The organism is Mycetohabitans endofungorum (assembly GCF_037477895.1).
Lineage (GTDB): Bacteria > Pseudomonadota > Gammaproteobacteria > Burkholderiales > Burkholderiaceae > Mycetohabitans.
The window spans coordinates 2,533,570-2,590,770 of the sequence record NZ_CP132744.1 but is presented as its reverse complement, the minus strand read 5'-3'; the positions used below and the strand labels follow the sequence as shown (position 1 = coordinate 2,590,770).

The window sequence follows — 57,201 nt, the reverse complement described above, 5'->3', positions numbered from 1 at the left end:
TCTCGAGTAGGTAAGAGCCCGATTCCTCTGCCCAACGGTGCTGAGGTGACGCTGGGCGAGTCGCAGATTACGCTAAAAGGGCCGTTGGGCACGATTTCTCAGGCACTGAACCCGCTTGTGAAGGTGATCAACGACAACGGCGAACTGAAGTTCCAACCGGTCGACGAGTCGCGCGAGGCAACCGCGCTGTCCGGCACGATGCGCGCACTCGTCGCGAACATGGTGAACGGCGTGACGAAGGGCTTCGAGCGCAAACTCACGCTGGTCGGCGTTGGTTACCGTGCGCAGGCGCAAGGCGACAAGTTGAATCTGTCGTTGGGCTTCTCGCATCCGGTCGTGCATCAAATGCCGGAAGGTGTGAAGGCGGAAACGCCGTCGCAAACGGAAATCGTCATCAAGGGGATCGACAAACAAAAAGTCGGCCAGGTAGCCGCGGAAGTGCGTGGCTACCGTCCGCCTGAGCCCTACAAGGGCAAGGGTGTGCGCTACGCCGACGAAGTCGTGATCCTCAAGGAAACGAAGAAGAAGTAAAGGTGCGCAATCATGGATAAGACTCAATCTCGCCTGCGCCGTGCTCGTCAAACGCGTATCAAGATCGCTGAGCTGCAGGTTGCGCGTCTGGCCGTGCACCGCACCAACCAGCACATCTACGCGCAGGTGTTCTCGCCGTGCGGTACGAAGGTGGTGGCGAGCGCATCGACCGTCGAGGTCGAAGTGCGCCAGCAACTGGCCGACAAGTCGGGCAAGGGCGGTAATGTTGCCGCGGCCCAGCTGATCGGCAAGCGTATCGCCGAGAAGGCCAAGGCTGCCGGTATTGAATCCGTCGCCTTCGACCGCTCGGGCTTCCGCTATCACGGTCGCGTCAAGGCGCTTGCCGATGCGGCGCGTGAAGCCGGGCTCAAGTTCTAAGGATAGGGATTCGTCATGGCAAAGATGCAAGCGAAGGTTCAGGCCGACGAACGCGACGACGGCCTGCGCGAAAAAATGATCTCGGTCAATCGTGTGACCAAGGTCGTGAAGGGTGGCCGGATTCTCGGTTTCGCCGCGCTGACGGTGGTCGGCGACGGTGATGGTCGGGTCGGCATGGGCAAAGGCAAGGCCAAGGAAGTGCCGGTTGCCGTCCAGAAGGCGATGGAACAGGCCCGCCGTAATATGTTCAAGGTACCGCTGAAGAACGGCACGCTGCAGCATGAGGCGCACGGCAAGCACGGCGCGTCGCAAGTGTTGCTCGCACCGGCTAAGCAGGGTACCGGCGTGATTGCCGGCGGCCCGATGCGCGCGGTGTTCGAGGTGATGGGCGTGACGAACGTCGTGGCGAAAAGCCACGGCTCGACGAACCCGTACAACCTCGTTCGTGCGACGCTCGACGGTCTGCGTCGCCAGTCCACGCCGGCCGATATCGCGGCCAAGCGCGGCAAGAGCGTCGAAGAAATTTTGGGTTAAGGCGGGGTGGTCACCATGTCTGGAAAAACTGTCAAGGTCCAGCTCGTCAAGAGCCTGATCGGTACCCGCGATACGCATCGCGCGACGGTGCGCGGCCTCGGCCTGCGTCGCCTGAACTCGGTTAGCGAATTGCAGGACACGCCGGCGGTGCGCGGCATGATCAACAAGGTCTCGTACCTCGTTAAGGTCATCGGCTAAGCGCGACACGAGCTTAAGGAGTGAATATGGAACTGAACAACCTGAAGCCGGCTGCAGGCTCTAAGCACGCAAAGCGTCGCGTCGGCCGTGGCATCGGCTCCGGCCTGGGCAAGACGGCGGGCCGTGGTCACAAAGGCCAGAAGTCGCGTTCGGGCGGCTTCCATAAGGTGGGCTTCGAAGGCGGCCAAATGCCGTTGCAACGCCGCTTGCCCAAGCGCGGGTTCACGTCACTGACGAAGGAGTTTGTTGGTGAAGTGCGCCTGGGCGACCTGGAAAAGCTGCCGGTCGACGAAATCGATCTGCTGGCGTTGAAGCAAGCGGGCCTCGTAGGCGAACTGATCAAGAGTGCGAAGATCATCGCGACCGGCGAGATCAAGCGCAAGGTCACGATCAAGGGGCTGGGCGCCACGAAGGGCGCGCGTGCTGCAATCGAAGCTGCGGGCGGTTCGTTGGGTGAGTAAGTTGTTGCAGACGCGGTCACTCGGATTTGCTACGGAGAAGGTTCTTGGCTAACAGCCCGACTTTCGCAAAGACTGGACGTGGTGGGCCGAAGTACGGTGATCTGCGTCGGCGGCTGGTTTTCCTGCTGCTGGCGTTGATCGTCTATCGAATCGGCGCGCATATCCCGGTGCCGGGAATCGATCCTGATCAACTGGCCAAGCTGTTCCAAAGCCAGTCTGGCGGCATCCTGGCCATGTTCAACATGTTCTCGGGTGGCGCGCTGTCGCGGTTCACGATATTTGCGTTGGGGATCATGCCGTATATCTCGGCATCGATCATCATGCAGCTGCTCGTGATCGTGTCCCCGCAGTTGGAAGCGCTGAAAAAGGAAGGACAGGCGGGCCAGCGCAAGATCACCCAGTACACGCGCTACTTCACGGTGGCGCTGGCGACGTTTCAGGCGTTCAGTATTGCGGTTGCGCTTGAGAATCAGCCGTACTTGGTGATCGATCCGGGCATGATGTTCCGGCTCACGACGGTGGTGACGCTGGTGACCGGCACGATGTTCCTGATGTGGCTCGGCGAGCAGATCACCGAGCGCGGCTTGGGCAACGGGATTTCGATCATTATCTTTGGCGGTATCGCGGCGGGTTTCCCGAACGCAATCGGTGGATTGTTCGAACTGGTGCGCACTGGATCGATGAGCATCATCTCGGCGATCATCATCGTCGTGCTGATTGCCGCGGTCACGTATCTGGTCGTGTTTATTGAACGGGGACAGCGCAAGATCCTTGTGAACTATGCGAAGCGCCAAGTCGGTAACAAGATCTATGGTGGTCAGTCGTCGCACCTGCCATTGAAGCTGAACATGTCGGGTGTGATTCCGCCGATTTTCGCGTCGTCGATTATCCTGCTGCCGGCGACGATCGCGAACTGGGTCAGCTCCGGCGCGAACATGCGTTGGCTGCATGATCTGGCGTCGACGTTGGCACCGGGGCAACCGGTGTACGTGATGTTGTACGCGTTGGCTATTGTTTTCTTCTGCTTCTTCTACACCGCGTTGGTGTTCAATAGCAAGGAAACGGCCGACAACTTGAAGAAAAGTGGTGCCTTTGTTCCGGGGATTCGCCCGGGCGAGCAGACCGCGCGTTACATCGACAAGATTCTCACCCGTCTGACGCTGGCCGGGGCGATCTATATCGTATTCGTGTGCCTCTTGCCCGAATTCCTGGTGCTGCGCTGGAACGTGCCGTTCTACTTCGGCGGCACTTCGCTGCTGATCATCGTTGTCGTGACGATGGACTTTATGGCGCAGGTGCAGTCGTACGTTATGTCGCAACAGTATGAATCGCTGCTCAAGAAAGCCAATTTCAAGGGCGGCAATCTCCCGATGCGTTGAGCACAAGGAATATGGCCAAAGACGATGTCATTCAGATGCAGGGCGAGGTCATTGAAAACCTCCCTAATGCAACATTCCGGGTCAAACTGGAAAACGGCCATGTCGTGTTGGGACATATCTCCGGAAAGATGCGGATGCACTATATCCGGATCCTCCCGGGCGACAAGGTGACGGTGGAATTGACGCCTTACGATCTGTCTCGTGCGCGGATCGTATTCCGGGCGAAGTGATTGAGAAAAAGGGTAATATCATGAAAGTGATGGCATCGGTTAAGTGCATTTGCCGCAATTGCAAAATTATCAAGCGCAAGGGCGTCGTGCGCGTCATTTGCAGCTCGGATCCGCGTCACAAGCAGCGCCAGGGCTAAGGCCACGCTTGCGCTTTTTGTTTGAGGAAAAACAATGGCTCGTATCGCAGGGGTTAACATCCCAGTTCACAAGCACACCGTGATCGGCCTTCAGGCGATTCTCGGTATTGGTGCCTCGCGCGCACGGTTGATCTGTGCGTCAGCTGGCGTGGACACTTCGAAGAAGGTCAAGGAACTGACCGACGCGGATCTCGAAAAGCTGCGCGATGAAGTCGCGAAGTTCGTCGTCGAGGGCGATTTGCGCCGTGAAGTGACGATGAACATCAAGCGCAAGATGGACATCGGTTGCTACGAAGGTGTCCGCCATCGCAAGGGTCTGCCCATGCGCGGTCAGCGCACGCGCACGAACGCCCGTACCCGTAAGGGTCCGCGTCGTGCAGCCCAAGCGCTGAAGAAGTAAGCGGAACTGACAGTTACAGGAAAACGTAATGGCTAAGGCTTCGAACAGCAGCGCGGCGCAACGCGTTCGCAAGAAGGTCAAGAAGAACGTCGCCGAGGGCGTAGTACACGTCCATGCGTCGTTCAATAACACGATCATCACGATCACGGACCGTCAGGGCAACGCACTGGCGTGGGCGACGTCGGGTGGTCAAGGGTTTAAGGGTTCGCGCAAGTCGACTCCGTTCGCTGCACAGGTTGCCGCCGAGTCGGCCGGCCGCGTCGCGTTGGAGTATGGCGTGAAGAATCTCGAGGTTCGGATCAAGGGTCCGGGCCCGGGGCGCGAATCGGCGGTTCGCGCGCTGCACGGCCTTGGCATCAAAATCACGGCGATTTCCGATGTGACGCCGGTGCCGCACAACGGATGCCGTCCGCCGAAGCGCCGCCGCATCTGATGCAAGCAAGCGTATTGGAGCCTGTTGCCGTGCACGGCAGCAGGCTTGCTGCATTGAATTTATCAACTAAGTCCACCGTTCGGCCCAAAGGGCGCGAACTAGCGCAGATCGGCCAGATCCGCGTAAATCAACGTTAAGGAATTGCAAAGTGGCACGCTATACCGGTCCGAAAGCAAAACTGTCCCGCCGCGAAGGCACCGATCTGTTCTTGAAGAGCGCGCGTCGCTCGCTCGCCGATAAGTGCAAGCTCGATAGCAAGCCGGGTCAGCATGGTCGTACGTCGGGTGCACGCACGTCCGACTATGGTCTGCAACTGCGCGAAAAGCAAAAGGTGAAGCGGATCTACGGCGTGCTCGAGCGCCAGTTCCGTCGTTACTTCGCCGAAGCCGATCGCCGCAAGGGCAACACCGGCGAAACGCTGCTGCAACTGCTCGAGTCGCGTCTGGACACGGTCGTGTATCGCATGGGCTTCGGCTCGACGCGTGCTGAAGCGCGTCAGCTGGTCAGCCACAAGGCGATCACCGTGAACGGCCAAGTGGCGAACATCCCGTCATTGCAGGTGAAAGCTGGCGACGTGGTGGCCGTGCGTGAGCAAGCGAAGAAGCAGACGCGGATTCAAGAGGCGTTGTCGCTGGCCGAGCAAAACAACTTCCCGGGCTGGGTGTCGGTCGATGCGAAGAAGTTTGAAGGCACCTTCAAGCACGTGCCGGAGCGTAGCGATATTGCCGGCGACATTAATGAAAGCCTGATTGTCGAGTTGTACTCGCGCTAATCGTATCGACGGCCGAGCTGCTTGTCCGCGCGGGTGCGCCCGTGTGCGCCGGTGGCCCGGCTGTTCGTTTTTCAGGTTGTCACCGGTCAGCCTTATCGGTGTAACGAGCCGAGGGTATTGAAAAGGAAAACCTATGCAAACCAGTTTGTTGAAGCCCAAGATCATCGCAGTGGATTCGCTTGGCGACAACCACGCGAAAGTGGTCATGGAGCCGTTTGAACGCGGTTATGGCCACACCTTGGGTAATGCGCTCCGGCGTGTTTTGCTATCGTCAATGATCGGCTATGCACCGACCGAAGTGACGATCGCCGGCGTCGTTCACGAGTATTCGACGCTCGACGGTGTGCAAGAGGACATGGTCAACCTGCTGTTGAACCTCAAGGGCGTGGTGTTCAAGCTGCACAACCGCGATGAAGTGACCGTCACGCTGCGCAAGGAAGGCGAGGGTGTCGTGACCGCCGGTGACATCGAAGTGCCGCATGATTGCGAGGTCATCAATCCGGAGCACGTTATCGCCCATCTATCCAAGGGCGGCAAGCTCGACGTGCAGATCAAGGTCGAGAAGGGTCGTGGCTATGTGCCGGGCAACGTGCGCCGCTATGGCGACGAAAGCACCAAGGTCATCGGTCGCATCGTGCTCGATGCGTCGTTCTCGCCGGTTCGCCGAGTCAGCTACGCGGTCGAGAGTGCCCGGGTCGAGCAGCGTACCGACCTGGACAAGCTCGTGATGAACATTGAGACCAATGGTGTGATTTCGCCAGAGGAAGCGATTCGTCAATCGGCTCGCATCCTAGTCGACCAGTTGTCAGTGTTCGCGGCGCTGGAAGGCACCGAAACGACGGCTGAAACGCCGTCGCGCGCACCGCAGATCGATCCGATTCTGTTGCGTCCGGTTGACGATCTCGAGCTGACAGTGCGCTCCGCGAACTGTCTGAAAGCCGAGAACATCTACTACATTGGTGATCTGATCCAGCGTACCGAAAACGAGTTGCTGAAGACGCCGAACTTGGGCCGCAAGTCGTTGAACGAGATCAAGGAAGTGCTCGCTTCGCGTGGTTTGACGCTCGGCATGAAGCTGGAGAATTGGCCGCCGGCTGGCCTCGATAAGTAATCGGCGGGCGTTGCTGCCCGTTGTAATGAACTGGCAACGACGCGGATATTCTTTTAGAATCCGCGTCTTGTCTTATCCCGTACCGGCCCGTGCGCGCTCCTCGTATCTCATATCGAGTCGCGCAATAGAAGAGCTGGATCAAAACTTTGAATCAAGGAAACTGAAATGCGTCACCGTCACGGTTTGCGGAAACTGAACCGCACGAGCAGCCACCGCTTGGCGATGCTCCGTAATATGTCGAATTCGTTGATCGAGCATGAAGTCATTAAGACGACGCTGCCCAAAGCAAAAGAGCTTCGCAAGGTCGTCGAGCCGCTGATCACGCTGGGCAAGAAACCATCCGTCGCGAACCGCCGTCTTGCCTTTGCGCGATTGCGTGATGACAAGTCGGTATCGAAGTTGTTCGAAGTGCTCGGTCCGCGCTACGCTACGCGCCCGGGTGGCTATCTGCGGATCCTGAAGTTCGGCTTCCGCGTCGGCGACAACGCACCGATGGCGCTGGTTGAGTTGGTTGACCGTCCAGTCGTCGAGGAAGCAGCGGAAGCGGCAGAAGCCGAATAAACGCTGCGTCCGCAAATCAAAAAGGCCAAGCTTAGCTTGGCCTTTTTGTTACATGGCGCACTTGGAGGCGAGTTTGGCGCACGAGCATGGCACGCACGGGTGTTACGATATCGCGGTAGAGGCGGCGTGTTCAACAGGTCGTCGCTCATCATTCAATGATGCCGGAGGAACATGTGACATCGACCGTCATCCTGATGCTTACGACATTACCCGATGCCCAGGCGGCGTCGACGCTTGCTCGCACCGTATTGGATGCCCGGTTGGCGGCCTGTGCGACGCAACTTGCGCCGTCGCGCTCGGTCTATCACTGGCAAGGCGAGCTCGAGCACGCGGACGAGGTGCCGCTGTTGTTTAAGACGGCGGTGACACGTGCGTTCGAGTTGGAAAAGTTTATTGCCGCAAATCATCCGTATCAGACGCCGGAGATTCTGTCCTGGTCCGCTGCGTCGTCGCCTGCCTACGCGTTGTGGGTCGACACGGAGACATCACGTCCGACATATGTTTAGTCCGTCTTTCAGACGTTCAGCCGCGGCGTCGTGGTTGACCGGGATCGCGCTGATTATCGCAGCGCTGTGGGCAACCCTGGCGTCCCGCGCCGCGTGGGCGAGCGATGGGTTTCTCGATCCACAAGACGCGTTTCAGTTCAGCTCGCTCGAAAAGCCGGGGACGGTCGAGTTGCATTTCCGCATTGCCGACGGCTACTACCTGTACCGTGAACGCTTTGCGTTTGCCGTCAGATCGGGCGATGCCGCGCTGGGGGTGCCACAGCTGCCGCCCGGCAAGGTTAAGTTCGACCAGACCTTCAATAAGGACGTCGAGACGTACCGCGGCAACCTTGTCGTCACGGTGCCCATTACCCGCACGGGCGGCGCATTCGATCTTATCGTGACGTCGCAGGGCTGCGCGGACCAGGGGATTTGTTACCCACCGGCCGAGCACGTCGTGCATCTGAGCGGCCCGGCGGTAAAGGCTGGCGTGGCAGGTGCGACGACGACCGGTGGCGGCAACGCACGATCGGGTCCGTTGATCGAGCGCTTTTTCAGCGCCGACGATGCGCAGGCAGTGTTGCAACAGGACGGATTATCGGCCGTGCTGGCGTTTTTCTTTGCCGGTGGCATTGTGTTGAGTTTGTTTCCCTGCTCGCTGCCAATGATTCCGATTTTGTCATCGATCATTGTTGGCCAAGGGGCTCACGTGACGCGTGCGCGCGGCTGCACGCTGTCAGTAGCCTATGTGCTTGGCATGGCGCTGGTGTACGCGCTGCTCGGCGTAGCGGCCGCGGCGATCGGCCAAAGTCTCGGGGCGTGGTTGCAGAATCGCTGGGTGCTCGGTGTCTTCGCGATACTGATTGCGGGGATGGGGGGCTTGTTGTTGGCTGGCCGGGATATTCAGTTGCCACAGGGGCTGCAGGATCGCGCCAATGCGCTATCGCAGCGCCAGGCGGGGGGGCGGTTTGCAGCCGTCTTTGTCATGGGGGCGTTGTCAGCCGTCGTTGTCGGCGCATGTATGACCGCGCCGCTAGCTGCGATCCTGCTATTCATCGCGCATACCGGCAATATCGGCGTGGGCGCCGCGTCGCTGTTCGCGATGGGCCTCGGCAATGGCGTGCCGCTGTTGGTCGTTGGGATCGGGGCTGGTGCGCTGCTGCCGCGTGCAGGTCGCTGGATGGACGCCGTCAAGCGCATTTTCGGCATGATGCTGCTGGCCGTTGCGCTGTGGCTCGTTACACCGGTGTTGCCTGGCACGATCTCGATGTCGCTGGCGGCGCTGTGGCTGATGGTCACGGCAGCGCTCCTGCGGCTTTTTGATTGTTCGGCCGGCACGGCATCGATTGCGGCGCGATTGAGCAAGGGCCTGGCCGCGGCGCTTGCCGTGTGGGCTGTCGCGCTGCTGGTTGGGGCGGCTGCCGGTTCGTCGGATCCGCTCAGACCACTCGCTGTCTTTGCCGGCGCGCGGACCGGGCCCGGGACCGCCGCAACGATCGCTGCCACTGTACCTGCGTTTGCCCCGGTCACGTCGACGGCACAGCTAGACCAGGTGCTGGGCGCGGCGCGGCGGCCTGTGATGTTGGATTTCTATGCGGACTGGTGCACGAGTTGCAAGGAAATGGAGCAGTTCACGTTCAGTGACGAGCGTGTGCGGACCAGATTGGCCTCGATGGACCTGCTGCGTGCCGACGTCACCGCGAACCACGCCGACGATCAGGCGTTGCTGCGGCGCTTCCGGCTGTTCGGACCGCCAGGAATCGTTTTCTTCGACGCTCAAGGCCGGGAACTGGCTCGCGTCGTCGGCTATCAGTCGCCGGAGCTTTTCCTGAAAAGCCTGGACCGCCTGATTGGCACCTCGTCTCCTGTCGCCGGCTAAGCGTCATAGAGCGAGCGCTACCGGCGATGTAACGCCGGATCATGCCAGAAGCGGGTCCTGCCGCTGGATTGCCCTAGCTGGGCCACCTTCGCAGGCTTGCGTTCGCTGGATCGCCTTGCTAACTTGCTCTGGCTGGCTTGTGCCCGCTGGATCGCTCTCGCTGGCTTGCGTCCATTGCGATCGCGCCCATGCGAGGCGGGCGGCATCATCGATGCTGTTCCCGCAGGATACGGGCGGCATCCAGTGCAAAATAGGTCAGCACGCCATCCGCGCCAGCTCGCTTGAACGCCAGCAACGATTCCATGACGACCTTGTCGTGATCCAGCCAGCCATTTTGCGCGGCGGCTTTCAACATCGCGTATTCGCCGCTGACCTGATACGCATAGGTTGGAAAGTGAAATGTCTCTTTCACGCGGTACACGACGTCCAAATACGGCATGCCAGGCTTAACCATCACCATGTCCGCGCCTTCCTCGATGTCCAACTGGACCTCGCGCAGCGCTTCATCGCCATTGGCCGGGTCCATCTGGTACGTCATCTTGTTGCCCTTGCCCAAATTGGCCGCCGAGCCGACCGCGTCGCGGAACGGACCGTAAAAGGCCGACGCATACTTGGCTGCATAAGCCATAATCCGAGTATGGATATGGCCTTCGTTCTCGAGCATTTTGCGGATCGAGCCGATCCGGCCGTCCATCATGTCCGATGGCGCCACGATATCGACGCCGGCCTGCGCTTGCGTGCGCGCCTGCTCAACGAGGATGGCCGACGTCACGTCGTTGATCACGTAGCCATGCTCGTCCAGCACGCCGTCTTGTCCGTGGCTCGTGTATGGATCCAGCGCGACGTCGGTTAGCACGCCAAGTTCGGGAAAGCGGCGCTTGAGTTCGCGTACCGCCCGCGGGATCAGCCCGTCAGGGTTGGTCGCTTCCTGCCCGTCCGGTGTCTTCAGCGCGGGTTCGATCGCCGGGAACAAAGACAGCACCGGGATGCCGGCCTGGACACATTGTTCAGCCACGCCCATTAACAGATCGACTGACGTACGTTCGACGCCCGGCAATGAGGCCACTGGTTGGCGAACCCGCGTGCCTTCGACGACGAATACCGGGTAAATCAGATCATCCGTCGTCAGGTGGTTCTCACGCATCAGGCGACGGGAGAAATCATCGCGACGCATGCGGCGCGGACGGTACTGGGGAAAGAAGCTCATGGGAGTGCGTATTCGAGTCGGTTGTCGGTGTCGGATAGATGGCGGTGCCCAAAACTTTTCAGGCCGTTGGTATATCATACCGAGCGAGGGCCGCACGATGTGCGGAACTCCCCGCTTCTCCTCCCTGAGCGGGTGCCTGTCGTTCTACGATTAGGCTGTTGACCCGCCGCGTGACGGCGGGTTTTTTTATCGGCATCCCCTTTATCGGCACTTCATGCCTATTCGCTCGCGTCGGGGCCGGATTGCGCATCCGCTTGCGAAGCGGCGTCAGGTGCCAGCCAGTGCTCCAGCAGTGCGTGAGCCTGGTCCAGGCCGATACGCTTGAGGGCTGAGAACAGCTGTATCGTGATCTCGCTGCGCAGACCGGCAGCTTGGTAAGCGGTGGCGGCTTTTTGCGCAGCGCGTAGAGCATTCATGCTTTCCTGTCGCGTCAATTTGTCGCATTTGGTGAGCAGCACGTGGATCGGCCGCGCGGTCGCGCCGAACCACTCGACCATGCGCCGGTCCAGTTCCGTGAACGGCCGCCGTGAATCCATCACGAGGATCAGGCCGCGGATTTGCGGCCGCGTCGTCAGGTAGGTGCTCAGTAACGCTTCCCAATGCGCCTTCGCAGCGCCGGGCACTTCGGCATACCCGTACCCGGGCAGATCTACCAGATGCGCGACGGGCGCGTCCGCCGGCCCGACCGCGAAGTAATTGATATGCTGTGTGCGCCCGGGCGTCTTGCTCGCGAACGCCAGCCGCTTCTGGTTGCATAACACGTTGATCGCCGTGGACTTGCCGGCGTTGGAGCGGCCAGCGAACGCCACTTCCGGCTGTATCGTCGCCGGCAGGTCGCGCAGATGGTTGACGGTCGTGAAAAAACGGCACTGATGTAGCAAGGGCATGAGATCACCAACAAGGCGGCGCAATGCAAGGGCAGTGGCCGGGCAATCCCGGGCTGGCATCATCGCGAATAGCGCGTTATTGTACAATGCGACGGTTTACTGACGATTCGATTGCGTGCCCGCCGGGTCGCCGGAGGCTGCCTACCGTCGTTTGTTGCAGAACCTCAGTTCTCTTCCCTACAAGACGAAACAAGGTGTGCGAATGAACCGATTGAGCAGGTCTGTGGTCGTGCTTCAGATGTTGGCAGGAATCGGTGCCGCGTCAGGATGGGCGGGGTTGGCAGGAGCGGCGGATGCGCCGGCAAAGCCGGACCTCAACCGAGGACAGGCCATTGCCGCCCAGGTGTGTGCGACGTGTCATGGCACGGACGGTAACAGCGCGAGCGGGGCATTCCCGAAGCTTGCCGGGCAGCACGCGGACTATACCGTTAAGCAATTGAGCGATTTCAAGACGCAGCCGGGCGCGGAGCAACCGGAGCGCAAGAACGACGTGATGGCACCTTTTGCCGCTGCGCTGTCGGACCAGGATACAGCGAACGTGGCGGCCTATTTCGCATCGCAGCAGCAAACGCGCGGATTCGCGAGCGACAACGCGTTAGTGGCGGTGGGCCAGCGGATCTGGCGCGGCGGCATCCTCGAAAAGGGCGTGCCGGCGTGCGCGGGTTGTCATGGGCCTGCCGGCGCGGGGATTCCGGCGCAGTATCCGCGCCTGGCCGGGCAGTGGAGCGACTACACGATCGCGCAATTGAGGGGGTTCGCGGAAGGCACGCGCAACAACAATGTGCCGATGAGCCAGATCGCGGCACGGCTCAGTGATCATGAGATCAAGGCGGTGGCCGACTACATCAGCGGCTTGCGGTAATGCGGCGGCGGGCAGCGTCCGAATGGAGTGTGAATTGAGTGTTTCAACATCGGGCGTGCAGATTCGTACCGAACACCGGATTGTGCGCGACGCGATCGAGTTGCTCAGCTCGATGCGCTTTGCGATCAGCCTGTTGGTCATTCTGGCGATCGCGAGCGTCATCGGCACGGTGCTGACGCAGGAAGACCCCTACCCAAACTACGTCAACCAATTTGGTCCGTTCTGGGCCGACATCTTCCGCGCGCTCGGGCTATACACGATGTACAGCGCGTGGTGGTTCATGCTGATTCTCGCGTTCCTGATCGTGTCGATCTCGCTGTGCGTGATTCGCAATGCGCCGAAGATGATCGCCGACATGAAAAGCTGGAAGGAACGCGTACGCGAGGGCAGCTTGCGCGCATTCCACCACAACGCGGAGTATGTGGCAACGATGGACCGGGAACACGCCGCGCAGGCGCTCGGCGCGCTCGTGCGCCGGCTCGGCTACCAGATGCGAGCCGTGCCGCGCGACGAACCCGACGGGACGGCAACGCTGATCACTGCCAAGCGTGGCGCATTCAATAAGCTCGGCTATATCTTCGCCCATCTGGCGATCGTCGTCATTTGCCTCGGTGGGTTGCTCGACAGCAACCTGCCGATCAAGCTGCAAATGTGGCTATTTAACAAGACCCCTGTGCAGTCCAACCAGGTGATCAGCCAGATTGGCCCGGAGCACCGGTTGTCGGCGTCCAACCCAACCTTTCGGGGCTACGCCTGGGTGCCGGAAGGCCAGCATGTGTCCACGGCAATACTGAACCAGCAGAACGGTTCCCTGATCCAGGATTTGCCGTTCTCGATCGAGTTGAATAAGTTTATCGTCGACTATTACTCGACTGGCATGCCCAAGTTGTTCGCCAGCGACATCGTCGTGGTCGACCATGATAGCGGCAAGCGCATCCCGGCGCGTGTCGAAGTCAACAAGCCGTTCGTCTACGACGGCGTGGCTATTTACCAATCCAGTTTCCAGGATGGTGGCTCGACCATGCGCATGAGCGCTTACCCGATGACTGGCACCGGCAGCCAGCCCGTGCCGCTTGCCGGGACGATCGGCGTATCGATGCCACTGGAATCGCTCGGACAGGGCGACACCGTCGAGTTCACGGATTTTCGTGCGATCAATGTCGAGAACGTGTCCAACGGCGCTGGGCAGAATGATACGCGCGGCGTATCGCATCAATCGCTCAAACAGGCGTTTGATGAACGGTTGGGGTCAGGCGCGAAGACCTCGAAACCGGTGGAGCTGCGCAATGTCGGCCCGTCCGTGCAGTTCAAGATTCGCGACAAAAGCGGGCAGGCACACGAATATAACAATTACATGCTGCCGGTGCTAATCGATGGCCAGCGAGTGTTCCTGGCAGGCATGCGCAGTCGTCCCGATGATCCGTTCCGCTACTTGCGCATTCCGGCGGACAACGCCGGCTCCGTCAATGAATGGATGCGGCTGCGCGCAGCGCTGGCGGATCCCGCCGTGCGCGACGAGGCGGCGCGCCGATTCGCCGTACGATCGATACCATCGGCCAGCAATAGCGCATTGCAGGGCCCCTTGCGCGACAGCGCCCAGCGCGTGCTCAACCTGTTCGCCGGCGGCGCGCGCCCCGACAGCATGCCCGCCGGTGCGCCCCCGAACGGCGGATTCCAGGCCGTGGCCGAGTTCATTGACCATTCGGTGCCCAGCGCGGAGCAGCCAAAAGCAGCCGAGTTGTTGTTGCGGATGCTCGAAGGGGCGATCTGGGAAGTGTGGCAGATTGCGCGGGAGCGCGCCGGGGAGCCGCCTGCGCCGTCTGACGCTGACAATACGCGTTTCATGCAAAGCGCCATTAACGCGTTGTCGGACAGTTTTTTCTACGGCGCGCCAGTGTACCTGCAACTTGACTCCTTCAAGCAAGTCCAGGCGTCGGTGTTTCAGCTGACCCGCGCGCCCGGCAAGCCTCTCGTGTATCTTGGCAGCATCCTGCTCGTGCTGGGCATCTTTGCGATGTTCTACGTGCGCGAACGCCGCTTGTGGATCTGGCTCAAGCCCGAAGGACAGCACGGCGGCACCCGTGTCCTGATGGCCATGTCCACGGCCCGCAGAACGCTCGATTTTGTTGGCGAATACGCGCGCATGCGCGACGCGCTTGGTGCGGTGCTGGGTGTGCGGCCGCTCGATGTAGGCCCGTCGCATGTTGCCACGTCCAATGCCGCTACGTGTTCGTCCAATGCCGGCGACGACGCGCCGTCGTCGCAAACGAGCGACACGTCGGCACCCACCTCCTTGCGATCCCCGCAAAAGTGAAGATTATGGATTTGACTCATTCATCTTCCCGGCCCGCCCGGGACTCAGCGGTGGATACGGCGTCACGCCCGCCGTACGCCGCCCAAGCCACTGTGTCAGTTGAGGGGCCGTTGGCCGGGCTATCAGACTGGGATACCCGTGCGCTGCTGCACCGCCTGACGTTGCTCGACTGGTTGTTCGCGTTGCTGGTGATCGTGGGCGCGGGCTTTGCGCTGTTGCGCTATCACGCGTACATGAACGTGTATGACGTCGGCGTGTTGTGCGGTACCGCGCCGGCGTTGGTCGTGCTGGCTTGGCGCTGGAAGCCGGTTCGATGGCTGGCGCTGGGCATCGCGGTGCTGGCACTGTCCGGCGTGGCGCTGTATCGCGGCGACCTGGCACGGGCCGAGTCGACATTTTTCCTGAAGTATCTACTGTCGAGCCAGTCGGCGATCCTATGGATGAGCGCGCTGTTTGTCATCGCGACCGTGTTTTACTGGATCGGCACGCTGACGCGCTCGGCCTCGGGCGGCGCGATCGGCTCGAAGCTGACTTGGGCGGCGGTATGGATGGGATTCGTGGGAATGATGGTGCGCTGGTACGAATCGTACCTGATCAGTCCGGATGTCGGCCACATTCCGATTTCGAACCTGTATGAAGTGTTCGTGCTGTTTTGTCTGATCACTGCGCTATTTTATCTTTATTATGAATCGCATTACCGCACGCGAGCGTTGGGTGCATTCGTGCTGCTGGTGATCAGCGCGGCCGTCGGATTTCTGATGTGGTACTCGATATCACGCGACGCGCAACACATTCAGCCGCTCGTGCCGGCGTTGCAAAGCTGGTGGATGAAAATTCATGTGCCGGCGAATTTTATCGGCTATGGCAGCTTCGCGTTGTCGGCGATGGTGTCGGTGGCCTACTTGCTCAAGCAGCGCGGCATGCTGGACGATCGGTTGCCTTCGTTCGAATTGCTGGACGACGTGATGTATAAGTCGATCGCGGTCGGCTTCGCGTTCTTCACGATCGCGACCATTCTTGGTGCGTTGTGGGCTGCCGAGGCTTGGGGGGGCTATTGGAGTTGGGATCCGAAGGAAACCTGGGCGTTGATCGTTTGGTTGAATTACGCGGCCTGGCTGCACATGCGGCTAATGAAAGGGTTGCGTGGCACGCCGGCGGCATGGTGGGCACTGACCGGTTTGCTCGTGACGACTTTTGCGTTCCTCGGCGTCAATATGTTCCTGTCCGGCTTGCACAGCTACGGCAAGCTCTAGGCGGCGCCGCTGCACGGTGATGGCCCGATCGCGACCGCCGCACGCCGGCGGTACCTTCTGAGCGGTCACCCTGTTCAGTCGGGCAGTGTCGATTCGCCGTCCATCAACTGCGCGAGCGTTTCGCGTCGGCGTGCCACGTGCACCCGCGCGCCGTCCACAAGTAACTCGGCGGCTCGGGGGCGGGTGTTGTAGTTCGAGCTCATCACAAACCCGTACGCGCCGGCTGACCGTATCGCGAGCAGGTCGCCGCACGCCAGTGCGAGTGACTGATCACGAGCCAACCAGTCGCCACTCTCGCACACTGGGCCGACGATGTCGTAGGTCACCGGTGGCTGGCCATCGCGCGGCGCGACCGCATTGACCGCATGATACGCGTCGTACATGGCGGGGCGAGCGAGGTCGTTCATCGCTGCATCGACGATCGCGAAATGCTTGACTGCTCCCGGCTTTAAGTATTCGACGCGGGTCAGCAAGATTCCCGCATTGCCGACCAGCGAACGGCCAGGCTCAAACCAGATTTCACGATGACCATGTCCACGCCGATCGAAATGGTCCAGTATCGTTTTGACGAACGTGCCGATGTCCGGCGGCGTTTCGTCGTCGTAGCGAATGCCTAGGCCGCCGCCGACGTCGATATGGCCGATTGGTGCGCCATCTGCCTCGACTTGCGCGACTAACTCGAGTACCTTGTCGATAGCATCGAGGTAGGGGGAAATCTCGGTGATCTGCGAGCCGATGTGGCAGTCGATGCCCGCGATGCGCAAGTGTTTCATGCCCAGCGCCGCGCGATACGCCGCACGTGCATCGTCGAAGGCGACGCCGAACTTGTTCGCCTTGAGGCCCGTCGAAATATACGGATGCGTCTTCGCATCGACATCGGGGTTCACACGCAGCGATATCGGTGCGATCTGGCCCGATTCACCGGCGACCTGGTTCAGTCGCGCCAATTCGGCCAGCGACTCGACGTTGAAGCAACGCACGCCCGCCTCCAACGCGATGCGCATCTCGGCGGTGCTCTTGCCAACACCGGAAAACACCACGTCTTGCGGCTTGCCACCGGCGGCGAGTACGCGCGCGAGTTCGCCGCCGGAAACGATATCGAATCCGGCGCCCAGGCGCGCAAACACGTTTAGCACGGCGAGATTGCTGTTGGCCTTGACCGCATAATGGATCTTCGCGCAGCGGCCGGTGCACGCGCTCGCATAGGCCTGGTATGCGTCGGTCAGCGCGGCGCGCGAATAGACGTAGAGCGGCGTGCCGTATTGTTCGGCGAGCTGGCCGGCGGGCACGCGTTCGACGTGCAGTTCACCGTTGACGTAGGCGAAGGCATTGACCATGAATCAGCGGGCAGGTTGGGCAGTATCGGAGGCAGACCGCGGGACAGACAGGTTGGGCGCGGTCCGAAGGCCGCGCTGCGATAGGTCGGGGGAGAGCGTCGCGGATGCGCCTATGGCACTGCTGGCCGCCGCCGCCGCGGTGGCGGACGCCGGTTGTGCGATGAAAGCCGGCAGTTCAGGCAGCGGCGGCACACTGGGCAAGTACAACGGGCCGCGCTGTCCACAGCCCGCGAGCACGGCGACGCACCAGGCCACGATACCATACGATATCGCGATGGCACGTGCGCGCGGACCCGCTACAATGCCCGACAATCCTTGAACGACACGCATGACAGATCCTGTCAACCTAACCGGTGGAGTTTAGCATGACCGATACCGAATACCTGGAGCTGGCCGAACAGACGCTCGACGCCGTGCAGACGGCCATCGAGAATGCGGCCGACGAGGCGGGCATCGACGTTGAATGCGAGCGCAGCGCAAACGTGCTGACGCTCGAATTCGACGACGATTCGAAGATCATCGTGAATTTGCAGCCGCCGATGCACGAAATCTGGATCGCAGCGAAGTCTGGTGGGTATCACTTCAAGTATGTTGACGGCGTGTGGCGCGATACCCGCACATCGACCGAGTTTTTTGCGACGTTGTCCGCCGCGGTGTCGCTGCATGCGGGCCAGCCGGTCACGCTCGCGCGCGCGTCGTGAGCCGCCGCGCTGCGCATCATGCTTTCGTGCGCGCCGCGCTTGTGCGACGTGCTCACTGACCCTTAAACAGTTTCATGATGTCCTGTCGTTCGGATTCGTCTACGCTCGCGTTGACACCCGAGTCCGAGGCGGCGCTTGCCGATTCGCCAGTCAGCGCCGAGGCGGGCATGCCGACCGTCGCCACGAAGCCTGAGCCTGGCAGCATATTGGCGTAGTACAGTTCGCCGTCGATGTCCTCGATGCCCGGCGGGCGGGGCATGGTGTAGGTGGGCTTGTCCTTGAGCGCTCGGCCCATGTAATCGATCCAAATAGGCAATGCGAGGCCGCCGCCGGTTTCACGATCGCCCAAGCTGCGCGAGCTGTCAAAGCCGATCCATGCGACAGCGACTAGCGTGTGCTGGTAGCCGGCGAACCAGGCGTCGCGCGAGTCGTTGGTCGTGCCGGTCTTGCCGCCGATGTCCACGCGCTTGAGTGCGTTCGACTTGGCGCCCGTTCCGCGCTGTGCGACACCGATCAGCAGGTTATTCATGATGTACGCATTGCGCGGATCGACCGCGCGCGGCGCATTCTGCTCGGCCACCACCGGCTGCGCTCGCGCGACGAGCGCGCCGCGCGCATCGGTGATCTCGGCAATTAGGTAGGGATTGATCCGGTAGCCGCCGTTGGCGAACACCGCATAGCCGGCGGCCATCTGTAATGGCGTGACGAGCCCTGCGCCGAGTGCCATCGGCAGGTAGGCAGGGTGTTTGTCCGCATCGAAACCGAAGTGCGTGATGTGCTGCTGCGCGTAATGCGTGCCGATATGGCTCAGGATCCGGATCGATACGAGGTTCCTCGACTTCTGCAGCGCGGTGCGCATCGTCATCGGACCATCGTAGCCGCCGCCGTAGTTCTTCGGTTCCCACGCGTGGCCGCCGGGTGTGGTTGGCGGAAAGTACAGCGGCGCATCATTGATGATCGTCGCTGGGCCCAGTCCCTTGTCCAGCGCGGCCGAATAGATGAACGGCTTAAAGCTCGAACCGGCCTGGCGCCACGCCTGCGTGACGTGATTGAATTTGCTTTTGTTGAAATCAAAGCCACCGATCAGCGCGCGGATCGCGCCGTCCTGCGGCGTGAGCGCGATGAGCGCGCTCTCGACCTGCGGCAACTGCACGATGCTGAACGCACCATCCGCGGCCTTGGTGATTCGGATGATCGATCCGGGACGGATGCGCTGGTTCCGCTGCGCACGCTCGGACAAGGCCGCGGCAGCAAAGCGCAGCCCGTCGCCTCGGATGGTGACGGTGTTGCCGTCGATCAGCGAAGCCTTAACCTCGTGCGGGCCGGCTTGCGTGACGACGGCGGCGACTAGGTCGCCGTTGTCCGGATGTTCGAGCAATGCGTCATCGATCGCCTGTTCGCGCTCGGCGGTATCCTGCGGCAATTCGACAAACCCTTCCGGTCCACGGTAACCATGGCGACGGTCGTAGTCCATCACACCCTTGCGCACGGCGCGGTATGCAGCCTCCTGATCCGCCGAATCGATCGTCGTCACGACCTCGAAGCCGCGCGTGTAGGTCTCGTCGCGATACTGCGCGTACATCAATTGTCGCACCATCTCGGCCACGTACTCAGCGTGCACGCTGTACGGCGTGCTCACCGTCTTGAGCACGATCGGCTCGTGTACCGCCGCATCGTATTGATCCGCGTTGATGTAGTGCAACTCGAGCATACGTTGCAGGATGTACTCCTGACGTATTTTCGCGCGCCGGGGATTCACCACGGGGTTGTATGCGGATGGCGCCTTGGGCAGCCCGGCGAGCATGGCCGCCTGAGCGAGCGTCACGTCCTTCAAATCCTTGCCGAAGTACACGCGCGCCGCGCTGGCGAAACCGTATGCACGTTGACCGAGATAGATCTGATTCATGTAGACCTCGAGAATCTGATTCTTCGTCAACGCCGACTCGATCTTGTACGCGAGCAGCATCTCGTACAGCTTGCGGGTGTAGGTTTTCTCGCTGGACAAAAAGAAGTTGCGTGCCACCTGCATCGTGATCGTACTGGCGCCTTGCGCATTGCCGCCCCGGGTGAAATTGGCCACGCCGGCGCGCAGGATGCCGGTCAGGTCAACCCCGCCATGATCGTAGAAGCGATAGTCCTCGATCGCCAGCACCGCCTTTTTCATTACCTCCGGGATTTCGTCGAATCGCACGATACGCCTGCGTTCCTCGCCGAATTCACCGATCAGCACATGGTCCGCCGTATAGATGCGCAGTGGCAACTTGGGCCGATAGTCCGTCAATGCGTCTAACGGCGGCAGGTTGCGCTCGGCAACGATCACCGCGTAGCACAGCATTAGCGCCAGCGCCAGTATCGTCCCGATCAGTAGGGTGCCCAGCGCGAGTAGAACCCGCCACCCTAGCGCGCGTTTGCGCTTTGGGCCGGCCGGAGGAGGAGGGGCGTCAGGCGTCGTCGATTGCATGGGAATACCAAAAACACGAACTCGCGATTATAGCGGGGCGGGCTGACACGACTGATCCCCCTGTCCGCAAGGATGCCTATTGTGGGCGCGACGTGGCGTGAGTGAACCGCTGCTGGCCGATCAGCCGAATGTGCGGCGGCGGCGCAGCTCGCAACAATGTCTGCATGCTTCGTCGAGCGCAGAGCCGGAGCGGTTTCCGGCCGACGCGGCGAAGCAAGGGAGGGAACATGCAGAATGCTTTATTGTCCGTTGGACGCCGGTTCGCGGCAGGAATCGACATTACGCCGTCGGAAATCCGGATGGCGGTGGCCAGCCGCAGGCTGGCTGACGGCGCCGACGTGCGCGTTGAGCACCTGGCGGCGCAACCGCTGCCGGCGGGCGTGGTGGAGGATGGCGAAATTTTGCGGCCCGAATGCGTGTCGCGGGCATTGAGCGTATTGCGCGACAGTATGCCGATACGGCGGTCTCTCGCCGGTGTGCGATACGTGATGGCGTTGCCGCCGGCGGTGACCTACACGGGTGTGACCTCGCTTGCCGAGCTGGCGCGTCGCACGCCCGGCCTCGCTTCGGTGCAGCACGCTTGCGCCGCGTTCGACGAATTGGAGCCGGCCGTGCTGGCCGAGGCCGAACGCCTGTTTGGCGTAGATCCATCGTCGATCGTCGTCGATTGGCTCATGGCGGATCGGGACGACGATCCCGACGCGGTGACGATCACCGCCGCTTCGCGTGATTGGCTCGATATACGGATCGCCACGGCAGCGGCTGCGAACATCGTGCTCAGTACGGTAGACGGCGAGGCTGCGGCCGCACTGCGTGCGTGCCGGCTGCAGGGTGCACTCGTGTTGCCCGCCGGTTGTTGCTGGTGCGCGATATGGGTCGGCGGTGGCACTGTGTATACATGGCTGCTGCGCGGCACGATGGTGCGGCGTGAGTGGCATGCGTTATCTGGGCACCGGGGCCCGATATTGGACGCGCTGCGTGACGCGCTGGCCTCTGACGACCTCTCGGGAGCTGTGGTGGGCGGCGAGGTTGCCGCGATCGCGGCCGCGGGACTCGATTTCGATGCGTTGCGCGGTGCGCTCGGATGCGATCCGCAGCTATTCCGGTGTGCGCCGTTTTGCCGCGCGTCGATCGCCACACAACCGTGCAGCAACAGTCCTGCGTATGCTGTCGCCTTCGGGCTCGCGATGCGCGGGGTGCTCGAATGAGTGGTGTGTCAGCGAGGGCTCGTGGCGGGCGTTGCCGCGCGGCATGTGCGTTGCTGCTTAGGGACCTTGGCGGTTTCAATCTGTTGCCCCATCGCGCGCGGCGCCGACGCAGAGTTCGTCAACGCAGAGCGTTTGGTGCTGCGTGTGCCGCGTTGGGCGGCGTTGGGGTCGCGGCGATTGTGTCGGCCGCCGCCGGACGCAATGACGTCGCGGCGGAGCAGAACCGGCAACGGCTCGAAAGTGACCTCGCGGCTGCAGCGATTCCGATGGCCGAGTACGCCAGCCTGCAGGCCGAGCTGGGTGCCTACCGCGCGTTTTGCGAGCACGCGACACAACGCGCGGTGCGTAGGGATCAGTTGCTCGCACTGCTCGACCGCCTGTCGAGAGCCGCAGCCCATGACGTGCGCCTGACCGAACTGAGTCGGCACGGCGACGAGACATTCGTCAGCGGGCAAGCCACTGGCCAGTCCGCTTTATCCGCATGGCTCAATGAATTGCGGCATGCGCCAGGCGTGGTTTCGACCAGCGTCCTGTCGTTTCGGCGCGTGCCGCCTGATCGTGAGACCGACGACACAGGTCGCACCACGCCTGCTGGCGCGTTCAACTTTACTGCGCGGTTGACCCACGCCGGTACGCGGCCGCCGATGTCGCCGCATGAGCAGCGTGTGGTTGCGCGAGGTGTGGAGCAGTCCGTCCACGCTGGAGAGGCTTCATGATGGCGCACACAATCGATGCTTCCCTATACGGCTTACGCGGCCAGGCGGCGCTGCTTGCGTCGTGTCGGGCATTGGCGAGGCCGCTAGAGCAGTGGTCGGCCATGCAGTTCCGTATCACGATGGGGGTGTTGGCCGCATTGTCGTTCGGCGGCACGCTGTACGTGTCGCAATCCTCGCACGACGAGCGCATGCGCGCCGAGGCCGTGGCGGTGGCTGGGTTGCGTGCAAAGACTGCGCAAGCCTATCGGCAAGTCAGCGCGTTGCCCGCACTCAGGCGCCAGTTGGAAAAGGTGCGTACTGTGCGGATCGATCCGGACGTCGCACAGCACATGCAACAGATCGACACGTTGGCAGCACGTGCGGGCCTATTACTCGACAGCGTCGAGCCTGTCGCCGAAGTCGCGGTGGGAGAACGCCGAGGCGAGGAGGCGCAAGCAGTCGACCGGCAGACGGCTAGGCTGGCCGCATCCGGCGATTTTATCGGCGCGTGGTCCTTTCTCGGCTCGCTGAGCGCGCTGCCGGTGATCGCGATACCCGACGAGGTTCAACTGAAAGCGGACGGTGGGCAACTCTCGTTGCGCGCCCTATTGACGATATACGGAATGCGCGGTGGACCCGCTCTCGCTGCAGCTGGCTGCGGCCGCGAGTGGGTACGCGAGCCCCGCGTGCCGTTGCCGACGCGCAGCCTGGCAGCGGATGCTGTTCGCGTGCATGATGCCAGCCGGGATGCCGCCGCCGAGCGAGGCGTCGATGCCGACCGCAGGCGTGCCGGCAACCCACCTTCGCCGTTGCCACCGGATCCTTTTAGTGGGTCCCGCGCACGCCAGACTCGCATGGCATCGGTTACATCACCGGTGTGGATCGGCACGATATGGAGCGGGTCGCGCCGGATTGCTGTGGCCGACGCGATCAAACCCCGCCTGCCGGCCACCCCAGGCGATGGTGCCGACTCGGCGGCGGGGGCAATTGCCGACGACGCAGCCTGGGAGGCCGGGCGCAGCGATCATGGACCATCGGCGCCACCAGCGGAGGGCTACGGGTGAGCAGCGCTCGATTTGGCAACACGCGTCGTGTGGCCGCGCAGTGTTTCGTCGCCACGCTGGGCGTTGCGCTTTCCGGGCTTGCCGGGGCGCTGGCTGATGCCCGCGCGTCGCTGGCCACAGTGCGGCCCGTGTCGCATGCTATGGCCGAGCACGATGTGCGCATGCTGTCACTGCCAAGCTCGGCGATGGCGGCGGCGCCGGCAGCTCGCCGTGGGCCCGTACCGAGGCTTGCGTCCACGCCCACACCCGCGTCCACACCTACGTCTGCACCCGCGTCCGAGCCCATACCTGCGCAGACGCCGTTGCCGGCGCCGAAGGCCGACACGCGGGATGGCGCCGAATCTTCCGCCTCCCCACCGGCCGCGCGTAGCGGCTCGCGCTCCGGCACAAACGTGCGCGATGGTGCGGACGCGGCCAGGCCGATATCCTTGACTTTTCGTGACGCGGAACTGAGCACGGTACTCGGCGCCTTCGCCGAATTCACGGGATCCAACATCATCGTCAGTGACAAGGTTCGCAAAAAAGTGTCGCTGCATCTGGTCGACGTGCGATGGTCCCATGCACTGGCTGCGTTGCTGCAAGCGCACGGACTCGAAATGGAGCGACGCGACAATGTGATATGGATCGCGCCGGCGGCCGAAATCGCGGCGCGAGAACGCGCGTTGCTGGAGGTGCACGCGAAACGATTGCAGCTGGAGCCGCTGGCTAGCCGCCTGTTCGAACTTCATTATCAGCGGGCCGAAGACGTGCGGGCGATGATTTGCGCATCGGGCAGCCAGCGGCTGTTGTCCAGCCGCGGCGCGGCGAATGCCGACCCGCGCACCAATCAATTGTTTGTCACCGATGTTCCCGGCCGGCTGGCCGACATCGCGTCGCTGATCCACGCGATCGATCGGCCGACCCGGCAGGTGTTGATCGAGGCGCGGATCGTTGAGGCGGATGAGGGATTTTCCCGCGCGCTGGGTGCACGAGTCGCGATACTCAAGCGCGACGGTGGCGATAGCCCAACATCCGTTGGCGAAGTGGCGTCTCAGGGTAGCATCGGAGCGGGGCTGCGGGGGCCGATGGTCGATCTGTTGGCCGCTCCGCTTTCCGGGTTTGTGCCGGCCAGCGCGGGCATTGGGCTGTTGAGCGCATCGGTATCGAGACTGCTCGACATCGAACTGAGTGCACTGGAGATGCAAGGGCGCGGCCGCGTGGTATCGAGCCCGCGCGTGATCACCGCGGATCGTTTCAAAGCGGTGGTCGAGCAGGGGGCCGAAGTACCGTACCAGACCCGTACGCAGCGGGGCAGCGCGGTACAGTTTCGGCGCGCGACGCTCAAGCTCGAAGTTGAGCCGCGCATCACGCCTCGCGGACATGTGATACTGGACCTCGACATTGCCAAAGACAGTGTCGGCTCTGAGATGTCACATGGGCCGGCGATCCATACGAAGCGGGTGCAGACGCGCGTGGAGGTTGAAAATGGCGGCACGGTTGCGATTGGCGGTATCTATTCCCAGGACGATCGGCAAGACGAGGCCCGCGTGCCCATCCTGGGTGATATCCCGCTGATCGGCGCTTTGTTTCGGCATCGCACCCGGAGTGACCGTCATAGTGAATTGATCATATTGATTACTCCCACCGTCGTCACTGGGCTGCAGGCAACCGCGTCCGGGGCGCGACGCAAGGATTTTAGCGCCACACCACGGCCCGGCGCCGCCGAAGCGGATCCGCTGCAGGGTGGCGAAGCGGATTCTTCTCAGGGTGGCGATTTAGATCCGCCGCAGCCTGCTGAAGCGGGCCTGTTACAGCCGACCGGGGCGAACGCACTACGACCTGCCGAGGCGGGTCCGTCACAGTCCGCCGAGCAGGTCGCACAAGAAACCGAGGGGCAGCATGAAGGGTGATGCGCAAACTGTTCGCGCGGCCCCTCGCGATGCGTGTTCCGGCTCCATAAGTACGGTGGTACTGCGCTGCGGCCTCGACAAACAACAACGTTTGCAATTAAGCTGCGCGACGGACCAGTAGATTCATGTCAATGACACAGTTGCTCGACGCGACGGCAAACGCCAGCGTTTTTTTCATCGGATTGATGGGGGCGGGAAAGACGACGGTCGGCCGTGCTGTTGCCCGTCGCCTTGGACGCCCTTTCGTCGACTCCGACCACGAAATCGAAGCCCGTACGGGCGCGCGCATTCCTGTGATATTCGAGCACGAGGGGGAGGATGGCTTCCGCCAACGGGAATCGGCGATCATCGACGAGCTGACGCGCCGTCCAAGCCTAGTCCTGGCGACGGGCGGCGGCGCAGTGATGCGGCCCCAAAACCGTGAGTGGCTGCATGCACGCGGTATTGTTATTTATTTGCGTGCCACGCCACATGACCTGTGGCTGCGCACCCGTCGCGACAAGAATCGTCCGCTGTTGCAGACTGATGATCCGCGCGGCAAGCTGGAGTCGCTGTTCGCGCTGCGAGATCCGCTGTATCGTGAATGCGCGCATTTCGTGATTGAAACCGGACGGCCCACCGTCAATGGTCTTGTCAATATGGTACTCATGCAACTGGAACTGATCGGCATCCGCCCGCAGCCCGACTGCGACGCACCGCAGGATGCTCTGCCGCCCCATGACAATGCTTGTTGAGTCGCCCCGTATGATCCATATCGAAGTCGAACTGGGCGAGCGCACCTACCCGATCCATATCGGTGCAGACTTGATCGACCGGGAAGCGTTGTTCGCGCCGCATATTCGCGGGACTTCGGTGGCCATGGTGACCAATGCCACGGTCGAGCCGCTGTACGGCACGCGGGTACGGGCAGCGCTTGAGCGTGCCGGCAAGCGTGTGCAGACGATCGTGCTGCCCGATGGCGAAGCGCACAAGAACTGGCAAACGCTGAACCAGATATTCGATGCGTTGCTAGGTCAGCATGCGGACCGTAAGGTGACGTTGGTCGCGCTAGGTGGCGGTGTCATCGGCGACATGACCGGCTTTGCCGCCGCATGCTACATGCGGGGTGTGCCGTTCATTCAAGTGCCGACCACGCTGCTGGCCCAGGTCGATTCGTCGGTCGGAGGCAAGACCGGCATCAATCATCCGCTCGGCAAGAATATGATCGGCGCGTTCTACCAGCCGCAAGCGGTGATCGCCGACATCGGCACGCTGGGCACGCTGCCGCAGCGCGAGCGTGCCGCCGGCCTCGCTGAGGTCATTAAGACAGCGGCTATCGCGGATCCGGCATTCTTTGACTGGATCGAAGCGAATATCGACGCGTTGAATCATTGTGACGCATCGGCGCTGGCACGGGCGGTCAAGCGCTCCTGCGAGTTAAAGGCAAAGGTGGTCGCCGCCGACGAGCGCGAGGCAGGCTTGCGCGCGATACTGAATTTTGGCCATACGTTCGGCCATGCGATCGAGGCCGGCCTCGGGTATGGCCAATGGCTGCATGGCGAGGCGGTCGGTTGTGGGATGGTGATGGCCGCGGACCTGTCGGTACGGCTTGGCCTGCTGGACGAGACCACGCGCGATCGACTGGGCCGATTGATCGGCGCAGCGCACTTGCCCACGCGCGCGCCGGCACTTGGCACGGATCGGTATGTCGAACTGATGCAGGTCGACAAGAAGGCGGACAGCGGTACGATAAAGTTCATCCTATTGAAGCGAATCGGTGACACGTTGATCACCAGTGCGCCCGATGCTGATGTACGCGCGACACTGGCGGCAAGCGTCTGAGTGCATGCCCCAGCGTCCGAGCGGCTGAAGCAGGGCGGCAGCAGTCGTTGTTCAAGGAGTGTCGGTAAGTGAAGCGTGCGTACGAAGGTCAATTTCGGCATAGGGTGCCGACATTGTGCGATCTCGAGGATCATCTGGCGCCGTATGCGGTGTCTTCACGGCTGTCCCGCGGGCGCCGCCATCCGGAACCCGCGCCGGATTCCCGGACCGAGTTCCAACGCGATCGGGACCGTATCATCCATTCGACGGCGTTCCGGCGCCTCGAGTATAAGACGCAGGTGTTCGTGAATCACGAGGGCGACCTGTTCCGCACGCGACTCACCCACAGTCTGGAAGTCGCGCAGATCGCGCGTTCGGTGGCGCGTAACCTGCGCGTCAACGAGGACTTGGTTGAAGCGATCTCGTTGGCGCACGATCTCGGGCATACGCCGTTCGGCCATGCCGGACAGGATGCGCTGAACGAATGCATGCGCGAGTTCGGTGGATTCGAGCATAATCTGCAAAGTCTGGCAGTCGTTGATGAGTTGGAGGAGCACTATGGCGGATTCAACGGCCTGAATCTGTGCTTTGAGACCCGCGAGGGTATTTTGAAGCACTGCTCGCGTGAAAACGCGCGGCGCTTGGGCGAGCTAGGCGAGCGCTTTCTGCGCGGGCGCCAACCTTCCATCGAGGCGCAGATCGCCAACCTTGCCGACGAAATCGCGTACAACAATCATGATATCGATGATGGGTTGCGCTCGGGACTGCTGGCCCTGGAGCAGCTCGATACGGTCGAACTGTGGCGTGAGCATCATGCATTGGCGAGGCAGGCCCATCCGACGTTGGATGGGCGGCGGCTAATCCACGAAACAATACGGCGGATCATCAATACGTTGATCGTCGATTTGATCGGCGCGACGGCTGAACGCCTGGCGATGGCGAAGCCAGACTCGGTCGATGCGGTTCGCGCATCGGCGCCGCTGGTCGCGCACAGTGACGCGATCGCGGCGCAAGCGCGCGAACTCAAACAGTTCCTGCTTCACAACCTGTATCGCCATTATCGTGTGATGCGCATGGCGAATAAGGCGCGTCGTGTGGTCGTGGGGTTGTTCGATGCGTTCCGAGACGATCCGCGCTTGCTGCCGCCTGATTACCAGCGCGATGATGCGGCGACGCAGGCTAGACTCATAGCGCATTACATCGCCGGGATGACGGATCGGTATGCGCTGAAAGAATATCGCCGTTTGTTCGTCATCGACGACGGCTAAACTCCCACGCTTGCCTTCCCTGCGCGTCGACTTGCGCTGCTTTCACCTTTGTTCAAGTGAGGAATGCAAGGTGGCCGATTGGCCTTATCCGCGCGTGGTCGCGCACCGGGGTGGTGGTACGCTGGCGCCGGAAAACACCCTAGCGGCGATCCGCGTCGGCGCGGAGCTGGGGCTCAAGATGGTTGAGTTCGATGCTAAGTTGTCCGCCGACGAAGTGGTTTTCCTGCTGCATGACGATACAGTGAACCGGACCAGCGACGGCCGGGGTGCTGCGCAGCGCAAACAGTACACGGCGATTGCCCGGTTGGATGCCGGCAGCTGGTTCGACGGGCGTTTCCGTGGTGAATGGATGCCGACGCTGCAGCAGGCGAGCGAGTGCTGTAGCGCGCTGGACTTGGCCGTCAACGTCGAAATTAAACCGTGTCCGGGGCGCGAAACCTTGACTGGGCGCCTCGTGGCAGGCGAAGTGGCGCGATGGTGGGCGGGCGCCATGCCGCCGGCGCTGCTCTCGTCGTTTTCCCTTGAGGCGCTGTACGGCGCGCGCAACGTGGCGGCGCAACTACCTCGCGGCTGGTTGGTCGGCGCCATGCCGGCGAACTGGCGCGAGCATGCCCGTGCGCTCGGCTGTGTCTCATTGCACGTGGACCACCGCCAGTTAACTGCCGCACGTGTTGCGCAGATCAACGAAGCCGGCTTGCGCGTCCTTGCCTACACCGTCAATATGCCGGAACGCGCCCGCGAACTTGTCGAGTGGGGCGTCGATACGATCTGTACAGACCGCATCGACTTGATCGGCGCGAACTTCTTCGGCTAGGGCGACGCGCTTGCGCCGCGCCACGCACGGCGAGCCCCCTACGTTGAGCCGGTAATTCGCATACCGTAGGAAGATGCCGTACTACGTAAGAGGTTGGCACCGTGGAGGTACGCCACCCGTCGGTGGAAATATCGGTCCGTCAATGTGGCGTGTACCAGCATCACGATGCCGCGCCGCTAAGCGCGTCCCAGTAACAAACCCAGCAGCAACGCCGCGCCGGCAGCTGCAGCGACGGCCTGCCATGGGCGCTCATGGACATATTCGTCCGCCCCGCCCCATGCGGCCTGCGCGCGGCGTTTCACGTTCTCCTGGACATCCCCCAAGCGTGAGCGCGTGGCTTCGATCTTGTCCCGCAATTGCTGGCGCAAAATCTCGACATCGGCTTGAGTACTGTCCGTTAGCGTATTTTCCAATTCGGACAACAGCTCACGTACTTCAGCGCCGGCGTCCTGCACGGCATGGCGCCCATGGTGTGCGATACGCTGCGCGTGGCGACCGGTCTTGTCGAACGAATCCTCTAGCGCCTGGCGTGTATTTTCCAAATTTGTCATTCCAGCTTTCTCCAGATAGTGTCGAAATGTTCGACGGTGTTGCAAAAAAGCCACTCTTGGTGGCACGCGACGTGCGTAGATGCACTGAACAGCGGTGGCGTGCGCGCGTCGATACGCCACGTTAGATTGGTCCTGCGCCCCCCGATTGGCTTCTTGACGGCGGTGGCAGTACGCAATGCGGCTGTCAGTGCCGACACAGTGAAGCACATTGCAGGCCAACCCGGAGGTTGTTGGCGCCGTGCCGATTAAGGCTGGTGATAGCTGCGCCGGTCAAGACGGGCATTACGGAAGTAGGCGGTGCGCGGGTCCAGGCAGGTGGCGCGCAGTTAGACAGCGTGCGGAGCTAGATAGCACGCGGAGCTAGACAGCGCGCGGGGCAGGTACTACGGAGGCCAGCGTTGCACGGGCCAAAGCGGGCGGTACAGCTGCAAGCGCCGCTCCCGGGGTGGAAGAATGTCAGCATGGCTTCCCCCCGGCGCGTTGAGCGTCAGAAGCGGTAGCCGACGTTTAGGAACGTGACGAGCGGATTCAGCTTGATGCGCGTGTGGCTCGTGACGTTACGCACGCCAACCGGTGTTTGCGCGACACTATGCAGTGTGGCATCGGTTGAAAATGGCAGGAACGATACGGAAAAGCTGGCGAAAATGTGCTTGTTGAAGTTGTACGCGAAACCGGCGTTGAACACTGGCGCCCATGCGCTGTCTACGTCCACAGAGGTCGGGCCATGCAACTGTTGCGACACAAACGTTGGATTCGTGATCCGCGCGTTGGTGAACCAGATGTAGCTTACGCCGATTCCGACAAACGGACGAAACGCAGCATCCGCATTGCGGAAGTAGTATTTGAAGACGAGCGCGGGACTCCATTGCCGTGCCTCTCCGAGTTTGCCGTACGAGGCGAGGGTGCCGCCGCCACGCAGGTCGAATTTGGGCGGAATGCCCGCATCGGCTTGGACGGCGAAATTGTCAGTGATGAAGTACCCTGTGGAGAGGCCAAAAGTATCGGAGGAGCCGATACTAGCGCTCGAACCAAGGACCGCGATGTTGACGGGGGAGCCGCCGACGTTCGTGATTTTCAGTACGTCGCTGCTGTCTTGCGGCGCAAGATGGAACCAACCGGCTGCCATATAGGCGCTGCCAGCCGTTTGAGCATGTGCCTGATTGAAGCAGCAAGCAATAGCCGCGAGCCCTGGAATGGCTTTGATGATGTGTATTAATTGCACTGTGCTCCTCCATTTTTTTTAAAGTCCACCCATTATGCAGACAACGTTTCAAACGAACCATAGTCCTGCGTTAGAGCATTTTCCCTAAAGCTGGACGCAGCTGGCTTTGCACGCCGCGTCGTGCGCGAGCGCCGCGGGATGATTGACTCCTGTGGGTATACACCAAGTGCGATCTAAACGGAAATTCCTGCAATGGCCCGGTTAGCACGTCTTTATGTCCCCGACCAGCCGCAGCACGTAATCCTGCGAGGCATCGATCACCAGCCTGCTTTCGTCGATGACGAGGATTATGCGCTGTTTGTTGAATGCCTGAAAACAGCATCACGCGACCACCAGCTTGCGATCCACGCGTACGTCCTGATGCCATCGGCGGTGCAGTTGCTGGCGACGCCGCGCGAGGAGTCCAGCCTTCCCAAAGCGATGCAGGCCGTGGGTAGGCGCTACGTCGCGCACTTCAACCGTCGCTATGGGCGACGCGGTACGCTGTGGGAAGGGCGTTACCGCGCCACGGTGTTCGAAGCAGAACAGTATTTTATGCTGTGCAGCCGGCTGGTGGAACTCAGTCCGGTGCGCGAGCGCCTCGTTTCTTCTGTTGACGCGTATCGGTGGTCCAGCTATCGACACCACGTTGGCCTCGTACTCGATCCGTTGATTACCGACCATCCGCTGTATTGGGCGCTGGCCAATACGCCGTTCGAGCGCCAGCACGCATACAAACAGCTGTGTGAGCAGGCGTTGGATGAAAACGCAGTCAATGAGTTGCAGCAGGCCACGCTCAAGGGGTGGGTGCTGGGGAGCGAAAGTTGGCGTGACTGGGCGGCCCGGCAGGCGAACCGCCGCGTGTCACCGTTGCCGCGTGGACGCCCTCGTAAGATGCGGGACGACGATGGTCAGGGGGCGGCCGGTGCGCAGCCGCCTGGTGCAGAGGCCGGAGGCGAGGCCTCGACTGCTGCGCGTCCGCCAGGTGATGTGCCGTCGTCGGAGGCAGGTCGCCCAGGCGAGGCAGGGCCGGGTAATGGGCCGTGCGCACGGAACACGCAGCCGGGGCGGGCCACGACCGGCCTCGGCGCTGCTGACACGGGGGCGAGCAATGGCGCTTCGGCACGGGCATCGGGGGAGGGACCGGCCAATGGTAGTTCGGAAACGGATCCTCCCACTTCAACGTAGGGCGCCCCTTTCAGCGGCGGCTCCATCAGCAGCAACTCGCTTAGTGGTGGCTACTGATGGTTTCTCGGTCGCGGCGTTACGTCCGATATTTCTATATCGAGTAGTCCCTTGTCGGTTGGTTTCGCATGGGCCGCCTCCATGGGGTAGCTTACATAAGTCAGCCTACATGAGGTAGCCGACATGGGCGGTCCATTTCGAGAAGTTGTCTCCTCGGGCGTTTCCCCTCCGACACTTCCCTCTTCGGTATCCCCCCTCCGGCTCCTACTCGAGCGGCACGGTAGCCTTGGACCGAGCGTACGACGTACAGGCCCGTAATGATGCATTAAATGCAGAACGGCCAGAGGCAGAGGTGGTGCGTTTGGGTTGTCACGCGGACGCTGTCCTGATCGGCGAAGCAGGCACACTAAGGTGTATTGGGGCGCGTCACATTGATATGGAACCAATTTATTAAAATAAAAATGGACACAAATATTATAGGGGACGTATCAGTCTATTTTTATTGGCGTCCTATTGATTCGTCGCGTATATTTGATTTCCAGCTGATTCATCGCTTCCGTGTCCACAAGTCGCGGCCGCTCCTGATCCAGCCGACATGCGCCGAAAACACTCGCAGCGACAGCGACGCAGCGCTCAAGCGCGAGTTTTCCGGCCGGTTGCATGGCCAATCACAATCACGGTGCCCCCATGAAAGACGCAACACAACCGACCGTCGGCCAGGGCTTGCCCGAAGCACAAGGCCTGTACACGCCAGAAAACGAACATGATGCGTGTGGCGTCGGCTTTGTGGCCCACATCAAGGGTCGCAAACGCCACGAAATCGTGGAGCAGGGCCTGAAAATTCTCGATAACCTGGATCACCGCGGCGCGGTGGGCGCGGATCCGCTGATGGGCGACGGCGCCGGCATCCTGATCCAAATTCCGGATGCGTTCTATCGCGAGGAGATGGCGCGGCAGGGTGTGACGTTACCGCCGTGCGGCGAGTACGGCGTTGGCATGATTTTTCTGCCCAAGGAGCACGCATCGCGCCTGGCTTGCGAACAGGAACTCGAGCGCACGGTCAAGGCCGAGGGGCAAGTGGTACTTGGCTGGCGCGACGTGCCAGTTGACGGCACGATGGAAATGTCGCCGATGGTGAAGGCCAGCGAGCCGGTGATCCGCCAGATCTTCATTGGTCGTGGCAAGGACATCATGGTCACCGACGCGCTTGAGCGCAAGCTGTACGTGATCCGCAAGACGGCCAGCCACCGTATCCAGGCGCTCAAGCTCAAGCATGGCAAGGAGTATTTCGTGCCGTCGATGTCGGCGCGCACGGTTGTCTACAAGGGGCTGCTTCTGGCGAGGCAGGTGGGGATCTACTATCGCGATCTGCAGGACGCGCGGGTTGTGTCGGCGCTTGCGTTGGTGCACCAGCGTTTCTCGACCAACACGTTCCCGGCGTGGGAGTTGGCGCACCCGTATCGGTTGATTGCGCACAACGGTGAAATCAACACGGTCAAGGGCAACGTCAACTGGCTGAACGCGCGCACCGGGGCCATCGCGAGCCACGTGCTCGGCGCTGATCTGCCTAAGCTGTGGCCGCTAATCTACCCGGGACAGTCCGATACAGCCTCGTTTGACAACTGCCTCGAATTGCTGGTGATGGCGGGCTATCCGCTGGCGCACGCGGTGATGATGATGATTCCGGAGGCGTGGGAGCAGCACGCGCTGATGGATGAGAATCGCCGCGCGTTCTACGAATATCACGCGGCGATGATGGAGCCGTGGGACGGTCCGGCGGCGATCGCATTCACCGACGGTCGTCAGATCGGCGCGACGTTGGATCGCAACGGCTTGCGTCCGGCGCGCTACCTCATCACCGATGACAACATGGTGATCATGGCGTCCGAGGCCGGCGTGCTGACAATCCCCGAGTCCAAGATCGTCAAGAAGTGGCGCCTGCAGCCGGGCAAGATGTTCTTAATCGACATGGAGCACGGCCGCATCATCGATGATAAGGAACTGAAAGACAATCTGGCGAACGCGAAACCGTACAAGAGCTGGATCGACGCGGTGCGCATCAAGCTGGACGAAATCGAGCCGAAGTCGGAGGACGTTGTGGCGGCGGCTGAGCCGCAGGGTGCGCCGGCGTTGTTGGACCGGCAGCAGGCGTTCGGCTATACGCAGGAGGACATTAAGTTCCTGATGGCGCCGATGGCGCAAGCCGGCGAAGAGGCGATCGGCTCGATGGGCAATGACTCGCCTCTCGCAGTGATGTCGAACAAGAACAAGACGCTGTACCACTACTTCAAGCAGTTGTTCGCGCAGGTCACGAATCCGCCGATTGACCCGATTCGCGAGAACCTGGTGATGTCATTGGTGTCGTTCATCGGGCCGAAGCCGAACCTGCTCGATACGAACAACATCAACCCGCCGATGCGGCTGGAAGTGTCGCAACCGGTGCTCGACTTCAAAGATATCGCGAAGATCCGTGCAATTGGCGAGTACACCGGTGGTAAGTTCAGTTCCTACGAATTGACTATCTGCTATCCGGTCGCATGGGGCAAGGCCGGTATCGAGGCGCGCCTGGCGTCGCTGTGTGCTGAGGCAGTCGATGCTGTGCGCTCCGGCTATAACATCTTGATCGTATCGGATCGCAAGACCGACCGGGACAATGTCGCGATCCCGGCGTTGCTCGCGACCTCGGCGATTCACAGTCACCTGGTGGCGCATGGGTTGCGCACGAGTACGGGCCTGGTGGTCGAGACCGGTTCCGCGCGTGAGGTTCATCACTTCGCGCTGCTCGCCGGTTATGGCGCTGAGGCGGTGCACCCTTATCTGGCGCTCGAGACGCTGGTGGCGATGTCCAGCGGCCTGCCGGGCGCGCTGTCGGCCGACAAGGCCATCCAAAATTTCACGAAGGCGGTCGGCAAGGGCCTGCAGAAGGTCATGTCGAAGATGGGCATCTCAACCTACATGTCGTACACCGGCGCGCAGATCTTCGAGGCGGTGGGCTTGTCCAGCGAACTGGTCGCCAAGTACTTTAAGGGCACCGCATCCAGCGTTGGCGGCATTGGCTTGTTCGACGTGGCGGAAGAGGCGATCCGCCTGCATCGCGATGCATTCGGTGACAACCCGGTTCTCGCGACGATGCTTGACGCTGGCGGCGAGTACGCGTACCGCGTGCGTGGCGAAGACCACATGTGGACGCCCGACGCGATTGCGAAGCTGCAGCATTCGGCGCGCAGCAACTCGTATCAGACGTATAAGGAGTACGCACATATCATTAACGACCAGACCCGCCGTCACATGACGTTGCGCGGCCTGTTCGAGTTCAAGGTCGATCCTGCCAAGGCCATTTCGCTCGATGAAGTCGAGCCGGCCAAGGAGATCGTCAAGCGCTTTGCAACCGGTGCGATGTCGCTTGGCTCAATCAGTACCGAGGCGCATGCGACCTTGGCAATCGCGATGAACCGCATCGGCGGCAAGTCCAACACCGGCGAAGGCGGCGAGGACGAGCGTCGGTACCGCAATGAGCTGCGTGGCATCTCGATCAAGAATGGGGATACGCTCGGCTCGGTCATTGGTGAAGAGGCGGTCGTCGTCGATATTCCGTTGCGCGATGGCGATTCGCTGCGCTCGAAAATCAAGCAGGTCGCATCGGGTCGTTTCGGCGTGAGCGCCGAGTACCTAAGCTCGGCCGACCAGATCCAGATCAAGATGGCTCAGGGCGCCAAGCCGGGCGAAGGGGGGCAGCTGCCCGGACACAAGGTGTCGGCGTACATCGGCAAGCTGCGCTACTGCGTGCCGGGTGTCGGGCTGATTTCCCCGCCGCCGCACCACGATATCTATTCGATCGAGGACCTCGCGCAGCTGATCCACGACCTGAAGAACGCCAACCCGCGCGCTGGCGTATCGGTGAAGCTCGTCTCTGAAGTCGGCGTGGGCACGGTGGCGGCGGGCGTGGCCAAGGCCAAGGCCGACCACGTTGTGATCGCGGGCCACGATGGCGGTACGGGCGCATCGCCGTTGTCGTCGATTAAGCACGCCGGCACGCCGTGGGAGTTGGGCCTGGCCGAGACGCAGCAGACGCTGGTGCTCAACAAGCTGCGCGGCCGGATCCGCGTGCAGGCCGACGGACAGATGAAAACCGGCCGCGATGTCGTGATCGGCGCGCTGCTGGGCGCCGACGAGTTTGGCTTTGCGACGGCGCCGCTGGTCGTCGAAGGCTGCATCATGATGCGCAAGTGCCATCTGAACACGTGCCCCGTGGGCGTCGCGACGCAGGACCCGGTGTTGCGCGCGAAGTTCCAGGGCCAGCCCGAGCACGTGGTGAACTTCTTTTTCTTCGTGGCCGAGGAAGTGCGCGAAATCATGGCGCAGCTCGGGATTCGCCGCTTCGACGAACTGGTCGGTCGGGCCGATTTGCTCGATACGAAAAAGGGCATCGCGCATTGGAAGGCGCGTGGTCTCGATTTTTCGCGGATCTTCCATATGCCTGAGGCGGGCGCCGAGGTGGCGCGCCGGCACGTCGATACGCAGGACCATGGCCTGGACCGGGCATTGGATCATGTGTTGATCGACAAGGCGAAGGCGGCGATCGACAACGGTGAGCATGTGTCGTTCATCCAACCGGTGCGCAACGTGAATCGCACGGTCGGCGCGATGCTCTCAGGGGTGATCGCGCGCAAGTATGGGCACGATGGCCTGCCGGACGATACGATTCACATCCAGTTCAAGGGGACGGCGGGACAGAGTTTCGGCGCATTCCTAGCGCGCGGCATCACGCTGGACCTGGTCGGCGACGGCAACGACTATGTGGGCAAGGGGCTCTCGGGTGGACGCATCATTGTGCGTCCGACCAATGACTTCCGCGGCAAGTCAGAAGAGAACATCATTTGCGGCAACACCGTCATGTATGGCGCGATTGAGGGTGAGGCGTACTTCCGGGGCGTTGCGGGTGAGCGCTTCTGCGTGCGCAACTCCGGTGCGACGGCGGTCGTTGAGGGCACCGGCGACCACGGTTGCGAGTACATGACCGGCGGCACCGTCGTCGTGCTCGGCGAGACCGGCCGCAACTTCGCGGCGGGCATGTCGGGAGGCGTCGCGTACGTGTTTGATCCGGGCAACACGTTCGCGACCCAATGTAATCAGGCGATGGTCGCGCTTGAGCCGGTGCTGCAGCAGGCCGAGCAAGAGCGCACTGTTGATCCGGCACTGTGGCATCAGGACCAGACCGACGAGGCGTTGCTCAAGGGGCTAATCGAGCGCCACTTCGAGTTCACCGGGTCGCCGCGCGCCAAGGCGCTGCTCGAGAACTGGGATACGTCGCGGCGTCAGTTCGTCAAGGTGTTTCCAACCGAGTACAAGCGTGCCTTGGCCGACATCGGTGCCAAGAAGAAGGCGGCGAGCGCGCCGAGCCTAGCGGCCTGACGGCTTGCGCACCGATGCGACGGCGGATGCGCCGGCAAGTCAACGCACGACAGCCCCGCCGCGGTGCAGCGGGCTGCCCCTCAATAGGTATTGGTTAAGAGAAGCTCATGGGCAAGGCAACCGGTTTTCTCGAATATGAACGCCGCCACGAGGCGTATGAACTCCCGTTAGAACGCGTGAAGCACTGGAAGGAATTCGCGCATGCGCTGACCGACGAGGACGCAAAAATCCAGGGCGCACGCTGCATGGATTGCGGCATTCCGTTCTGCAATAACGGCTGTCCGGTAAACAACATCATTCCGGACTTCAACGACCTCGTGTTTCGCCAGGACTGGAAGCAGGCGATCGAGGTGTTGCACTCGACGAACAATTTTCCAGAGTTGACCGGCAGGATCTGCCCCGCGCCGTGCGAGGCCGCCTGTACGCTGAATATCAACAGCGACGCGGTGGGCATCAAATCGATCGAGCGCGCGATCATCGACAAGGCGTGGAGCGAAGGATGGGTCGCGCCGCAAGTGCCCAAGCTGAAGACCGGTAAGAAGATCGCGGTGGTGGGATCCGGGCCCGCCGGGCTGGCCGCCGCGCAGCAGCTGGCGCGAGCCGGTCATGAGGTAACGGTGTTCGAGAAAAACGACCGGATTGGCGGCCTGCTGCGCTACGGCATCCCCGACTTCAAACTGGAGAAGTGGCAGATCGACCGCCGCATGCGTCAGATGGAGGCCGAAGGCGTGACGTTCCGTACTGGCGTGTTCATTGGCAAGGAGCCGTTGCCGCCGACGATCAACAATGCGGCGAAGGACACCCTGTCGCCGGACGAATTGCGCGAACAATTCGACGCAATCGTGATGGCGGGCGGTGCCGAAACGCCGCGTGACTTACCGGTGCCGGGCCGCGAGTTGGCCGGTATCCACTTCGCGATGGAATTCCTGCCGCAGCAGAACCGGGTCAACGCTGGCGACAAGCTCGCGGATCAGTTGCTCGCCAAAGACAAGCACGTGGTCGTGATTGGCGGCGGAGACACCGGGTCGGACTGTGTCGGCACGTCGAACCGGCACGGCGCGAAGCGTGTCACGCAGTTCGAATTGCTGGCGCAGCCGCCGCAGGAGGAGGACAAGCCTCTCGTGTGGCCGTACTGGCCGATCAAGCTGCGCACGTCGTCGTCGCATGAGGAAGGTTGCGAGCGCGATTGGTCGGTCGCGACCAAGCGTTTCGAGGGCAGCAGAGGCAAGGTCGAAAAGCTGATCGCTGCGCGCGTCGAGTGGAGGGACGGCAAAATGCAGGAGGTGCCCGGTTCCGAGTTCGAAATGAAAGCAGACCTGGTACTGCTTGCGATGGGCTTCACGCAGCCGGCGGCGGCGATGCTTAATGCGTTCGCCGTTGACAAGGATCAGCGCGGCAACGTGCGGGCTGGCACCGACGGCGAGCGTGCGTATCACACGTCGGTCGACAAGGTGTTTGCTGCTGGTGACGTGCGTCGGGGGCAGTCGCTGGTAGTTTGGGCCATTCGCGAAGGTCGCCAATGCGCGCGCGCGGTGGACGCGTTCCTGATGGGGGGCTCGGAGTTGCCGCGCTGAGTTTGAGTCGGGCGTAGCAGGGCGGCTTTGCCGTAGGGGATCATCGATGGATGTCAGACTGCAGCGTTGCTTTGTTGCACTCATTCCCGACTCCGGCGCTCTCGATGCCATCGACGCATGGCGCGCTCCATGGCGCGCCGGTCATATGGCAGGCGTCAGATGGACGCCGCGTGAGCAGATTCATCTGACCATACGGTTTGTTGGCGCACTGACGCCGAGCGGGGGAAAACGGCTGATCGACGAATGGCCGACGCTGACGCCGGTGCCGGACAGGCTGCCCACCTCGCATGCCGCGATGCTGCCCAGCGCCAGGCGGGCGCGCGTGTATGCGCTTGAACTGATCAGCGCGCCGGCGTTCCTCGCGTGGGCGGCTCGCGTCGACGTGCTGCTGGAGCGGGCCGGTGTGCCCGCCGCTGCGCGGCCGTTACGGCCGCATCTGACCCTAGCCAGGCTGCGCGGTGATCCGCCCGCGCCGACGCATGATTTCGAAACGGTGCGTCCCGTGCCGCCGTTGATCACCTTTGCTACGCTGGCGTTGGTCAGCAGCACGCTGACGCCGGCCGGATCACGCTACGCGACGCTCGCGGCGGTTCCGGCCGGGCGCAGCCAGGCGTGACTGCGCTATGCGCGCGTGGGGCACAGCCGTTATCACGCTGCCGCACGTCAGTTATCGCGTACCACTTCGATTGTTTTGTCATGCATCGCTTGCACGGACTCCCGGTGCGCGACACTGACGATGGCCGCGTGAGCTAAACGTTGCGTCAGCACGTGGTACAGCGCCGCCTCGGTGTCGAGGTCGAGCGCGCTGGTCGCCTCGTCAAGGAACAGGAAATCGGGCTTTTGCAACAGCACGCGGGCGATCGCCAGGCGTTGCTGTTCGCCTGGCGACAGTACGCGCTCCCAATGGTCGCTCACGCCGAGCTTATCGACTAGTTCGCCCAGCCGGCAGGCGCGCAGCACGTCGACACAGTCCGCGTCGGTGAACGCGTCAGCCGCCGCCGGATAGCACAGCGCGCCCTTGAGTGTGCCGATTGGCACGTAGCTTTTTTGCGGCGCGAACATCACCCGTGCGTTGACGGGCATCTCGATGGTGCCGCTGCCAAATGGCCATAGGCCGGCCAGCGAGCGCAGCAGTGTGCTTTTGCCGGAGCCCGACGCGCCTCGCACTAGCACCCGCGAGCCGGGCGCGATGGCAAACGAGCCGATCGTCGACAGCGGCGTGCCATCCGGGCGCATCAGTCGCAGCGCCTGCACGCGCAATACCGTTGTATCGGCCATCCTCGTGTGAATGCCGCCGTGTTCGGTGGCCCGCGACGTCGACTCGAGCAACTGCGGCTGCGCCATAATGCGCCGGAATTCCTTGAGCCGGTTAGTCACAGCGCGCCATGCGGCCAGCGTCGAGTAGCTGCTGATGAACCATGAGAACGAGCTGCTGACGGTACCGAACGCGCCGATTATCTGCTGATAACCGCCGTAGCTGACCGCCTTCGCGAAGTATTTCGGCGCGGCGGCAATGAACGGGAACACAATGGCCAGTTGCGAATAGCTGACCACGACCAGGTTCAGACGCCGCGTATAGCGCATGATCATCCGCCAATTGTCGCGAATGTGCCCGAAGGCGCCTTGCAGCGCTTTTTCCTCGGAGCGCTCGCCCTCGTACAGGGCAATCTGGTCCGCATTCTCGCGCAATCGGATCAACGAGAAACGAAAATCCGCTTCGACCCGTTGTTGTTGGTAGTTGATCGACACGAGCGGATGGTTGACGCGATGCGTGACGTACGAGCCGATCACCGCGTAGAGCAGGGCGGTCCACACCATGTAGCCGGGTAGTGTCACATCGGTGCCGAACACGGTGAAGCTGAGCGGGCCGGCCAAGTGCCACAGGACATGGCTGAACCACAGCAACGTGACGGACGTGGATAGGAAATCCAGCGAGAGCGCCAGCGTCGTGCTCGCCAGTTCCTGTAAGTCCACTGAAACCCGCTGGTCCGGATTATCGGCGAGCTTATCGCGCTCAATCCGATAGTACGCACGGCCCGACAGCCACTCGTGCATGTATTGCGTGGTGAGCCACTGGCGCCAGCGAAATTCCAGCATCTGCCGGAAGTACGTGCGGTACGAACCGAGCAGGATCATCGCCATCGCGATCGCGGTAAATTGCAGCAGCGAGTGCTTGAACACCGGATAGTTGTACTGTTGGATCGAGTCGAAGAACACACGCTGCCATGTGTTGAACCATGCGTTGACCGCCACCATGGTCATGTTTATCGCGACCACAAGCGCGAGCAGTCCCCAGGCGATCCACTTTTCGTCTGACACCCAATACGGCTTGATCAGGCTCCACGTGGTAATACGCTCGTTATTGCCTGATGCGGGTTGATTCATAGGGTTCCTCAAATGTAGGGTTCCTCAAATCGGTCCATTCATCGGCGCGCCGCTGCGTCGCACTGTCGCGGGCGTCGCGACGGTGACCGACTCGTGTCAGTGCGGATTGTTCCGGCTACCGCTTAATTCCGGCTTAAGGCGCGTGGCGGCGCACGCTTCGGCAGCGGCGATTGCGCGACATTGTGCCAGAGCAACGAATTGCGGCCCGCGGCGGTTTTGTGATTTAATAAAAAGAGTTTCTTCGCACCCGATCCGGGTAATATCGGCGCGGGAAGTTTCCGATTCTGTCTTGCCGTGAGGGAGCGGACGTGCCTGCCGGCGCGCCACTGTGGTTAGGCCCCGCACGTGAATCTCGCCGGTTTCGTCCTTGTACCCCGATTCCCGTACATAGGATTCGATTGCCGTGCACCAAACCGACCCCTTTTCAAAAGCCGCGTGCCACGCGGCGCCGACGCCCGATGTCGCAGTCTTGGGCGGTGGCTTGTCCGGTCGTCTCATTGCGTGGCGGCTCGCGCGTGCGGGCCATCGCGTCGCGCTGTATGAGCAAGGCGAGCCGAGCGGACGCAGTGCGGCAGCGTGGGTCGCCGCGGCCATGCTCGCGCCGCTGGCCGAAGCTGCCAGTGCCGAGCCGTTGCTGGTGGAGCTGGGCGTCGCGTCGCTCGAGCGCTGGGCCGAATGGCTGCCGCAGTTGCCACAACCGGTATTCTTTCAGCGCAACGGCACGCTGATTGTTTGGCATGCGGCCGATCGCGCCGAATGGCCATTGTTCGAGCAGCGCGTGCGTGTGAACGCGCCCATGACGATGCTGCGCGACGGCATTGTCGCACTGCACGGCGCTCAGGTCACGCAAGCCGAGCCGGCGCTTGGTACGCGCTTTCATGACGCGCGCCTGCTGCCTGGCGAGGGACAACTGGACAATCGGCAGTTGCTGGCGGCGCTGGGGGCCGCGCTCGACGAGTTGCATGTCGACACGCATTGGCATACCTGCGTGCGCGAGGATGCCTTGCCTGCTGCCGCTCTGGTGATCGATTGCCGTGGACTGGGTGCGAAACGGGCCTGGTCCGGTCTGCGCGGTTTGCGGGGCGAAGTCGCGCGGGTCCATGCGCCGGGCATTGGTTTGAGTCGGCCGGTGCGTCTGCTGCATCCGCGCTATCCGTTGTATATCGCGCCCAAGCAGGACGATCACTATGTGATCGGGGCTACCGAGATCGAGGGCGAGGATATGTCGCCGGTGAGCGTGCGCTCGGCGCTCGAGTTGTTGTCGGCGGCCTATTCGCTGCATCCCGCCTTCGGCGAGGGCCGGATCCTCGAGTTGAATGCGCATTGCCGGCCCACACTGCCGGACCATCGTCCTGCGCTGTCGTGGGATGGCGCGTCGGTGTTGCGCGTCAATGGCCTGTACCGCCACGGCTATATGATTGCGCCTGAGGTGGTGTGCGAAGCCGTGGCGCTCGCGCACGCGTTGCTCGATGCGCAGGTGCGAGATCCGGACGGTTTCGACGCATGGCGTGCCGCCTCTCGCTGGCCGATGCTTTACCGTGCGGCTGCGCTGCAGCCGTGCTTGACTGATGCATGAACCATGGATATCCAGATCAACAACCAATCTTTCTCGTTGCCCGACGATGCGCGCCTTGCTGACGCGCTGGCTTCATATGGTGCAGTGCCGCCGTACGCGGTCGCGATCAACGGCGAATTCGTGCCGCGCGCGCAGCATCCAGCGCGTGCGCTCACGCAAGGTGACCGAATCGACGTCGTAAAGCCTGTGGCAGGCGGATGACGCATTGGCGGCATGCCACGCGAGCCGACAACCTGACCTATGAGGCACTGAAATTGACGGAGATAATGATGAATTCGCATTCCACCGCCGACGCGCTGATCCTGTACGGACAGCCCTTCACAAGCCGGCTGTTGCTCGGCACGTCGCGCTATCCGTCGCTGCATGCGCTGGAGGCCTCGCTCGTAGCCGCGCGGCCCGCGATGGTCACCGTCGCGCTGCGGCGCCAGTTGGCCGCGCAGGGCGACGCCGACGTCGGTTTTTTTGACGCGCTGAAGCGCCGGGGTGCCGCGCTGCTGCCTAACACCGCCGGCTGCCATGCCGTGAAAGAGGCGGTAACGACCGCGCAGATGGCCCGCGAAGTGTTCGAGACTGACTGGATCAAACTCGAGCTGATTGGGGACGACTACACGTTGCAACCGGATCCGGTCGGTTTGATCGAGGCGGCCGACATCCTCGTGCGGGACGGCTTTAAGGTATTACCGTATTGCACGGAAGACCTCGTCGTCGCGCGGCGACTGCTCGACGTTGGCTGCGAGGCGTTAATGCCGTGGGGCGCCCCGATCGGCACCGGCAAGGGGGTGGTGAACCCGTATGGGCTCAAGCTGCTGCGCGAGCGCCTGACGGACGTACCGCTGATCGTCGACGCAGGGCTGGGTGTGCCGTCGCACGCGTGTCAGGTGATGGAGTGGGGGTTCGACGCCGTGCTGCTCAACACGGCGGTGTCGCAGGCGGCGCGGCCCGAGGCGATGGCACGGGCATTCGCGAACGCGGTGGATGCGGGTCGCGAAGCGTACTTAGCCGGGCCGATGCTGGAGCGCGACAGCGCGCACGCGAGTACGCCGGTGGTCGGCATGCCGTTCTGGCACCAGGACGGCTATCGCACGCCGGAAGGCGCTGCCGTCCCGCCCTCGGATGAGCGGGTGTGAGCAGTCCCTTCCCGTGGGGACGCGAGGTTTTTTACCCGCCCGCAGACGAACTGCTGGAGGCGGCCGAGCGGATCCGCGCACGGCTGGGTGATTGGCCGCGCGCCTGCCTGCCTATGCGTATCTGTCTCGCGCCGCCGCCGCAGCCAGGGCCCGGTGACGTGATCGTGGCGACCGATGCACAGCCGCATGCGGCCGATGCCGCGCGCTGGGTGGCTGCCGGTGCCACGGTACTAGACGCGTCGGCGCGTGCTATGCGGTTGCATCAGGGCGATGCGGTTCGCACGTTGGAGGCCGCACCTTGCGACGACTGGATCGCGGCGTTCGCCGCGTTCATCGATTGTGGCTGCGCGCCGCACGATGCGTTGTGTCTCGCCCTGGCGTGGCGGCAGGGCGACGAGCATGCGCAGGATCCATGGCCGTGCGACTTGTCGCGCTTTCCGCGCGTGCGGGGGTTGCCCGATGCGCCGGTGCAGCCGTTCGCTGTGTGCCCGGCCGCGCTCGGTCTGTATCCGGTGGTGCCGACGGCCGACTGGATCGAGCGGCTGCTAGCGCTCGGCGTGCGTACCGTGCAACTGCGCCGCAAGGTTGACGGGGCGGGCGACGCAGCGGATCTGCGCGAGTTAGCCGTGCTGCGGGCTGACGTGCGCCGCGCCGTTGCGGCGGGACGTCGCTATGATGACGCACGCGTGTTCATCAACGACCACTGGCAACTGGCGCTGGACGAAGGCGCATACGGCGTGCATCTAGGCCAGGAGGATGTGCTGCGCGCGGACCTCGGTGCGTTGGCGCACGCGGGGCTGCGGCTGGGTCTGTCCTCGCACGGATACTACGAGATATTGGTGGCGCTGCACTTCAAGCCGAGCTATATCGCGTTGGGTGCGGTGTTTCCGACCACCACTAAGGCGATGCCCAGCGTGCCGCAAGGGCTTGCGCGACTCGCGCGCTACGTGCGGCTGCTGGACGGCGTGGTGCCCTGCGTGGCAATCGGTGGCATCGATCTGCAGACGCTGGGCGATGTGCTGGCCACCGGTGTGCGCGGTGCCGCGGTCGTGCGCGCGGTAACGCAAGCCCACGACGTCGAAAAAGCAATCTTTGCGTTGCAAAGAGGGTTTATCCGATAATGCGGGGCTCGCCTGCCAATGCCCTACGCCGTGAAGGTGGCGTGTAAGCGGTCTCGCGTACAGTCCACGTGGAGGTTTCAGGCGGCAGATCCGCTTTAGGCCCTATAATCCGCGTTCCGTGCTTTTGATGACTGCCTACGTGCCGCCAACTGCCTCCGATATCCTGCTTGAGCTTCGCGACGTTGCTTTCGGCTACAGCGCTGAACGGCTCGTGCTCCAGAACCTGAACATGCGTTTCAAGCGTGGACAGGTAGTTGCGATTATGGGCGGCTCCGGATGCGGCAAGACGACGGTGTTGCGGCTCATCGGTGCGCTGGTGCGCGCCAACCGAGGCCAGGTGCTGTTCCGTGGCGAGGACGTCGGTGCAATGGGCCCCCAGGCGATCTACGCGGCGCGGCGCAAAATGGGCATGTTATTCCAATTCGGGGCGTTGTTTACTGACATGTCGGTGTTCGACAACGTCGCATTCCCGCTGCGCGAGCATACGGACCTGCCAGAGGAGTTGATCCGCGATCTCGTGCTGATGAAACTCAACGCGGTCGGCTTGCGCGGCGCACGCGACTTGGTGCCGTCCGAAGTCTCAGGCGGCATGGCGCGCCGGGTCGCGCTGGCCCGGGCGATCGCGCTCGACCCTGAGCTGATGATGTACGATGAGCCGTTCGCGGGACTGGATCCGATTTCGCTGGGCATTACCGCGAACCTGATCCGCACCCTCAATACCGCGCTCGGCGCCACGTCGATCCTCGTGACGCACGATGTGCCGGAGTCGTTTGCGATCGCGGACTACGTATATTTCATTGCGAATGGGCGGGTGCTCGCCGAGGGCACGCCCGCGCAGTTGCGCGCGTCGCAGGATCCGAGCGTGCGGCAGTTCATCGACGGCGCGCCTGACGGTCCCTTTCATTTTCACTATGCGAGCGCGCCGCTGGAGGCGGACTTCGGTCTCGGCACCGCGCCGCGCGCAGGAGAGTAGCGCATGATCGCCACGATCGGCCGCGCCGTTCTCGACGGCCTTTCACGCACGGGCTACGGCGCCCGCATGTTCGCGCGGCTTACATTGGAGTGCTTCCCATTGCTGCGGCGCCTGCGCACCGTCACCCAGCAGATCCACTTCCTGGGTAATTATTCACTCGTCATCATCGCTGTTTCGGGGTTGTTCGTCGGCTTCGTGCTGGGCTTGCAGGGTTACAACACGCTGAATCGCTACGGCTCCGAGCAAGCGCTCGGACTGTTGGTCGCGCTATCGCTGGTGCGCGAGCTTGGGCCGGTGGTCACTGCGTTGCTGTTCGCGGGACGTGCCGGCACGTCGCTGACCGCGGAGATCGGCCTGATGAAGGCGGGCGAACAACTGACCGCGATGGAAATGATGGCCGTGGATCCGATCCGGGTCGTCGTCGCACCGCGATTCTGGGCTGGCGTGATCGCCATGCCGATCCTGGCGGCGATCTTCAGCGCGGTCGGCATTGTCGGCGGGTATTTCGTCGGTGTGATATTGATCGGCGTGGACCCTGGCTCGTTTTGGTCCCAAATGCAATCGGGCGTCGACCTGCGGCAGGACATCGGCAACGGCGTGATCAAGAGCGTCGTGTTCGGTTTTGCGGTGACCTTCGTCGCGCTGTTCCAAGGCTATGAAGCCAAGCCGACCCCCGAAGGCGTGTCGCGCGCGACGACCAAGACGGTCGTATTCGCATCGCTGGCGGTACTTGGGCTGGATTTTCTGCTGACCGCGCTGATGTTCAATTGATGGATGGGCCCGGCGCTATGGTGTGCCGGCACGACTGCGTGCGCGATCCCCGTGTAGCACGCAGCGGTAATAGCTATTCCAATGGGATGACGATGAAGAAAAACGCTCTGGACTTCTGGGTCGGCTTGTTCGTGGTGCTCGGTTTTGTGGCGCTGCTGTTCCTGGCGCTCAAGGCTGGCAATATGAGTTCGCTGTCGTTTCAAGCCACCTACTCGGTGAAGATGAAATTCGACAACATCGGCGGACTGAAGCCGCGCGCGGCGGTCAAAAGCGCCGGCGTGACGGTGGGCCGCGTACAGAGCATTGGGTTCGATACGCAGACTTACCAGGCACTGGTCACGATCGACGTATTTAAGCAGTACACGTTTCCGAAGGACTCGTCGGCCAAGATCCTAACCTCGGGTCTGCTCGGCGAGCAGTATATCGGCCTGGATCCAGGGGGCGACGAACAGCTGCTCAAGGATGGCGACACGCTCACGATGACGCAATCCGCGATCGTGCTGGAAAACCTGATCGGCCAATTCCTGTACAGCAAGGCGGCGGATGCCGGTGCGGGCAAGTCGGCCGCGCCTGCCGCGGCTAGCCCTGGCGCATCTCAAATCCAAGTCGCGCCGGCAAGCGCGACGGCACACTGAGGGGAAGCACAATGACAAGGATGCGAGCCACCGTCGTGGCCGCGGCTGCTGCGATAGCGCTGGGCGGTTGTGCAACGGTGAAGACGCCGTCGAAGCAAGACCCGCTGGAAGGGTTTAACCGGACGATGTTCGAATTCAACGACACGCTGGATCGCGTGGCGATGAAGCCGGTGGCGCGCGCCTATAACTGGGCGTTGCCCCTATTCGTTCGCGATCGTGTGTCGAGCTTCTTCTCGAACATCGGTGATGTGTATATCGCCGCCAACAATTTGTTGCAAGGTAAGATCACCGCGGGCACGGAAGACATCATGCGCGTGGCGATCAATAGCACGTTCGGGCTGGGCGGGCTGTTCGACTTTGCCAGCCAGGCCAGGTTGCCGAAGCATCAGTCGGACTTCGGCGTCACGTTGGGCCACTATGGTGTGCCGCCCGGCCCGTACCTCGTGTTGCCACTACTCGGGCCTAGCACCGTGCGCGACGCGGCAGGCCTGCTGGTCGACTGGCAGGGCGACCTGACTGCCTACATGCGTCCGATCTGGCTGCGCACGACGTTATATGGTGTGCGCATTGTCAGCACGCGCGCGGCGCTGCTCGGTGCGACCGACCTGCTGTCTAATGCGGCGCTCGACAAGTACTCGTTTGTGCGCAACGCCCATTTGCAACGGCGCCAGTACCTGATTTCGGATGGCAATCCGCCGCCGCCCGCGTACGACGATGAATCGGACGCTGACACCGGCCCGACTGACGATGGCATACCGACGCCTGGCGCCGAAGGTGCGCCGGCTGCCGGCGCGGCCGTTGGTGCTACCGGAGCTGTTGGGGCTGCTGAGACTGCGGGCGCCGGCCCTGCCCACCCCGCGGCGACGCGACCGCCTGTACCGGCCGCTGCACCGCAGCCCGACGCAGCGCAGGGGGCATCGGCCCTACAACGGCAGGAGCCGACCGGCGCGGCCAAGCCGGATGCTGCTGCGGCGCGATTGGCGTCGGAGACGCACGTGCCAAGCCAGCAGATGATTCCACCCGGCGGCCGTCCCTATAGCATCCCGAATCTTCGGTTCAGGTGAGTATGCTTCGCGGTGAAGGAAACTCGAACTGCGCAATTCGCTCCAATGTTCGATGATCGTTGACCATAGCGGAAAGAAACAATCGATAGGACTGAGTTAATGAAAAAATTTTTACTGATCCCCGTCGTTGCCACGCTGCTGTCGTTCAGTGCCGGTTCGTTTGCCGAAGCACCGGCCATTGATACAGGCACACCGGATGGGCTGTTGAAATCGGTAACGACCGACGTGCTGAGCATCGTGCGCGCCGACCCGTCGCTCAAAGCCGGCGACATTGACCGGATCACGCAGGTTGTTAACCAAAAAATTCTGCCGTACACCGACTTTGCGAGGACGACGCGTCTAGTCATGGGGCGGCACTGGCGCACCGCGACGCCGCAACAGCAGCAGCAGATTGTCGAGCAATTCAAGATGCTGCTGATTCGGACCTATTCCGGGGCGCTGTCGCAGGTCGGCAATCAGGAAATTCAATATCAGCCGCTGCGTGCGGCGCCGACCGATACCGACGTCGTCGTACGCTCGACGGTGATTAACAATGGTCGGCCGATCCAGCTCGACTATCGGATGGAGAAGACCGCCCATGGCTGGCGGGTCTATGATTTGAATGTCGCCGGTGCGTGGCTCGTGCAAACATACCAGCAACAGTTCAATGAACAGATCCAGCAACACGGGATCGATGGCTTGATCACCTACCTATCGGAGAAAAATACGCCGGCCACCGCGGCCAAGAGCACATCGTGACAATCTTCGAAACGGGGCAGGCCCTGACGTTCGCGACGGCGAACGCTGTGCTCGAGGTTGGCCTGAACCATATCGCCGGCGGCGCGACCGGCGTGGATTGCGCCTGCCTGCAGCAATTCGATTCGTCGGCGTTGGCGGTATTGCTGGCGTGGCAACGTGCGGCTCGCGTGCGTCACGCGGCATCGTTCTCGATCCTGAACCTGCCCGACGGATTGGCCAGCCTTGCCCAAGCCTACGGCGTCCAGACGCTGGTTTTGTCCCGCCGACATTGACGCTGTCACGTTGTTCCAGGTGACGGCGTAGGCCACGGGGCCAATCGGCCCCCCTCGCGGCGACCCGCCGACTTCGCCTATAATCAAGCGTTTTCCAGGCCGTCGATAGGCCATTGCCCGCCCGCGCAGCCTGCACGGGCAGGTCTGCAAACTCTGCCGGCGCCGTTGCGCCGCACACTCATGTCAGCCATAGAAATCCACAACGTCAAGAAGCGCTATCGCGATTTGCAGGCGCTTAAAGGCGTGTCGTTCACCGTCGAGGATGGCGAGTTCTTCGGATTGCTCGGCCCCAACGGCGCAGGCAAGACGACGCTGATCAGCATACTTGCGGGTCTGGCGCGCGCGGACGAAGGATCGATCGCGGTGCGGGGCCACGATGTCGTCACAGACTTCAGGCGTGCGCGGCGCGCGCTTGGCGTGGTGCCTCAAGAGTTAGTGTTCGACCCCTTTTTTACTGTACGTGAATGCCTTCGCATTCAATCCGGCTATTTCGGTTTGGCCCGCAACGACGACTGGATCGACGAGGTGATGGCCAATCTGGATCTGACCGAGAAGGCGGACGTCAACATGCGCGCGTTGTCCGGCGGAATGAAGCGGCGCGTACTGGTCGCGCAGGCGCTCGTGCACCGGCCGCCGGTGATCGTGCTGGATGAGCCGACCGCAGGCGTGGACGTGGAATTGCGCCAGACGCTGTGGAAATTCATCGCGCGGCTCAACCGCGAAGGGCATACGATCGTGTTGACCACGCATTACCTGGAAGAGGCCGAGGCGCTGTGCGACCGCATTGCCATGCTGCGCCGTGGCGAGGTGGTTGCGCTGGAGCGCACCGGTGCGTTGCTGCAGCGCTTCACCGGACTGCAGTTGTTCGTGCGCGTGAGCGCAGGTGGGGTGCCGGCGCAGGTCCGGGCCCTGGCGGTCGGCACGCCCGATCCGGCGGGTCGGCAGCACCTGTTGAGGCTGGACTCGTATGACGACGTGGAGCCGATTCTTGCGCAATGCCGTGCGGCCGGCTGTCGGTTCGACGAGATCGACGTGCGTAAGGCCGATCTGGAAGACGTGTTTGTGCAGATCATGAATGCGCCCGAGGTCGTGGAGGGACTGGCATGACAGGCTTCAGGACGCTGTTCTATAAGGAAGTGCTGCGGTTCTGGAAGGTGGCCTTCCAGACCGTGCTGGCCCCGGTGATGACCGCGTTGTTGTACCTGACTATCTTTGGCCACGCGTTGCGTGGCCATGTCCAGGTCTATCCTGGCGTCGAGTACACGAGTTTCCTCATTCCGGGACTGGTTATGATGAGCGTGTTACAAAATGCATTTGCGAACAGCTCGTCGTCGTTGATTCAGTCCAAGGTCACCGGCAACCTAGTGTTCGCCCTGTTGTCGCCGCTGTCGCACTGGGAGATGTTCTGCGCCTACGTGCTGGCCTCGGTCGTGCGCGGCTTGACTGTCGGGCTGGGGGTATTCGTCGTAACCATTGCGTTCATCCCGGTGCCGTTCTCCGCGCCGCTGTATATTGTCGCGTTCGCCGTGCTTGGCGCGGCGATCCTTGGCACGCTGGGCCTGATCGCTGGGATCTGGGCCGAGAAGTTCGACCAACTGGCGGCATTCCAGAATTTCCTGATCATGCCGTTAACGTTCCTGTCCGGCGTGTTTTATTCGACGCATACGTTGCCGGACCTGTGGCGGCACGTATCGCGCCTGAACCCTTTCTTCTACATGATCGACGGATTTCGCTTCGGCTTTTTCGGCGCGTCCGACGTGGCGCCGCTTGCCAGTCTAGCAGTGGTGGGGGGATTTTTCGTCGCCGTCGCGGCATTGGCGGTACGCTTGCTGGCGAGCGGGTACAAACTGCGTCATTGAAGCATGAGAATCGGTCAAGGCGTCGCGCCCGGCGTGCGTCGCGACCCACAATTGAAAGCATACTGAGAGGGACTTGCGATGTTGCCTACCCCGGAACAAGTCAAGGAATATATTGAAGCCGGCTTGCCGTGCGAGCGTATCGACATCGAAGGCGACGGCCAGCACTTCTTCGCGACGATCGTCAGCTCGGCATTCGAGGGTAAGCGCAGTATTGCGCGGCACCAACTTGTCTATGCGGCGCTGGGCGAACGCATGCGCGAGGAGATTCACGCGTTGAGCATGAAGACGCTGACACCAACTGAATGGCAAAATCGATGAAGCAGGATTCGAGTGCGAATTAAACGAGATAACCTGGGCGTGACGAACGGCGCCCCAGCGGCCCAGGCGGTTCATGCGTCGCGCCCGCCGGCCGCACAACGCGGAAGCGAATCAATGGATAAATTGCTGATCGACGGCGGGGTCCGCCTCAATGGCGAGATCACGGTGTCCGGTGCCAAGAATGCGACGTTGCCGATCCTGTGCGCAAGCCTGCTAAGCGCGGAGCCGGTTCAGCTGGAGAACGTGCCGAACCTGCAGGACGTGCGAACCATGTTGAAGTTGCTCGGCCAGATGGGGGTGCGCTCGGAGGTGAACGGCAACGCAGTGACGCTGGACGCGTCGCAGGTCGACAAGCCGGTGGCGCCATACGAGTTGGTCAAGACGATGCGTGCGTCGATTCTCGTGCTTGGGCCACTGGTGGCGCGCTTCGGTCATGCACAAGTGTCGCTGCCTGGCGGATGTGCGATCGGCGCGCGCCCAGTCGATCAGCATATTAAGGGATTGACCGCGATGGGCGCGGCGATCTCGATCGAGCACGGCTTCATCGATGCGCGGGCGCGACGCTTGAAGGGCGCGCACGTGATCACCGACATGATTACCGTGACTGGCACGGAGAACCTGCTGATGGCGGCGGTGCTTGCGGACGGGGAAACCGTGCTGGAGAACGCGGCGCGCGAACCGGAGGTCACCGACCTGGCGAACTTGCTTGTCGCGATGGGCGCGAAAATCGACGGGATCGGCACGGACCGGCTCGTGGTGCACGGTGTGCCGCGCTTGCACGGCGCGCGCCACGCGGTGATCCCGGACCGCATCGAGGCCGGCACGTTCCTGTGCGCAGCCGCTGCCACGGGTGGCGACGTCACGCTGCGCGGCGTCACCCCGCTGATCCTGGAGGCCGTCATCGACAAGTTGCGCGAGGCGGGCGCGCAAGTGTCGGCCGGCGATGACTGGATCCGCCTGCGGATGCCAGGCCGTGCGCGTGCGGTATCGTTTCGCACCGCCGAGTATCCGGCGTTTCCGACCGACATGCAGGCGCAGTTCATGGCGCTGAACGCCATTGCGACTGGGACGTCAAAAGTGGTGGAGACGATTTTTGAGAATCGCTTCATGCACGTGCAGGAACTGAACCGGCTTGGCGCGAATATCACGATCGACGGTAATACGGCGCTGGTGACCGGCGTGGACAAGCTGTCCGGCGCGAAAGTGATGGCCACGGATCTGCGCGCGTCGGCCAGCCTTGTCATTGCCGCGTTGGTGGCCGACGGGCAGACGCTGATCGACCGGATTTACCATCTCGATCGTGGCTACGACCGCATGGAGACCAAGCTGGGCACGCTGGGCGCGAGTGTCAGCCGTGTTAGCGCGAATGCACCGATTAATACGGACGATGCGCGCGGCGATGCCGCGCAAAACGCCGCAGCAGCGGCCTTGCAAGATGCCGCCGCCGTGGCTTCGCAAGAGGCTGTCGGGCAGGCACGCGCTGCCGAAGGGGACGGTTTAGCCCGCGGAGCGGTGGCATGAGCACGTCGGCCACGGCCAACATGCCGGGCGCGTTGGCGCCGGTCGGGCCGGGCGTGCCGTTGACATTGGCGCTGTCCAAGGGCCGTATCTTCGAGGAGACGTTGCCGCTACTGGCGGCGGCCGGAATCACGGTGACCGAGGATCCGGAGTCGTCGCGCAAGTTGATTCTGCCCACCACAGATCCGGGCTTGCGCGTGATCATTGTGCGGGCGACCGACGTGCCAACCTACGTCGAGTATGGCGCAGCCGACTTCGGCGTGGCCGGCAAGGACGTGCTGCTCGAGCATGGCGGCGACGGACTGTACCAGCCGATCGACCTGAACATTGCCCGCTGCAGATTGTCAGTCGCGGTGCCGCAGGGTTTCGATTATGCGAATGCGGTGCGGCAAGGTGCCCGACTGCGGGTGGCCACGAAGTACGTGAACAGCGCGCGCGAGCATTTTGCGGCCAAGGGCGTGCACGTGGACCTGATCAAGTTGTATGGCTCGATGGAGCTAGCGCCGTTGGTGGGTCTGGCTGATGCGATCGTCGACCTGGTCAGCTCCGGCGGCACGCTGCGTGCGAACAACTTGGTCGAGGTCGAGCAGATCATGGAGATCTCGTCGCGGCTGGTGGTCAACCAGGCTGCGCTCAAGCTTAAGCGTGCAAAACTCAAGCCCATTCTCGAAGCGTTCGAGCGCGCCAGCAAGGGCGGGGCACAAGCCGTGGCCGGGCGCCGCGCAGATACCGGGACGCCCGGCGTGTGAGGCCCGCATCACGGGACACAAGGAACTCGTATGGCGATCAAGATCCGCAAACTCGACTCCTCGGATGCCGGTTTCAAGCCGGCGTTGGCGGCCGTGCTCGCATTCGAGGCGAGCGAAGACGAAGCGATCGAGCGCTCGGTCGCGCAGATCTTAGCTGATGTCAAATTACGCGGCGATGCCGCTGTGCTGGAATATACGAAGCGTTTTGACCGGCTGGACGTGGACAGCGTTGCGTCCCTGGAATTGCCGGCTGCCCAGCTACAGGCGGCACTGGATGCGCTGGAACCCAAGCGCCGGGCAGCGTTAGAGGCGGCGGCGGCACGCGTGCACGCGTATCACGACAAGCAAAAAATCGAATGCGGCAGCCACAGCTGGCAGTATACCGAGGCGGATGGCACGGTGCTCGGCCAAAAGGTCACGCCGCTAGACCGCGTCGGCGTGTACGTGCCCGGCGGTAAGGCCGCCTACCCGTCGTCGGTGCTGATGAATGCGATTCCGGCGCGCGTGGCCGGCGTGCGCGAGATCGTGATGGTAGTGCCGACGCCGGACGGCGTGGCCAATGACCTTGTGCTGGCTGCTGCGCTGCTTGGCGGCGTGGACCGGGTGTTGACCATCGGGGGCGCCCAGGCCATCGGCGCGCTCGCATACGGTACGGATACGATCCCGGCCGTGGACAAGATCTGCGGACCGGGCAATGCCTACGTCGCCGCCGCCAAGCGACGAGTGTTCGGCACGGTCGGCATCGACATGATCGCCGGCCCATCGGAGATCTTGGTGTTGTGCGATGGCACCACCGATCCGCGTTGGGTCGCAATGGACCTATTTTCGCAGGCCGAGCACGACGAACTCGCGCAGTCGATCCTATTGTGTCCGGACGCCGTATTCATCCGGCGCGTCGAGGAGGCGATTGACCAGCTGATTGGGACGATGCCGCGGCGCGACGTGATCACCCGTTCACTGCAGAATCGCGGCGCGCTGATTAAGGTCCGAGACATGGCCGAGGCATGCGCGATCGCCAACGATATTGCGCCGGAGCACCTGGAGGTATCGGCGCTCGAGCCGCATCAATGGGTGCCGCACATTCGCCACGCTGGCGCGATCTTCCTCGGCCGTTACACGAGCGAGAGCCTCGGCGACTATTGTGCGGGCCCGAACCACGTACTGCCGACTTCCCGTACCGCACGCTTTTCGTCGCCGTTGGGCGTGTATGACTTCCTGAAGCGCTCGAGCGTGATTGAAGTGAGCCCCGAAGGGGCGCAGACGCTGGGTGAAATTGCCGCGGAACTCGCGTATGGTGAGGGCCTGCAGGGGCACGCGCGCAGCGCTGAGTATCGGATGAAGACCGGCGGCTGACCGCACTGGCGGGCAGGCGGGACAGCTTGGATACCAGACTATGACGATACCCCAGGACATCATTCGCGCGGACGTGCTTGCGATGACGAGCTATCCGGTACCGGATGCCGCCGGCTTGATCAAGCTGGACGCCATGGAAAACCCCTACGCGCTGCCGCGGCCGCTTGCGGACCGGCTCGGCGAGCGGCTCGCACAGGTTGCGTTGAACCGCTACCCGTTGCCGCGGCCCGGCGCGCTGCTGGACAAGCTCAAGCGCGCGATGCAGGTGCCGGCTGATTGCGACGTGCTGCTGGGCAATGGGTCGGACGAATTGATCAGCCTGATCGCGACCGCGTGCGCGAAGCCGGGTGCCAAGCTCCTGGCGCCGGTGCCCGGCTTCGTGATGTACGCGATGTCGGCCAAGCTCGCCCATTTGGAATTCGTGGGTGTGCCGCTGAATGCCGATCTGACGCTGGATGGGAGCGCGATGCTGGAGGCCGTTGCTGTGCACCAGCCCGCGGTGATCTATCTGGCCTACCCGAACAATCCGACCGGCACGCTGTTTGACGACGCGGATCTCGAGCGGGTCGTGCGCGCGGCCAACCGGTCGCTGGTGGTCATCGACGAAGCATATCAACCATTCGCGCAGCGCAGCTGGATGTCGCGAGCCGGCGAGTTCGACAACGTGGTGGTCATGCGCACCGTCTCCAAGCTGGGCCTGGCCGGTATCCGGCTCGGCTATCTGGTCGGTTTGCCAGCCTGGATCAACGAACTCGACAAGGTGCGTCCCCCCTACAACACCAACGTGCTGACGCAGGCGACCGTCGATTTTATGCTCGATCACCTAGAAGTGCTCGATGCGCAGGCCGCTGAGTTGCGTGCCGAGCGGGCGCGACTTGCCGAGGCGATCGGCGCGTTGCCTGGTGCTCACGTGTTTCCGAGTGCGGGGAACTTCCTGCTGGTGCGCGTGCCAGATGCCGCTGCGGTGTTCGACGCGTTGCTCGGTGCACGGATTCTGATCAAAAACGTGAGTAAAATGCATCCATTGCTGGCTGAGTGCGTGCGGATCACGGTCAGCACGCCGGATGAGAATGCACAATTGCTGGCTGCGTTGAGCAATGTGCTGGTTTGATCGCATGCGAGTCGCCGTTTAACTTTTCCGCCATTTTCAGGAATATTCATGCGTATTGCGGAAGTCGTGCGCAACACGAGCGAAACGCAAATCCGGGTCAAGGTCAATCTGGACGGCACCGGCCAGCAAAAGCTGAACACCGGGGTGCCGTTTCTCGATCACATGCTGGATCAAATTGCCCGCCACGGCTTGATTGATCTCGAGGTCAACGCGCTCGGCGACTGGCACATAGACGACCACCATACGGTCGAGGACACCGGCATTACGCTGGGCCAGGCTGTCGCCAAGGCGATCGGTGACCGTAAGGGCATTCGCCGCTACGGTCACGCGTACGTACCGCTGGACGAAGCATTGTCCCGCGTCGTCATTGATTTTTCTGGACGCCCGGGACTGGAGTTTCATATCCCGTTTACGCGCGCGCGGATCGGCAACTTCGATGTCGATCTAACGATCGAGTTT

General features: G+C 62.3%; 55 protein-coding genes and 2 pseudogenes (2 of these 57 cut by a window edge). 49 read left to right on the top strand and 8 right to left on the bottom strand.

The genetic code is table 11. The features are described from left to right. From rplF to dsbD, 15 genes are all read left to right on the top strand, one after another. Positions 1-531 carry the 3' portion of a 50S ribosomal protein L6 gene (rplF, locus tag RA167_RS11395; RefSeq protein WP_076785634.1) on the top strand. 3 nt of this gene lie to the left of the window's left edge, so 531 of the gene's 534 nt are visible here — the last part of the coding sequence; its start codon lies beyond the left edge, outside the window; the stop codon is at positions 529-531. A 12-nt stretch (positions 532-543) separates the two neighbouring features. Beyond that, complete coding sequence (rplR, locus tag RA167_RS11390) at positions 544-909, top strand: 50S ribosomal protein L18 (RefSeq protein WP_013434799.1); 366 nt, start codon at positions 544-546, stop codon at positions 907-909. Between the two features lie 15 nt (positions 910-924). Then, the gene (gene rpsE / locus RA167_RS11385) at positions 925-1,443 is read left to right on the top strand and encodes a 30S ribosomal protein S5 (protein WP_076785633.1); all 519 of its coding nucleotides are present in this window, start codon (positions 925-927) and stop codon (positions 1,441-1,443) included. Between the two features lie 15 nt (positions 1,444-1,458). Next, positions 1,459-1,641 carry a 50S ribosomal protein L30 gene (gene rpmD, locus RA167_RS11380; protein ID WP_041753260.1) on the top strand — a complete coding sequence of 61 codons (183 nt, stop codon included), beginning with the start codon at positions 1,459-1,461 and terminating at the stop codon, positions 1,639-1,641. A gap of 26 nt (positions 1,642-1,667) precedes the next feature. Continuing rightward, positions 1,668-2,102: a 50S ribosomal protein L15 gene (gene rplO / locus RA167_RS11375; protein WP_076785632.1), complete on the top strand. Its 435-nt coding sequence runs from the start codon at positions 1,668-1,670 to the stop codon at positions 2,100-2,102. Positions 2,103-2,146: 44 nt separating this feature from the next. Continuing rightward, the gene (secY, locus tag RA167_RS11370; protein ID WP_076785631.1) at positions 2,147-3,481 is read left to right on the top strand and encodes a preprotein translocase subunit SecY; all 1,335 of its coding nucleotides are present in this window, start codon (positions 2,147-2,149) and stop codon (positions 3,479-3,481) included. A gap of 11 nt (positions 3,482-3,492) precedes the next feature. Further along, on the top strand, positions 3,493-3,711 hold the full coding sequence (infA, locus tag RA167_RS11365; protein WP_004521905.1) for a translation initiation factor IF-1: 219 nt from the start codon (positions 3,493-3,495) through the stop codon (positions 3,709-3,711). Positions 3,712-3,731: 20 nt separating this feature from the next. Continuing rightward, positions 3,732-3,848 (top strand): 50S ribosomal protein L36, encoded by a 117-nt coding sequence (rpmJ, locus tag RA167_RS11360; protein ID WP_041754149.1) that lies wholly within the window; start codon positions 3,732-3,734, stop codon positions 3,846-3,848. Positions 3,849-3,882: 34 nt separating this feature from the next. Next, positions 3,883-4,248, top strand: coding sequence for a 30S ribosomal protein S13 (rpsM, locus tag RA167_RS11355; protein WP_076785630.1), 366 nt, complete (start codon positions 3,883-3,885; stop codon positions 4,246-4,248). Positions 4,249-4,276: 28 nt separating this feature from the next. Continuing rightward, positions 4,277-4,681 carry a 30S ribosomal protein S11 gene (gene rpsK, locus RA167_RS11350; RefSeq protein ID WP_076785629.1) on the top strand — a complete coding sequence of 135 codons (405 nt, stop codon included), beginning with the start codon at positions 4,277-4,279 and terminating at the stop codon, positions 4,679-4,681. Positions 4,682-4,829: 148 nt separating this feature from the next. Beyond that, positions 4,830-5,453 (top strand): 30S ribosomal protein S4, encoded by a 624-nt coding sequence (rpsD, locus tag RA167_RS11345; protein ID WP_013434810.1) that lies wholly within the window; start codon positions 4,830-4,832, stop codon positions 5,451-5,453. Positions 5,454-5,586: 133 nt separating this feature from the next. Further along, positions 5,587-6,564 (top strand): DNA-directed RNA polymerase subunit alpha, encoded by a 978-nt coding sequence (locus tag RA167_RS11340; RefSeq protein ID WP_076785628.1) that lies wholly within the window; start codon positions 5,587-5,589, stop codon positions 6,562-6,564. A gap of 165 nt (positions 6,565-6,729) precedes the next feature. Further along, positions 6,730-7,125 (top strand): 50S ribosomal protein L17, encoded by a 396-nt coding sequence (rplQ, locus tag RA167_RS11335; protein WP_076785627.1) that lies wholly within the window; start codon positions 6,730-6,732, stop codon positions 7,123-7,125. Positions 7,126-7,280: 155 nt separating this feature from the next. Then, positions 7,281-7,631, top strand: a complete 351-nt coding sequence (gene cutA / locus RA167_RS11330; RefSeq protein WP_076785626.1) for a divalent-cation tolerance protein CutA — start codon at positions 7,281-7,283, stop codon at positions 7,629-7,631. After that, complete coding sequence (gene dsbD / locus RA167_RS11325) at positions 7,624-9,489, top strand: protein-disulfide reductase DsbD (RefSeq protein ID WP_076785625.1); 1,866 nt, start codon at positions 7,624-7,626, stop codon at positions 9,487-9,489. Before cutA ends, dsbD begins: the two co-directional genes overlap by 8 nt. Positions 9,490-9,694: 205 nt before the next feature. On the opposite strand, the gene hemB is transcribed toward dsbD, so the two are convergent. Next, positions 9,695-10,696, bottom strand: coding sequence for a porphobilinogen synthase (gene hemB / locus RA167_RS11320; RefSeq protein ID WP_076785624.1), 1,002 nt, complete (start codon positions 10,694-10,696; stop codon positions 9,695-9,697). Positions 10,697-10,914: 218 nt separating this feature from the next. Next, on the bottom strand, positions 10,915-11,583 hold the full coding sequence (gene yihA, locus RA167_RS11315) for a ribosome biogenesis GTP-binding protein YihA/YsxC (protein ID WP_076785623.1): 669 nt from the start codon (positions 11,581-11,583) through the stop codon (positions 10,915-10,917). 202 nt (positions 11,584-11,785) lie between these two features. Between yihA and RA167_RS11310 the strand changes: the two genes are divergently transcribed. The 3 genes from RA167_RS11310 to ccsB are packed head-to-tail and all read left to right on the top strand — an operon-like array spanning position 11,786 to position 16,012. Beyond that, on the top strand, positions 11,786-12,445 hold the full coding sequence (locus RA167_RS11310) for a c-type cytochrome (protein WP_076785622.1): 660 nt from the start codon (positions 11,786-11,788) through the stop codon (positions 12,443-12,445). Between the two features lie 34 nt (positions 12,446-12,479). After that, the gene (locus tag RA167_RS11305) at positions 12,480-14,759 is read left to right on the top strand and encodes a cytochrome c biogenesis protein ResB (RefSeq protein ID WP_076787488.1); all 2,280 of its coding nucleotides are present in this window, start codon (positions 12,480-12,482) and stop codon (positions 14,757-14,759) included. Positions 14,760-14,764: 5 nt separating this feature from the next. Then, entirely contained in the window at positions 14,765-16,012 is a 1,248-nt protein-coding gene (gene ccsB / locus RA167_RS11300) for a c-type cytochrome biogenesis protein CcsB (protein WP_139337012.1), read from the top strand. A 74-nt stretch (positions 16,013-16,086) separates the two neighbouring features. On the opposite strand, the gene lysA is transcribed toward ccsB, so the two are convergent. Together lysA and lptM are read right to left on the bottom strand one after the other, a co-directional pair. Next, positions 16,087-17,349 (bottom strand): diaminopimelate decarboxylase, encoded by a 1,263-nt coding sequence (lysA, locus tag RA167_RS11295; RefSeq protein WP_076785620.1) that lies wholly within the window; start codon positions 17,347-17,349, stop codon positions 16,087-16,089. 3 nt (positions 17,350-17,352) lie between these two features. Next, on the bottom strand, positions 17,353-17,679 hold the full coding sequence (gene lptM / locus RA167_RS11290; protein WP_076785619.1) for an LPS translocon maturation chaperone LptM: 327 nt from the start codon (positions 17,677-17,679) through the stop codon (positions 17,353-17,355). A gap of 35 nt (positions 17,680-17,714) precedes the next feature. Between lptM and cyaY the strand changes: the two genes are divergently transcribed. Next, on the top strand, positions 17,715-18,050 hold the full coding sequence (gene cyaY, locus RA167_RS11285; protein ID WP_076785618.1) for an iron donor protein CyaY: 336 nt from the start codon (positions 17,715-17,717) through the stop codon (positions 18,048-18,050). Between the two features lie 52 nt (positions 18,051-18,102). Here the strand turns inward: cyaY and RA167_RS11280 are convergent, their stop codons facing one another. Further along, a complete protein-coding gene (locus RA167_RS11280) occupies positions 18,103-20,511 on the bottom strand; it encodes a penicillin-binding protein 1A (protein ID WP_076785617.1) in 2,409 nt (802 codons plus the stop codon). A 227-nt stretch (positions 20,512-20,738) separates the two neighbouring features. Here RA167_RS11280 and pilM point away from each other — a divergent pair, with 227 nt between their 5' ends. The 8 genes from pilM to ugpQ all read left to right on the top strand — a co-directional run bounded on the left by pilM (position 20,739) and on the right by ugpQ (position 29,249). Continuing rightward, positions 20,739-21,719: a pilus assembly protein PilM gene (gene pilM, locus RA167_RS11275; protein ID WP_076785616.1), complete on the top strand. Its 981-nt coding sequence runs from the start codon at positions 20,739-20,741 to the stop codon at positions 21,717-21,719. 152 nt (positions 21,720-21,871) lie between these two features. Further along, on the top strand, positions 21,872-22,435 hold the full coding sequence (locus RA167_RS11270) for a PilN domain-containing protein (protein WP_076785615.1): 564 nt from the start codon (positions 21,872-21,874) through the stop codon (positions 22,433-22,435). Continuing rightward, positions 22,432-23,478 carry a hypothetical protein gene (locus tag RA167_RS11265; RefSeq protein WP_139337010.1) on the top strand — a complete coding sequence of 349 codons (1,047 nt, stop codon included), beginning with the start codon at positions 22,432-22,434 and terminating at the stop codon, positions 23,476-23,478. The genes RA167_RS11270 and RA167_RS11265 overlap by 4 nt, the downstream gene beginning before the upstream one ends. A gap of 140 nt (positions 23,479-23,618) precedes the next feature. Then, positions 23,619-25,367, top strand: a complete 1,749-nt coding sequence (gene pilQ, locus RA167_RS11260) for a type IV pilus secretin PilQ (protein WP_139337147.1) — start codon at positions 23,619-23,621, stop codon at positions 25,365-25,367. Between the two features lie 131 nt (positions 25,368-25,498). Then, a complete protein-coding gene (locus RA167_RS11255) occupies positions 25,499-26,101 on the top strand; it encodes a shikimate kinase (RefSeq protein WP_076785612.1) in 603 nt (200 codons plus the stop codon). 10 nt (positions 26,102-26,111) lie between these two features. Beyond that, positions 26,112-27,188 carry a 3-dehydroquinate synthase gene (gene aroB, locus RA167_RS11250; protein ID WP_076785611.1) on the top strand — a complete coding sequence of 359 codons (1,077 nt, stop codon included), beginning with the start codon at positions 26,112-26,114 and terminating at the stop codon, positions 27,186-27,188. Between the two features lie 68 nt (positions 27,189-27,256). Then, positions 27,257-28,435: a deoxyguanosinetriphosphate triphosphohydrolase gene (locus RA167_RS11245; RefSeq protein ID WP_076785610.1), complete on the top strand. Its 1,179-nt coding sequence runs from the start codon at positions 27,257-27,259 to the stop codon at positions 28,433-28,435. A 70-nt stretch (positions 28,436-28,505) separates the two neighbouring features. Beyond that, positions 28,506-29,249, top strand: a complete 744-nt coding sequence (ugpQ, locus tag RA167_RS11240) for a glycerophosphodiester phosphodiesterase (protein WP_076785609.1) — start codon at positions 28,506-28,508, stop codon at positions 29,247-29,249. 176 nt (positions 29,250-29,425) lie between these two features. Here ugpQ and RA167_RS11235 read toward each other — a convergent pair whose 3' ends face one another. Together RA167_RS11235 and RA167_RS11230 are read right to left on the bottom strand one after the other, a co-directional pair. Next, a complete protein-coding gene (locus tag RA167_RS11235; RefSeq protein WP_076785608.1) occupies positions 29,426-29,800 on the bottom strand; it encodes a DUF883 family protein in 375 nt (124 codons plus the stop codon). Between the two features lie 487 nt (positions 29,801-30,287). Further along, on the bottom strand, positions 30,288-31,013 hold the full coding sequence (locus RA167_RS11230) for an OmpW/AlkL family protein (protein WP_076787485.1): 726 nt from the start codon (positions 31,011-31,013) through the stop codon (positions 30,288-30,290). A gap of 201 nt (positions 31,014-31,214) precedes the next feature. Between RA167_RS11230 and RA167_RS11225 the strand changes: the two are divergent. The 4 genes and pseudogenes from RA167_RS11225 to thpR all read left to right on the top strand — a co-directional run. Then, positions 31,215-31,907 (top strand): annotated as a pseudogene (locus RA167_RS11225) (transposase); the annotation flags it as partial. Between the two features lie 966 nt (positions 31,908-32,873). After that, positions 32,874-37,598, top strand: a complete 4,725-nt coding sequence (locus RA167_RS11220) for a glutamate synthase-related protein (protein WP_076787484.1) — start codon at positions 32,874-32,876, stop codon at positions 37,596-37,598. A gap of 107 nt (positions 37,599-37,705) precedes the next feature. Continuing rightward, positions 37,706-39,172 carry a glutamate synthase subunit beta gene (locus tag RA167_RS11215; protein ID WP_076785606.1) on the top strand — a complete coding sequence of 489 codons (1,467 nt, stop codon included), beginning with the start codon at positions 37,706-37,708 and terminating at the stop codon, positions 39,170-39,172. 46 nt (positions 39,173-39,218) lie between these two features. After that, positions 39,219-39,788: an RNA 2',3'-cyclic phosphodiesterase gene (gene thpR, locus RA167_RS11210; protein WP_076785605.1), complete on the top strand. Its 570-nt coding sequence runs from the start codon at positions 39,219-39,221 to the stop codon at positions 39,786-39,788. Between the two features lie 47 nt (positions 39,789-39,835). On the opposite strand, the gene RA167_RS11205 is transcribed toward thpR, so the two are convergent. Beyond that, entirely contained in the window at positions 39,836-41,557 is a 1,722-nt protein-coding gene (locus RA167_RS11205) for an ABC transporter ATP-binding protein/permease (RefSeq protein ID WP_076785604.1), read from the bottom strand. Between the two features lie 403 nt (positions 41,558-41,960). Here RA167_RS11205 and RA167_RS11200 point away from each other — a divergent pair, with 403 nt between their 5' ends. The 18 genes and pseudogenes from RA167_RS11200 to hisB form a co-directional block, all read left to right on the top strand. After that, entirely contained in the window at positions 41,961-43,133 is a 1,173-nt protein-coding gene (locus RA167_RS11200; protein ID WP_076785603.1) for an FAD-dependent oxidoreductase, read from the top strand. Between the two features lie 3 nt (positions 43,134-43,136). Continuing rightward, positions 43,137-43,334 carry a sulfur carrier protein ThiS gene (gene thiS, locus RA167_RS11195; RefSeq protein WP_076785602.1) on the top strand — a complete coding sequence of 66 codons (198 nt, stop codon included), beginning with the start codon at positions 43,137-43,139 and terminating at the stop codon, positions 43,332-43,334. Positions 43,335-43,402: 68 nt separating this feature from the next. After that, on the top strand, positions 43,403-44,260 hold the full coding sequence (locus RA167_RS11190; protein ID WP_076787482.1) for a thiazole synthase: 858 nt from the start codon (positions 43,403-43,405) through the stop codon (positions 44,258-44,260). Further along, positions 44,257-45,381 carry a thiamine phosphate synthase gene (gene thiE / locus RA167_RS11185; RefSeq protein ID WP_076785601.1) on the top strand — a complete coding sequence of 375 codons (1,125 nt, stop codon included), beginning with the start codon at positions 44,257-44,259 and terminating at the stop codon, positions 45,379-45,381. Before RA167_RS11190 ends, thiE begins: the two co-directional genes overlap by 4 nt. A gap of 127 nt (positions 45,382-45,508) precedes the next feature. Continuing rightward, positions 45,509-46,354: an ABC transporter ATP-binding protein gene (locus tag RA167_RS11180; RefSeq protein WP_076785600.1), complete on the top strand. Its 846-nt coding sequence runs from the start codon at positions 45,509-45,511 to the stop codon at positions 46,352-46,354. Between the two features lie 3 nt (positions 46,355-46,357). Then, positions 46,358-47,125 (top strand): lipid asymmetry maintenance ABC transporter permease subunit MlaE, encoded by a 768-nt coding sequence (gene mlaE, locus RA167_RS11175; RefSeq protein ID WP_076785599.1) that lies wholly within the window; start codon positions 46,358-46,360, stop codon positions 47,123-47,125. Between the two features lie 86 nt (positions 47,126-47,211). Further along, positions 47,212-47,760, top strand: a complete 549-nt coding sequence (mlaD, locus tag RA167_RS11170) for an outer membrane lipid asymmetry maintenance protein MlaD (protein ID WP_076787480.1) — start codon at positions 47,212-47,214, stop codon at positions 47,758-47,760. Between the two features lie 11 nt (positions 47,761-47,771). Next, entirely contained in the window at positions 47,772-48,824 is a 1,053-nt protein-coding gene (locus RA167_RS11165; RefSeq protein WP_076785598.1) for an MlaA family lipoprotein, read from the top strand. 99 nt (positions 48,825-48,923) lie between these two features. After that, positions 48,924-49,562, top strand: a complete 639-nt coding sequence (locus RA167_RS11160) for an MlaC/ttg2D family ABC transporter substrate-binding protein (RefSeq protein WP_076785597.1) — start codon at positions 48,924-48,926, stop codon at positions 49,560-49,562. After that, positions 49,559-49,834 carry an STAS domain-containing protein gene (locus tag RA167_RS11155; protein ID WP_076785596.1) on the top strand — a complete coding sequence of 92 codons (276 nt, stop codon included), beginning with the start codon at positions 49,559-49,561 and terminating at the stop codon, positions 49,832-49,834. The genes RA167_RS11160 and RA167_RS11155 overlap by 4 nt, the downstream gene beginning before the upstream one ends. A 180-nt stretch (positions 49,835-50,014) precedes the next feature. Next, positions 50,015-50,941 carry an ABC transporter ATP-binding protein gene (locus tag RA167_RS11150; protein ID WP_076785595.1) on the top strand — a complete coding sequence of 309 codons (927 nt, stop codon included), beginning with the start codon at positions 50,015-50,017 and terminating at the stop codon, positions 50,939-50,941. Then, complete coding sequence (locus tag RA167_RS11145; RefSeq protein WP_076785594.1) at positions 50,938-51,693, top strand: ABC transporter permease; 756 nt, start codon at positions 50,938-50,940, stop codon at positions 51,691-51,693. Before RA167_RS11150 ends, RA167_RS11145 begins: the two co-directional genes overlap by 4 nt. A 78-nt stretch (positions 51,694-51,771) precedes the next feature. After that, a complete protein-coding gene (locus RA167_RS11140; RefSeq protein WP_076785593.1) occupies positions 51,772-52,011 on the top strand; it encodes a BolA family protein in 240 nt (79 codons plus the stop codon). 114 nt (positions 52,012-52,125) lie between these two features. Further along, a pseudogene (murA, locus tag RA167_RS11135) lies at positions 52,126-53,379 on the top strand (UDP-N-acetylglucosamine 1-carboxyvinyltransferase); the annotation flags it as partial. A 173-nt stretch (positions 53,380-53,552) separates the two neighbouring features. Next, a complete protein-coding gene (hisG, locus tag RA167_RS11130) occupies positions 53,553-54,278 on the top strand; it encodes an ATP phosphoribosyltransferase (protein WP_076787478.1) in 726 nt (241 codons plus the stop codon). A 30-nt stretch (positions 54,279-54,308) separates the two neighbouring features. Next, entirely contained in the window at positions 54,309-55,631 is a 1,323-nt protein-coding gene (hisD, locus tag RA167_RS11125; RefSeq protein ID WP_076785592.1) for a histidinol dehydrogenase, read from the top strand. A 40-nt stretch (positions 55,632-55,671) separates the two neighbouring features. Continuing rightward, positions 55,672-56,742, top strand: a complete 1,071-nt coding sequence (gene hisC / locus RA167_RS11120; RefSeq protein ID WP_076785591.1) for a histidinol-phosphate transaminase — start codon at positions 55,672-55,674, stop codon at positions 56,740-56,742. Positions 56,743-56,790: 48 nt separating this feature from the next. Then, positions 56,791-57,201 carry the 5' portion of an imidazoleglycerol-phosphate dehydratase HisB gene (hisB, locus tag RA167_RS11115; RefSeq protein ID WP_076785590.1) on the top strand. The gene runs 177 nt beyond the window's last position, so the window shows 411 of its 588 coding nt (coding positions 1-411); the start codon lies at positions 56,791-56,793; the stop codon falls past the right edge of the window.

Excerpts from the sequence above, each read along its gene's own strand:
- RA167_RS11220 (WP_076787484.1), top strand. The coding sequence starts at position 32,874 with ATGAAAGACGCAACACAACCGACCGTCGGCCAGGGCTTGCCCGAAGCA.
- pilM (WP_076785616.1), top strand. The coding sequence starts at position 20,739 with ATGCAGAATGCTTTATTGTCCGTTGGACGCCGGTTCGCGGCAGGAATC.
- RA167_RS11145 (WP_076785594.1), top strand. The coding sequence starts at position 50,938 with ATGACAGGCTTCAGGACGCTGTTCTATAAGGAAGTGCTGCGGTTCTGG.
- ccsB (WP_139337012.1), top strand. The coding sequence starts at position 14,765 with ATGGATTTGACTCATTCATCTTCCCGGCCCGCCCGGGACTCAGCGGTG.
- RA167_RS11340 (WP_076785628.1), top strand. The coding sequence starts at position 5,587 with ATGCAAACCAGTTTGTTGAAGCCCAAGATCATCGCAGTGGATTCGCTT.
- rplR (WP_013434799.1), top strand. The coding sequence starts at position 544 with ATGGATAAGACTCAATCTCGCCTGCGCCGTGCTCGTCAAACGCGTATC.
- mlaE (WP_076785599.1), top strand. The coding sequence starts at position 46,358 with ATGATCGCCACGATCGGCCGCGCCGTTCTCGACGGCCTTTCACGCACG.
- pilQ (WP_139337147.1), top strand. The coding sequence starts at position 23,619 with ATGGCCGAGCACGATGTGCGCATGCTGTCACTGCCAAGCTCGGCGATG.
- rpmD (WP_041753260.1), top strand. The coding sequence starts at position 1,459 with ATGTCTGGAAAAACTGTCAAGGTCCAGCTCGTCAAGAGCCTGATCGGT.
- rplO (WP_076785632.1), top strand. The coding sequence starts at position 1,668 with ATGGAACTGAACAACCTGAAGCCGGCTGCAGGCTCTAAGCACGCAAAG.
- RA167_RS11265 (WP_139337010.1), top strand. The coding sequence starts at position 22,432 with ATGATGGCGCACACAATCGATGCTTCCCTATACGGCTTACGCGGCCAG.
- thpR (WP_076785605.1), top strand. The coding sequence starts at position 39,219 with ATGGATGTCAGACTGCAGCGTTGCTTTGTTGCACTCATTCCCGACTCC.
- mlaD (WP_076787480.1), top strand. The coding sequence starts at position 47,212 with ATGACGATGAAGAAAAACGCTCTGGACTTCTGGGTCGGCTTGTTCGTG.
- RA167_RS11165 (WP_076785598.1), top strand. The coding sequence starts at position 47,772 with ATGACAAGGATGCGAGCCACCGTCGTGGCCGCGGCTGCTGCGATAGCG.
- hisC (WP_076785591.1), top strand. The coding sequence starts at position 55,672 with ATGACGATACCCCAGGACATCATTCGCGCGGACGTGCTTGCGATGACG.
- RA167_RS11180 (WP_076785600.1), top strand. The coding sequence starts at position 45,509 with ATGACTGCCTACGTGCCGCCAACTGCCTCCGATATCCTGCTTGAGCTT.
- thiS (WP_076785602.1), top strand. The coding sequence starts at position 43,137 with ATGGATATCCAGATCAACAACCAATCTTTCTCGTTGCCCGACGATGCG.
- RA167_RS11150 (WP_076785595.1), top strand. The coding sequence starts at position 50,015 with ATGTCAGCCATAGAAATCCACAACGTCAAGAAGCGCTATCGCGATTTG.
- yihA (WP_076785623.1), bottom strand. The coding sequence starts at position 11,583 with ATGCCCTTGCTACATCAGTGCCGTTTTTTCACGACCGTCAACCATCTG.
- dsbD (WP_076785625.1), top strand. The coding sequence starts at position 7,624 with ATGTTTAGTCCGTCTTTCAGACGTTCAGCCGCGGCGTCGTGGTTGACC.
- infA (WP_004521905.1), top strand. The coding sequence starts at position 3,493 with ATGGCCAAAGACGATGTCATTCAGATGCAGGGCGAGGTCATTGAAAAC.
- cutA (WP_076785626.1), top strand. The coding sequence starts at position 7,281 with ATGATGCCGGAGGAACATGTGACATCGACCGTCATCCTGATGCTTACG.
- rpsM (WP_076785630.1), top strand. The coding sequence starts at position 3,883 with ATGGCTCGTATCGCAGGGGTTAACATCCCAGTTCACAAGCACACCGTG.
- cyaY (WP_076785618.1), top strand. The coding sequence starts at position 17,715 with ATGACCGATACCGAATACCTGGAGCTGGCCGAACAGACGCTCGACGCC.
- RA167_RS11190 (WP_076787482.1), top strand. The coding sequence starts at position 43,403 with ATGAATTCGCATTCCACCGCCGACGCGCTGATCCTGTACGGACAGCCC.
- RA167_RS11215 (WP_076785606.1), top strand. The coding sequence starts at position 37,706 with ATGGGCAAGGCAACCGGTTTTCTCGAATATGAACGCCGCCACGAGGCG.
- RA167_RS11235 (WP_076785608.1), bottom strand. The coding sequence starts at position 29,800 with ATGACAAATTTGGAAAATACACGCCAGGCGCTAGAGGATTCGTTCGAC.
- RA167_RS11205 (WP_076785604.1), bottom strand. The coding sequence starts at position 41,557 with ATGAATCAACCCGCATCAGGCAATAACGAGCGTATTACCACGTGGAGC.
- rplQ (WP_076785627.1), top strand. The coding sequence starts at position 6,730 with ATGCGTCACCGTCACGGTTTGCGGAAACTGAACCGCACGAGCAGCCAC.
- hisD (WP_076785592.1), top strand. The coding sequence starts at position 54,309 with ATGGCGATCAAGATCCGCAAACTCGACTCCTCGGATGCCGGTTTCAAG.
- lysA (WP_076785620.1), bottom strand. The coding sequence starts at position 17,349 with ATGGTCAATGCCTTCGCCTACGTCAACGGTGAACTGCACGTCGAACGC.
- rpsE (WP_076785633.1), top strand. The coding sequence starts at position 925 with ATGGCAAAGATGCAAGCGAAGGTTCAGGCCGACGAACGCGACGACGGC.
- lptM (WP_076785619.1), bottom strand. The coding sequence starts at position 17,679 with ATGCGTGTCGTTCAAGGATTGTCGGGCATTGTAGCGGGTCCGCGCGCA.
- RA167_RS11140 (WP_076785593.1), top strand. The coding sequence starts at position 51,772 with ATGTTGCCTACCCCGGAACAAGTCAAGGAATATATTGAAGCCGGCTTG.
- hemB (WP_076785624.1), bottom strand. The coding sequence starts at position 10,696 with ATGAGCTTCTTTCCCCAGTACCGTCCGCGCCGCATGCGTCGCGATGAT.
- RA167_RS11280 (WP_076785617.1), bottom strand. The coding sequence starts at position 20,511 with ATGCAATCGACGACGCCTGACGCCCCTCCTCCTCCGGCCGGCCCAAAG.
- hisG (WP_076787478.1), top strand. The coding sequence starts at position 53,553 with ATGCCGGGCGCGTTGGCGCCGGTCGGGCCGGGCGTGCCGTTGACATTG.
- RA167_RS11255 (WP_076785612.1), top strand. The coding sequence starts at position 25,499 with ATGACACAGTTGCTCGACGCGACGGCAAACGCCAGCGTTTTTTTCATC.
- aroB (WP_076785611.1), top strand. The coding sequence starts at position 26,112 with ATGATCCATATCGAAGTCGAACTGGGCGAGCGCACCTACCCGATCCAT.
- RA167_RS11310 (WP_076785622.1), top strand. The coding sequence starts at position 11,786 with ATGAACCGATTGAGCAGGTCTGTGGTCGTGCTTCAGATGTTGGCAGGA.
- rpsK (WP_076785629.1), top strand. The coding sequence starts at position 4,277 with ATGGCTAAGGCTTCGAACAGCAGCGCGGCGCAACGCGTTCGCAAGAAG.
- RA167_RS11160 (WP_076785597.1), top strand. The coding sequence starts at position 48,924 with ATGAAAAAATTTTTACTGATCCCCGTCGTTGCCACGCTGCTGTCGTTC.
- rpmJ (WP_041754149.1), top strand. The coding sequence starts at position 3,732 with ATGAAAGTGATGGCATCGGTTAAGTGCATTTGCCGCAATTGCAAAATT.